General features: G+C 63.0%; 44 protein-coding genes (2 of these 44 cut by a window edge). 23 read left to right on the top strand and 21 right to left on the bottom strand.

Going from position 1 to position 57,671, the window contains the following annotated elements; all coding sequences use genetic code 11:
* Window positions 1-2,947, top strand: the 3' portion of a protein-coding gene (locus CJU94_RS01210; protein ID WP_095417214.1) for a translocation/assembly module TamB domain-containing protein. 1,415 nt of this gene lie to the left of the window's left edge; 2,947 of the gene's 4,362 nt are visible here — the last part of the coding sequence; its start codon lies beyond the left edge, outside the window; its stop codon occupies window positions 2,945-2,947.
* Window positions 2,948-3,057: 110 nt separating this feature from the next.
* Here the strand turns inward: CJU94_RS01210 and metG are convergent, their stop codons facing one another.
* On the bottom strand, window positions 3,058-5,193 hold the full coding sequence (gene metG / locus CJU94_RS01205) for a methionine--tRNA ligase (protein ID WP_095417213.1): 2,136 nt from the start codon (window positions 5,191-5,193) through the stop codon (window positions 3,058-3,060).
* A gap of 390 nt (window positions 5,194-5,583) precedes the next feature.
* A complete protein-coding gene (locus CJU94_RS01200; RefSeq protein WP_095417212.1) occupies window positions 5,584-6,237 on the bottom strand; it encodes a YiaD family glycine zipper/OmpA-like lipoprotein in 654 nt (217 codons plus the stop codon).
* Window positions 6,238-6,586: 349 nt separating this feature from the next.
* Between CJU94_RS01200 and apbC the strand changes: the two genes are divergently transcribed.
* From apbC to CJU94_RS01175, 5 genes are all read left to right on the top strand, one after another.
* Window positions 6,587-7,675: an iron-sulfur cluster carrier protein ApbC gene (gene apbC, locus CJU94_RS01195; protein WP_095417211.1), complete on the top strand. Its 1,089-nt coding sequence runs from the start codon at window positions 6,587-6,589 to the stop codon at window positions 7,673-7,675.
* Between the two features lie 194 nt (window positions 7,676-7,869).
* Window positions 7,870-8,403 carry a superoxide dismutase family protein gene (locus CJU94_RS01190; RefSeq protein ID WP_095417210.1) on the top strand — a complete coding sequence of 178 codons (534 nt, stop codon included), beginning with the start codon at window positions 7,870-7,872 and terminating at the stop codon, window positions 8,401-8,403.
* A gap of 343 nt (window positions 8,404-8,746) precedes the next feature.
* Window positions 8,747-9,316, top strand: coding sequence for a dCTP deaminase (gene dcd / locus CJU94_RS01185; protein WP_095417209.1), 570 nt, complete (start codon window positions 8,747-8,749; stop codon window positions 9,314-9,316).
* Between the two features lie 86 nt (window positions 9,317-9,402).
* On the top strand, window positions 9,403-11,688 hold the full coding sequence (locus tag CJU94_RS01180; protein WP_095417208.1) for an arginine/lysine/ornithine decarboxylase: 2,286 nt from the start codon (window positions 9,403-9,405) through the stop codon (window positions 11,686-11,688).
* Window positions 11,689-11,690: 2 nt separating this feature from the next.
* Window positions 11,691-12,422 carry a lysozyme inhibitor LprI family protein gene (locus tag CJU94_RS01175; protein WP_095417207.1) on the top strand — a complete coding sequence of 244 codons (732 nt, stop codon included), beginning with the start codon at window positions 11,691-11,693 and terminating at the stop codon, window positions 12,420-12,422.
* Window positions 12,423-12,470: 48 nt separating this feature from the next.
* Here the strand turns inward: CJU94_RS01175 and CJU94_RS01170 are convergent, their stop codons facing one another.
* Window positions 12,471-13,397 carry a bestrophin family protein gene (locus CJU94_RS01170; protein ID WP_095417206.1) on the bottom strand — a complete coding sequence of 309 codons (927 nt, stop codon included), beginning with the start codon at window positions 13,395-13,397 and terminating at the stop codon, window positions 12,471-12,473.
* Window positions 13,398-13,490: 93 nt separating this feature from the next.
* On the bottom strand, window positions 13,491-14,333 hold the full coding sequence (locus tag CJU94_RS01165) for a DMT family transporter (protein WP_095417205.1): 843 nt from the start codon (window positions 14,331-14,333) through the stop codon (window positions 13,491-13,493).
* A 225-nt stretch (window positions 14,334-14,558) separates the two neighbouring features.
* On the opposite strand from CJU94_RS01165, the gene gcvA reads away from it, so the two are divergent.
* A complete protein-coding gene (gene gcvA, locus CJU94_RS01160) occupies window positions 14,559-15,467 on the top strand; it encodes a transcriptional regulator GcvA (RefSeq protein WP_095417204.1) in 909 nt (302 codons plus the stop codon).
* Window positions 15,468-15,883: 416 nt separating this feature from the next.
* Window positions 15,884-17,035: a porin gene (locus CJU94_RS01155; protein ID WP_095417203.1), complete on the top strand. Its 1,152-nt coding sequence runs from the start codon at window positions 15,884-15,886 to the stop codon at window positions 17,033-17,035.
* A 130-nt stretch (window positions 17,036-17,165) separates the two neighbouring features.
* Here CJU94_RS01155 and CJU94_RS01150 read toward each other — a convergent pair whose 3' ends face one another.
* The 5 genes from CJU94_RS01150 to CJU94_RS01130 form a co-directional block, all read right to left on the bottom strand.
* The gene (locus CJU94_RS01150) at window positions 17,166-19,991 is read right to left on the bottom strand and encodes a 2-oxoglutarate dehydrogenase E1 component (protein ID WP_095417202.1); all 2,826 of its coding nucleotides are present in this window, start codon (window positions 19,989-19,991) and stop codon (window positions 17,166-17,168) included.
* A 571-nt stretch (window positions 19,992-20,562) separates the two neighbouring features.
* Window positions 20,563-22,152, bottom strand: a complete 1,590-nt coding sequence (locus CJU94_RS01145; protein ID WP_095417201.1) for an efflux transporter outer membrane subunit — start codon at window positions 22,150-22,152, stop codon at window positions 20,563-20,565.
* Complete coding sequence (locus CJU94_RS01140; RefSeq protein WP_095417200.1) at window positions 22,149-23,225, bottom strand: HlyD family secretion protein; 1,077 nt, start codon at window positions 23,223-23,225, stop codon at window positions 22,149-22,151. Before CJU94_RS01140 ends, CJU94_RS01145 begins: the two co-directional genes overlap by 4 nt.
* Window positions 23,226-23,236: 11 nt before the next feature.
* Window positions 23,237-24,862 carry an MFS transporter gene (locus tag CJU94_RS01135; RefSeq protein WP_095417199.1) on the bottom strand — a complete coding sequence of 542 codons (1,626 nt, stop codon included), beginning with the start codon at window positions 24,860-24,862 and terminating at the stop codon, window positions 23,237-23,239.
* Between the two features lie 105 nt (window positions 24,863-24,967).
* On the bottom strand, window positions 24,968-25,642 hold the full coding sequence (locus CJU94_RS01130) for an antibiotic biosynthesis monooxygenase family protein (protein WP_095417198.1): 675 nt from the start codon (window positions 25,640-25,642) through the stop codon (window positions 24,968-24,970).
* Window positions 25,643-26,059: 417 nt separating this feature from the next.
* On the opposite strand from CJU94_RS01130, the gene CJU94_RS01125 reads away from it, so the two are divergent.
* Complete coding sequence (locus CJU94_RS01125) at window positions 26,060-26,992, top strand: LysR family transcriptional regulator (protein WP_095417197.1); 933 nt, start codon at window positions 26,060-26,062, stop codon at window positions 26,990-26,992.
* On the opposite strand, the gene mug is transcribed toward CJU94_RS01125, so the two are convergent.
* Window positions 26,953-27,483: a G/U mismatch-specific DNA glycosylase gene (gene mug / locus CJU94_RS01120; RefSeq protein WP_095417196.1), complete on the bottom strand. Its 531-nt coding sequence runs from the start codon at window positions 27,481-27,483 to the stop codon at window positions 26,953-26,955. The two genes, CJU94_RS01125 and mug, sit on opposite strands and share 40 nt — an antisense overlap.
* A complete protein-coding gene (locus CJU94_RS01115) occupies window positions 27,480-28,505 on the bottom strand; it encodes a GlxA family transcriptional regulator (protein WP_095417195.1) in 1,026 nt (341 codons plus the stop codon). Before CJU94_RS01115 ends, mug begins: the two co-directional genes overlap by 4 nt.
* Window positions 28,506-29,015: 510 nt before the next feature.
* Here CJU94_RS01115 and CJU94_RS01110 point away from each other — a divergent pair.
* From CJU94_RS01110 to CJU94_RS01075, 8 genes are all read left to right on the top strand, one after another.
* Window positions 29,016-29,594 (top strand): DJ-1/PfpI family protein, encoded by a 579-nt coding sequence (locus CJU94_RS01110; RefSeq protein ID WP_095417194.1) that lies wholly within the window; start codon window positions 29,016-29,018, stop codon window positions 29,592-29,594.
* Window positions 29,595-29,670: 76 nt separating this feature from the next.
* Window positions 29,671-31,536, top strand: a complete 1,866-nt coding sequence (gene ilvB, locus CJU94_RS01105) for a biosynthetic-type acetolactate synthase large subunit (RefSeq protein WP_095417193.1) — start codon at window positions 29,671-29,673, stop codon at window positions 31,534-31,536.
* A gap of 35 nt (window positions 31,537-31,571) precedes the next feature.
* Entirely contained in the window at window positions 31,572-31,871 is a 300-nt protein-coding gene (locus CJU94_RS01100; RefSeq protein WP_095417192.1) for an ArsR/SmtB family transcription factor, read from the top strand.
* 133 nt (window positions 31,872-32,004) lie between these two features.
* Complete coding sequence (locus CJU94_RS01095) at window positions 32,005-32,442, top strand: MarR family winged helix-turn-helix transcriptional regulator (protein ID WP_095417191.1); 438 nt, start codon at window positions 32,005-32,007, stop codon at window positions 32,440-32,442.
* Between the two features lie 39 nt (window positions 32,443-32,481).
* Entirely contained in the window at window positions 32,482-34,005 is a 1,524-nt protein-coding gene (locus tag CJU94_RS01090) for an efflux transporter outer membrane subunit (protein ID WP_095417190.1), read from the top strand.
* A 44-nt stretch (window positions 34,006-34,049) separates the two neighbouring features.
* Complete coding sequence (locus CJU94_RS01085; protein ID WP_095417189.1) at window positions 34,050-35,306, top strand: HlyD/EmrA/EmrK family protein; 1,257 nt, start codon at window positions 34,050-34,052, stop codon at window positions 35,304-35,306.
* Window positions 35,307-35,400: 94 nt separating this feature from the next.
* Complete coding sequence (locus CJU94_RS01080; RefSeq protein WP_095420165.1) at window positions 35,401-36,963, top strand: DHA2 family efflux MFS transporter permease subunit; 1,563 nt, start codon at window positions 35,401-35,403, stop codon at window positions 36,961-36,963.
* Between the two features lie 90 nt (window positions 36,964-37,053).
* On the top strand, window positions 37,054-37,959 hold the full coding sequence (locus CJU94_RS01075) for a LysR family transcriptional regulator (protein WP_095417188.1): 906 nt from the start codon (window positions 37,054-37,056) through the stop codon (window positions 37,957-37,959).
* 16 nt (window positions 37,960-37,975) lie between these two features.
* On the opposite strand, the gene CJU94_RS01070 is transcribed toward CJU94_RS01075, so the two are convergent.
* From CJU94_RS01070 to zwf, 5 genes are all read right to left on the bottom strand, one after another.
* Entirely contained in the window at window positions 37,976-38,509 is a 534-nt protein-coding gene (locus CJU94_RS01070; RefSeq protein WP_095417187.1) for a cytochrome b, read from the bottom strand.
* Window positions 38,506-39,567 carry a catalase family peroxidase gene (locus tag CJU94_RS01065; RefSeq protein WP_095417186.1) on the bottom strand — a complete coding sequence of 354 codons (1,062 nt, stop codon included), beginning with the start codon at window positions 39,565-39,567 and terminating at the stop codon, window positions 38,506-38,508. The genes CJU94_RS01070 and CJU94_RS01065 overlap by 4 nt, the downstream gene beginning before the upstream one ends.
* 801 nt (window positions 39,568-40,368) lie before the next feature.
* Complete coding sequence (locus CJU94_RS01055) at window positions 40,369-42,285, bottom strand: bifunctional transcriptional regulator/glucokinase (RefSeq protein WP_095417184.1); 1,917 nt, start codon at window positions 42,283-42,285, stop codon at window positions 40,369-40,371.
* Window positions 42,263-42,970: a 6-phosphogluconolactonase gene (gene pgl, locus CJU94_RS01050; protein ID WP_095417183.1), complete on the bottom strand. Its 708-nt coding sequence runs from the start codon at window positions 42,968-42,970 to the stop codon at window positions 42,263-42,265. Before pgl ends, CJU94_RS01055 begins: the two co-directional genes overlap by 23 nt.
* A 180-nt stretch (window positions 42,971-43,150) precedes the next feature.
* Window positions 43,151-44,614: a glucose-6-phosphate dehydrogenase gene (gene zwf, locus CJU94_RS01045; RefSeq protein WP_095417182.1), complete on the bottom strand. Its 1,464-nt coding sequence runs from the start codon at window positions 44,612-44,614 to the stop codon at window positions 43,151-43,153.
* Window positions 44,615-45,156: 542 nt separating this feature from the next.
* Here zwf and CJU94_RS01040 point away from each other — a divergent pair.
* The 4 genes from CJU94_RS01040 (at window position 45,157) to CJU94_RS01025 (ending at window position 49,610) form a co-directional block, all read left to right on the top strand.
* On the top strand, window positions 45,157-46,404 hold the full coding sequence (locus CJU94_RS01040; RefSeq protein WP_095417181.1) for an ABC transporter substrate-binding protein: 1,248 nt from the start codon (window positions 45,157-45,159) through the stop codon (window positions 46,402-46,404).
* Between the two features lie 201 nt (window positions 46,405-46,605).
* A complete protein-coding gene (locus CJU94_RS01035; RefSeq protein WP_095417180.1) occupies window positions 46,606-47,544 on the top strand; it encodes a carbohydrate ABC transporter permease in 939 nt (312 codons plus the stop codon).
* Entirely contained in the window at window positions 47,534-48,391 is an 858-nt protein-coding gene (locus CJU94_RS01030) for a carbohydrate ABC transporter permease (RefSeq protein ID WP_073430791.1), read from the top strand. Before CJU94_RS01035 ends, CJU94_RS01030 begins: the two co-directional genes overlap by 11 nt.
* Window positions 48,392-48,494: 103 nt before the next feature.
* Complete coding sequence (locus tag CJU94_RS01025; RefSeq protein WP_095417179.1) at window positions 48,495-49,610, top strand: ABC transporter ATP-binding protein; 1,116 nt, start codon at window positions 48,495-48,497, stop codon at window positions 49,608-49,610.
* A 77-nt stretch (window positions 49,611-49,687) separates the two neighbouring features.
* On the opposite strand, the gene CJU94_RS01020 is transcribed toward CJU94_RS01025, so the two are convergent.
* Both CJU94_RS01020 and CJU94_RS01015 read right to left on the bottom strand, forming a co-directional pair.
* Complete coding sequence (locus CJU94_RS01020) at window positions 49,688-50,605, bottom strand: LysR family transcriptional regulator (protein WP_095417178.1); 918 nt, start codon at window positions 50,603-50,605, stop codon at window positions 49,688-49,690.
* Window positions 50,606-50,742: 137 nt separating this feature from the next.
* Window positions 50,743-51,402 carry a glutathione S-transferase family protein gene (locus tag CJU94_RS01015; protein ID WP_095417177.1) on the bottom strand — a complete coding sequence of 220 codons (660 nt, stop codon included), beginning with the start codon at window positions 51,400-51,402 and terminating at the stop codon, window positions 50,743-50,745.
* A gap of 286 nt (window positions 51,403-51,688) precedes the next feature.
* On the opposite strand from CJU94_RS01015, the gene fliD reads away from it, so the two are divergent.
* Complete coding sequence (fliD, locus tag CJU94_RS01010; RefSeq protein ID WP_095417176.1) at window positions 51,689-53,197, top strand: flagellar filament capping protein FliD; 1,509 nt, start codon at window positions 51,689-51,691, stop codon at window positions 53,195-53,197.
* Between the two features lie 73 nt (window positions 53,198-53,270).
* On the opposite strand, the gene CJU94_RS01005 is transcribed toward fliD, so the two are convergent.
* The 3 genes from CJU94_RS01005 to trxB form a co-directional block, all read right to left on the bottom strand.
* Window positions 53,271-53,891: a trimeric intracellular cation channel family protein gene (locus CJU94_RS01005; RefSeq protein WP_095420164.1), complete on the bottom strand. Its 621-nt coding sequence runs from the start codon at window positions 53,889-53,891 to the stop codon at window positions 53,271-53,273.
* A 13-nt stretch (window positions 53,892-53,904) separates the two neighbouring features.
* On the bottom strand, window positions 53,905-54,663 hold the full coding sequence (locus CJU94_RS01000; RefSeq protein ID WP_095417175.1) for a Smr/MutS family protein: 759 nt from the start codon (window positions 54,661-54,663) through the stop codon (window positions 53,905-53,907).
* A gap of 179 nt (window positions 54,664-54,842) precedes the next feature.
* Window positions 54,843-55,844, bottom strand: a complete 1,002-nt coding sequence (trxB, locus tag CJU94_RS00995) for a thioredoxin-disulfide reductase (RefSeq protein ID WP_095417174.1) — start codon at window positions 55,842-55,844, stop codon at window positions 54,843-54,845.
* Between the two features lie 334 nt (window positions 55,845-56,178).
* Here trxB and CJU94_RS00990 point away from each other — a divergent pair, with 334 nt between their 5' ends.
* Window positions 56,179-57,671: the 5' portion of a DNA translocase FtsK gene (locus tag CJU94_RS00990; protein ID WP_167397506.1), read on the top strand. Its footprint extends 823 nt past the window's final position; 1,493 of the gene's 2,316 nt are visible here — the first part of the coding sequence; it begins with the start codon at window positions 56,179-56,181; its stop codon lies off the right edge, out of view.

Genomic DNA, 57,671 nt, shown 5'->3' with positions numbered 1-57,671 from the left:
GATCGGCGTGCGCCTGAACGACGACGTGCAGAGCCTCACGCTCGACCTCGCCGATCCGAAGGCGGGGCTGCGCGCCCAGGGCAAGTTCACGTTCGATCCCGCCCGGATGAGTTTCAACGATGTGCGCATCACGTCGGGCAAAGGTCGCATCGACCTGTCCGGCGCGCTCAAGCACGACGCGAATTCCACCTACAACCTGAAAGCGCAACTGACCGATTTCGATCCGTTGACGCTGACTTCGCAGATGCCGGCGCGCACGCCGGTGGCCGGCCCGGCGCCGGCGGCGAACAACGCCAACAAGGCCGACACGGCGCAGGCCGCGGCGCAAGCGGGCAGCACCGGCGGCGCGAAAAGCGCGGCGCCCGCCGACAAAGCCGCCGCCGCCGTGAAAAACACCGCCAGGGCGGCGGTGAAAACCGAAGTGGTCCAGCGCAAAACGCCGCCGCCCAAGCGCAGCGCGCCGCCTGCCCGCAAGATCGAGGCGCGTGTGAACGGCACGCTGACGGCGGCCGGCATGCTCGGCCCGGTTTTCACCACGAAGGCCGACTTCAAGCTCGGCCCGAGCGTCTACGACGGCCTGCCGCTGACCGGCGGCGGCACCATCCAACTGGCGGGCTCGCGGATTCTGCCGAGCCGCGCGAACCTCTCCGTGGCGGGCAATCAGGTGGATCTGCAAGGCAGCTTCGGCGCGCGCGGCGACCGGCTGAAGTTTCGCGTCGATGCGCCGGAACTGGAGCGCCTCGGCTTCGGTCTGGCGGGACTCGTCACGGCCGATGGCGACATCACGGGCTCGTTCGCGCATCCGAATGTGGTGCTGAACTACAAGGCGGACAGCGTGGTGTTCAGCAGCAACCGCATCGGTCATGCGGAAGGGCACGCCGAGTTGCGCGACGGCGCGAACGGCGCGCTTGTCTTCACCACCGATGCGCGCAATCTCAGCGCGGGCGGCGTCGATCTGAGCACGCTCACGGCGCGCTTGTCCGGCACGCGCGCCAATCACACGCTCGAAGCCGCGGCCACCGGCAAGCTGCAGGACCGCCCGCTCGACCTCACGCTCGCCGCCAACGGCAAGCTCACCGAAGCGCGCGACGGCACGCGCTGGGACGGCACGGTCACCCGCCTGCAGAATCGCGGCACGCCGGCGCTGAATCTGGAGTCACCGCTCGCCGTCAGCGCCGGGCCGCGGCGCCTGACGCTCGGCGCGACCCGGCTTACGCTAGAAGGCGCGGTGCTGAGCCTGAAAACGTTCGTCTTCGACCACGGCAAGATTCAGTCGGCGGGGAGTCTGACCGGCATTTCGGTCGTGCGTCTGCAGGATCTGCGGCGCGAGATTACGGGTGAGCCGCCGGTCGTCAAAACCGATCTGGTGTTCGACGGCGACTGGGACTTCGCGCTCGGCAGCACGGCGAGCGGCCATATCCAGCTGAAGCGCCGCAGCGGCGACGTCACCGTTGAAATCGGCCGGGGCCTCGCTTCGCTGGGCATTTCGGATATCACCGCGCGCGCCGAGTTCAGTGGCGGCAACCGGCTGAACGCTACCCTGCACGCGCAGGCGAGCCGCATCGGCGTGATCGACGCCGACGCGCACACCACGCTGGTCATGCGCGAGGGCTTCCTGAGCGTCGACGAAGCGGGCGCGCTCACCGGCAATGTGAATGCCAATGTGCCATCGCTGAAAACGACCGGCGGCCTGTTCGGCCCGAGCTATCTGCTCGACGGCCATCTCGCGCTCAAGCTCGCGCTCGGCGGCACCGTCGCCAAACCGAACCTGACCGGCTCGCTGCTCGGCGACGGCCTGTCCGCGACAATGGTCGACCAGGGCGTGCAGTTGAAGGACGGCGTGGTGCGCATCGCGCTCTCGCAGAATCTGGTCGACTTCCAGCAGGTCGAATTCCATGGCGCGAGCGGCACGCTGCGCGCCTCCGGGCGCGTGCGTCTGGACGGCGCCCAGCCGGACCTGACCGCGAGCATCGTCGCGGACAAGCTCGAGCTGTTCGCCGCGCCGGACCGTAACCTGTCGCTGTCGGGCAGCGCGAGCGTGGCGAACGGCGGAACGCTTGGCGGCATGGAGATCAACGGCAAGTTCGTGGTCGATCACGCGTTGTTCGACATGCCGGAACAGTCCGCGCCGAAGCTCGGCGACGACGTGGTGGTGGTGCGTCCTGACGGCTCCGTGGCGGGCGAGCGGCCGCGGCCTGTGGCGGGTACCAACAAGCCGGTCGGGCCGTTCGCGCCGCGCGCCAATATCGACATAAGCCTCGGCAACAGCTTCCGCTTCCGCGGGCAGGGCGCCGATCTGGGCTTGAGCGGCACGATCACCGCCATGAGCGCGCCGAATCTGCCGCTGCGCGCGGTGGGGAACGTGCGTGTCACGCCGGGTTCGACGTACACCGCGTTCGGCCGCAAGCTCAATATCGAGAACGGCTTTTTCACGTTCAACGGCCCGGTGGCCAATCCCGGCATCAACATCCTGGCGATGCGCCGCAATCAGCAGGTCGAGGCGGGCGTGCAGGTCACGGGCACGGTTCAATTCCCGACCGCGAAGCTGGTCTCGGAGCCGAGCGTGCCGGATAACGAGAAGCTCTCGTGGCTGTTATTCGGTCACGGTACGGATCAGGGCAACAACCTGGGTCAGCAGAGCACCATGACCACGGCGCTCGCGTTGCTCGGCAGCGCGAGCGGCAAGCGGATCGCCCAGACCTTCGGGCTCGACGAGTTTTCGATTGGACGAAGCGAAGTCGGGTTGACCGATCCGCAAGTGGTGATGGTGTCGAAGGCGATCAACGAGTGGCTCGTGATCGGCTACGAACAGGGGCTGCAGTCGGCGAGCAATGCGATCAAGGCGACCGTCAACCTCACACGGTACTGGTCGGTCGCGGCTTATGGCGGCACGTTCGACGGTGTCGATCTGCTCTATACGCGGCGCTTCGACCGGATCCGCTGGTGATGTGCGCGGCGCGGGGTTGACTCTGCGCCGCAAGAAAAAACGGCACGCCTTTTGGGCGTGCCGTTTTCATTCGTGCCCGCAGCCTGAGCCGCCGCGCGCTTCAACTGCCGTTACTTCACGCGCATGCCCGGCTTCGCGCCGCTATCCGGCTCGAGCACGTAGAGGCCCGGTTCCGCTTTCTCGTCAGTGGCGGACGCGGCCAGCACCATGCCTTCGGACATGCCGAACTTCATCTTGCGCGGCGCGAGGTTGGCCACCATGACCGTCAGCTTGCCGACTAGCTGTTCCGGCTGATACGCGGTCTTGATGCCTGAAAACACGTTGCGGGTCTTCTCTTCGCCGACGTCGAGCGTGAGTTGCAGCAGCTTGTCCGAACCTTCCACCGCCTTGCACTCGACAATCTTCGCAATGCGCAAATCGATCTTCGCGAAGTCGTCGATCGAGATGATGCCGGGCGTTTCGTCCTTCTCTGCGACGGCCGCTTTCGCCGCCTTCGATTTGGCCTTGGCATCGGCCGGCGCCGCCGCATCCGGCGTGGCCTGCAGCGAGTCGCGATTGGCGGCCAGCAGCGCTTCGATCTGCTTCGGGTCGACGCGTGTCATCAGATGCTTGTACGCGTTGATCGGCCGGGTGGAACTGAGCGGCACGTTGGCGTCGGCCCACACCAGCGGTTCGATGGCGAGGAACGCTTCGACCGCTTCGGCGAGCTTCGGCAGCACGGGTTTGAGCGCCAGTGAGAGCAGCCGGAACGCTTCGATGCTCACAGTGCAGGTTTCGTGCAGCGCGACGGCGTTCGCCGGGTCTTTGGCCTGATCCCACGGCTTGGCGGTATCGACGTAGGCGTTGACTGCGTCGGCCAGTTCCATGGTTTGACGTAGCGCGCGGTTGTACTCGCGGGCTTCGTAGTTCGCGGCGATTTGCGGCACCGCGGCGCGCAGCGAAGCGAGCAGCGGATGTTGCATCGCGCTGTCCTGCACCCGGCCGTCGAAGCGCTTGATCAGGAAGCCGGCGGCGCGGCTCGCGATGTTCACGTACTTGCCGACCAGATCGCTGTTGACGCGTGCCTGGAAGTCGTCGAGGTTCAGGTCGAGGTCTTCCATCGTGCTGTTCAGCTTGGCCGCGAAGTAATAGCGCAGCCATTCCGGATTCAGACCGGTCTCGATCACGCTTTGCGCGGTAATGAACGTGCCGCGCGACTTCGACATCTTCGCGCCGTCCACGGTCAGGAAACCGTGCGCGAACACGTTGGTCGGCGTGCGGTGGCCCGAAAACTCGAGCATGGCCGGCCAGAACAGCGTGTGGAAATACAGAATGTCCTTGCCGATGAAGTGATACTGCTCGGCCTTCGAACCCTTGCGAACCCACGCCTCGAAATCGAGGCCGCGTTTTTCGGCGAGATTCTTGAAGCTCGCGTAATAGCCGACCGGCGCGTCCAGCCACACGTAAAAATACTTGCCCGGCGCGCCCGGAATTTCGAAGCCGAAATACGGCGCGTCGCGCGAAATGTCCCAGTCGGCGAGCTTGGCTTCACCGGCGTCGCCGAGCCACTCGCGCATCTTGTTGGTGGCCTCCGGCTGCGCGAGGCCGCCCACCCACGCGCGCAGGAAGTTCTCGCAACGCGGATCGGAGAGACGGAAGAAATAGTGCGTCGAGGTCTTGCGAATCGGCGTGGCGCCAGAGACGACCGAGTACGGATTGATCAGTTCGGTGGGCAGATACGTCGAACCGCATACCTCGCAGCTGTCGCCGTACTGGTCTTTCGCCCCGCATTTCGGACATTCGCCCTTGATGAAGCGATCCGGCAGAAACATTTCCTTGACCGGGTCATACGCCTGTTCGATGTCGCGCGCGTCGATCAGGCCCGCTTCCTTGAGCGCCAGATAGACGTTTTCGCTAAGAACGCGGTTCTCTTCGGAGTCGGTCGAGTAGTAATTGTCGAACGAAATCCCGAAGCTGTCGAAATCGCGCTTGTGTTCCTGCCACACGCGGTCGATCAACTGCTTCGGCGTGAGACCTTCTTTTTCCGCGCGCAACATGACCGGCGTGCCGTGCGTGTCGTCGGCGCCCACGTAGTAGACCTCGTGCCCGTGCATTCGCAACGTCCGGACCCAGATGTCCGTCTGGATATATTCGACCAGATGGCCAATATGGATTTGCCCGTTCGCATAAGGAAGGGCCGACGTGACGAGAATCTGGCGACGCCCTGACGGCGCGCCTGCGGAGAGATCGGTTGCGGGTGCTGACATAAGGATGGTGGGAGCCTGCGGTGGGACGAAACGTTGATTCTAGCAGGGCAGGCGCCCAGCGCGGGGCGGGGCCGCGTGGGGCGCGGCCCGGGTCGTTGCCGGGCGGACGGTGGGTCCCCAAGGGGGACTCCCTCGTTGTGTTAACCGAGCGCCCAAAAAAAACCGGGGCTATTAACCCCGGAGCAACAACGACAAGAGGAGAATGGTGACGCGGCGGCTTCGCCAGCCACGTACCGTAAAGACAGACAGCGGATTTTCCGCAGAGTTCGAAATTTTTTTCGTTCTCGTGCGAGATTCCTGTTCCCTGCCTTTCACGGCTTTCCAAAAAATAACGATCGCCGGCGATACAGCCGCGGCGACCGGCTTTCCCACTCTCCCTAAGCCCTGTCCTTATTGCGTGGCGTGCTGAGCCGTGGCGCGCAGATAGATTTCCACGCGGCGGTTCGCGGCACGGCCGGCTTCCGTATTGTTGTCGGCGATCGGCTGGGTTTGGCCCAGGCCTTGTGCCGACAGGCGCTGCGGCGCGACGCCGCGCTGACCCAGATAGCCCGTCACGCTTTCGGCGCGGTTGACCGACAGCGTCTGGTTGTAGGCCGGCTGGCCAGTGCTATCCGTGTGGCCGACAACCTGAGCGACCAGTTCCGGATTCTGCTGCATGGTCTGCGCGAGCTGGTCCAGCACCGGCGCGAACGACGGCTTGACTGCGTAGCTGTTGGTGTCGAACGTCACCGAGCTCGGAATGTTCAGCTTGAGCGAACCGTCCGGCTGTTCGGTGATCTGCGTGCCGGTGCCCTTGGTGGCGCCCGACAGCTTGTTATGAATGGCTTGCCAGTTGTAGCCGGTGATGCCGCCCACCGCCGCGCCGACGCCCGCGCCGATCGCCGCGCCCTTGCCGCCACCGAAGATGGCGCCGAGCGCCGCACCGGTGCCGGCGCCCACGCCCGTGCCGACAGCCGTGTTGGTGCCCTGTTGGGTGGCGCAGCCTGCCAGCAACGAACCGGCAACGGCAAAGATGGCCACGCGAGTCATGATTTTTGCATTCATTTTTGATTCCTTTTGAGTGAAGCGAGTCAGGCAGATAAGGCAGCGAAAAGCGACAAATCTATACGGCGAACATGACGGCAGTAAAGCCGTCGGCTCGATAATAGGAGAAGTCCTACGCCTCATTCAGCCTCGGTCCGACAGTGAAGAAGGGTCTTCCGGCAAGGCGTGGCGCCAGCCACTACAATGGTGGCTGAAGCACGCAGCGATGCGGCCCCATTGCGTCCCGCCTGCCCGAAGGGTGCCCGTCGCACCGGCTTTTCGCAATGCTGTCTAACAATTTCTTTCAAATTCCGGCGCGTGGCCGAGACTTCGATTCCGCTGCGCCGCAGGTGTTCCCCACGGAGTGTCAATGAGTATTGATCGGGCTTTGGTCGACGCTGCCCTCGCGGCCGTCACTGACCCCAACACCGGCCGGCCATATGCGGCGGCCAGGAATGTCAAGAACGTCGCCGTGCAGGGTGACGCGGTGAGCGTCGAGGTGGTACTCGGCTATCCGGCCATGCGTCAGTTCGACGCGATCCGCGCACAGTTCGCCGATGCGCTGCGCGCCGTGCCCGGTGTGGCTGACGTGCAGGTGCAGGTGTCGCAGCAAATCGCCGCGCATACCGTGCAGCGCGGCGTGAAACTGTTGCCGAACGTCAAAAATATCGTCGCGGTGGCGTCGGGCAAGGGCGGCGTCGGCAAGAGCACCACGGCCGTGAACCTCGCGCTGGCGTTGGCGAGCGAAGGCGCATCCGTCGGCATTCTCGACGCGGACATCTACGGCCCGTCGCTGCCCATGATGCTCGGCATCGTCGGCCGCCCGGAGTCGCCCGACGAGAAGTCGATGAACCCGATGACCGGCCACGGCCTGCAGGCCAACTCGATCGGCTTTCTGATCGAGCAGGACAACCCGATGGTGTGGCGCGGCCCGATGGCCACCTCCGCGCTCGAACAGTTGCTGCGGCAGACCAACTGGCACGATCTCGACTATTTGATCGTCGACATGCCGCCGGGCACCGGCGACATTCAGCTGACCCTGTCGCAACGCGTGCCGGTCACGGGCGCCGTGATCGTCACGACGCCGCAGGACATCGCGCTGCTCGACGCGAAGAAGGGCCTGAAGATGTTCGAGAAGGTCGGCATTCCGATTCTCGGCATCGTCGAAAACATGGGCATGCATATCTGCTCGAACTGCGGCCATGAGGAGCATATCTTCGGCGCCGGCGGCGGTGAGCGCATGGGCAAGGAATACGGCGTCGACGTGCTCGGCAGCCTGCCGCTCGACATCGCGATCCGCGAGCAGGCCGACTCCGGCAAACCGACCGTGGTGGCCGACCCGCAGGGGCGTATCGCGGAGATCTACCGGTCCATCGCGCGCAAGGTGGCGGTCCATATCGCCGAGCGCGCTCGCGACATGACGTCGAAGTTTCCCAACATCGTCGTCCAGAACACCTGAGAAAACGCCGGGCCGCCCCAAGTTTTCTCACCCCTTCGGGGGCTGTCGCGCGGCGATAGGTTGGAGCGCTCCCGACCGCGGTCCGGACAAGGGGCCAAGGCGCCTGTTTGCGCCTGGTCTCGCGGTATCATGTCGACTTCACGAGTTCGGCTCGGCGGCCGCAGGGGCGGCCACCAGGCCGGCAAGAGGATCGCATGGGAAAACGAATCGACGGGCAGGCGGTGCATGCGTTCATCGTCCTGACTGCCACCAGTGTGCTGTTATGCGGCTGTAGCGCGTTCCTGAGACCACAGGAAAAACGCGCCGACGCGCAGTTGCTGCCCACCGTGGGCAATCAGGCGCGCGGCCTCGTCACATTCATCGAGCGCTCGGACGGCGTGCAGGTCACCTACAATCTCGCCGGCATGGCACCCAATAGCGACCACGCATTGCAAGTGCACGAGCGTGGCGACTGTAACGCCGCCGACGGCTCGAGCGCGGGCCAGGTGTTCTCGCCGGCCGCCGAGCGTCTGAAAACCGGCGCACGGGTCGAAGGCGATCTCGGCAACATTCATGCGGATGCGAACGGCGTGGCCACGGGCTTCATCGTCGCGCCGGATGTCTCCCTCGACGGCATCCGCTCGGTATTGCAGCGCGCGGTTGTGCTGCATCACGACGCGAGTGATCCGTACGCCTATCCGCAGCATGGCGCCGGCCCCGCGCTCGCATGCGGACTGATCCGCCAATGAGCGACGGGCGCCGCGTATGCGCGGGCCAGGTGCGCCTCGCTGGCGTTCGTAAAGGCGGTCTAGAGTTAGGCGAACCGGCCATTCCCAACCCCACCCGCAGCAGCATTCTCACGATCGCGTAAAATAAGCGCCTTTCGTTCGGCCGCCTGGCCGCGGTGCCCGCCGCCCGGGTCTCGCGGCCACGCTGTCGAGCCGGCAGCATAGTGCGTCCGAGCGGCACGCCGTCTGGGCCCGCGCCCGCCAGCCAGTGCAATACGGGCGCGTAGTTAGCCCAAAGTGACCCGGCACTTACCGGGTTGTTATCCGTCACACCCCTGTCATTCACGTCGAGCAGCGTTCACCTATGACTATCAAATCCGACAAGTGGATCCGGCGCATGGCCGCGTCGCACAAGATGATCGAGCCGTTCGCGCCCGATCAGGTTCGCGTCTCCGAAGACGGCCGGAAGATTGTCAGCTACGGCACGTCGAGCTACGGCTACGACATCCGCTGCGCCGACGAATTCAAGATCTTCACGAACATCAACTCGACCATTGTCGATCCGAAGAATTTCGACGAGAAGTCGTTTGTCGACTTCAAGGGCGATGTCTGCATCATCCCGCCGAATTCGTTCGCGCTCGCGCGCACGGTCGAGTATTTCCGCATTCCGCGCAGCGTCCTGACCGTGTGTCTGGGCAAGTCCACGTATGCGCGTTGCGGGATCATCGTCAACGTGACGCCGTTTGAGCCGGAATGGGAAGGGCACGTCACGCTCGAATTCTCGAATACGACACCTTTGCCTGCGAAAATCTACGCGAACGAAGGCGTCGCCCAAGTGCTGTTTTTCGAAAGCGACGAGATTTGTGAAACGTCGTACGCGGATCGCGGCGGCAAATATCAAGGTCAGCACGGCGTCACGTTGCCCAAGACGTGACGTCGGCAGCGCATTGACCCACTAGCTATTCGGGTGACCGCTGCAATTGACAGAATGCAGCGGTCGTTCTTTTTGGAGAATCGCCCATGAAGTTTCGTTTTCCCGTCGTCATCATCGACGAAGATTTCCGCTCCGAGAACATCTCGGGTTCCGGCATCCGGGCTTTGGCCGAAGCTATCGAGAAAGAAGGCGCGGAAGTGCTCGGGTTGACGAGCTACGGCGATCTGACCTCGTTCGCGCAGCAGTCGAGCCGCGCCTCGTGCTTCATCCTCTCGATCGACGACGACGAGCTGCTGCCGTACGTCGATAACGTGGTGGTGGAAGGCGAGACGCCGGAGCTGGCCGCCGCGATCGTCGCGCTGCGCGCGTTCGTCACCGAAGTGCGCCGCCGCAACGCCGATATTCCGATCTTCCTGTACGGCGAAACGCGTACCTCGCGCCACTTGCCGAACGACATCCTGCGCGAACTGCACGGCTTCATCCACATGTTCGAGGACACGCCGGAGTTCGTCGCGCGCCATATCATCCGCGAGACCAAGGTGTATCTGGATTCGCTCGCGCCGCCGTTCTTCAAGGAACTGGTGCAGTACGCGGACGAAGGCTCGTACTCGTGGCATTGCCCGGGCCACTCGGGCGGCGTCGCGTTCCTGAAGAGCCCGCTCGGCCAGATGTTCCATCAGTTCTTCGGCGAGAACATGCTGCGCGCGGACGTGTGCAATGCCGTCGACGAACTCGGCCAGTTGCTGGACCATACGGGTCCGGTCGCGGCCTCCGAGCGCAACGCGGCGCGCATCTTCAGCGCGGACCACGTGTTCTTCGTGACCAACGGCACGTCCACGTCGAACAAGATCGTCTGGCACGGCACGGTCGCACCGGGCGACATCGTGCTGGTGGACCGCAACTGCCACAAGTCGATCCTGCACGCGATCACCATGACCGGCGCGATTCCGGTGTTCCTCACGCCCACGCGCAACAACTTCGGCATCATCGGGCCGATTCCGCGCAGCGAGTTCGAGCCGGAAAACATCAAGAAGAAGATCCTGGCGAACCCGTTCGCCCGCGAAGCGCTCGCGAAGAATCCGAACCTCAAGCCGCGCATCCTGACCATCACGCAAAGCACCTACGACGGCGTGATCTACAACGTCGAGATGATCAAGGAAATGCTGGGCGACTGGCTGGATACGCTGCACTTCGACGAAGCCTGGCTGCCGCACGCCGAATTTCACGAGTTCTATCAGGACATGCACGCGATCGGCGCGGGCCGTCCGCGCATCGGCGCACTGGTGTTCGCCACGCACTCCACGCACAAGCTGCTGGCCGGCATTTCGCAGGCTTCGCAAATCGTCGTGCAGGATTCGAAGAACAGCCGCTTCGACAAGCACCGCTTCAATGAAGCGTATCTGATGCATACGTCGACGAGCCCGCAGTACGCGATCATCGCCTCGTGCGACGTGGCCGCGGCCATGATGGAAGCACCGGGCGGCACCGCGCTGGTCGAAGAGTCGATCGCGGAAGCGCTGGATTTCCGCCGCGCAATGAGCAAGGTCGATGCCGAATACGGCGACGACTGGTTCTTCAAGGTGTGGGGACCGGAGACGTTCGCGGAAGAAGGCATCGGCTCGCGCGAAGACTGGATGCTGCGCCCGAACGACGCGTGGCACGGTTTCGGTCCGCTTGCCGAAGGTTTCAACATGCTCGACCCGATCAAGGCGACCATCGTCACGCCGGGTCTGGACATGGACGGCGGCTTCGGCGAGTCGGGCATTCCGGCCGCGATCGTCACGAAGTATCTGGCCGAGCACGGCATCATCGTCGAGAAGACCGGGCTGTATTCGTTCTTCATCATGTTTACGATCGGCATCACCAAGGGCCGCTGGAATTCGATGGTCACCGAACTCCAGCAGTTCAAGGACGACTACGACAACAACCAGCCGCTGTGGCGCGTGCTGCCCGAGTTCGTCTCGCATCATCCGATGTACGAGCGCGTCGGCCTGCGCGATCTGTGCGAGCAGATTCACAGCGTCTACCGCGCGAACGACATCGCGCGTCTGACGACCGAGATGTACCTGTCGAGCATGGAGCCGGCCATGAAGCCGTCGGACGCGTTCGCCAAGCTCGCGCACCGCGAAATCGACCGCGTGCCTATCGACGAACTCGAAGGCCGCGTCACCTCGATCCTGTTGACGCCGTATCCGCCGGGCATCCCGCTGCTGATTCCGGGCGAGCGCTTCAACAAGACCATCGTCAACTATCTGCGTTTCGCGCGCGAGTTCAACGAGCGCTTCCCGGGTTTCCACACGGACATCCACGGGCTTGTTGGCGAAACGATCAACGGGCGCATCGAATACTTCGTCGATTGCGTTCGCGCTTGAGCATGCGGCACGCGACGTCCCCGTCGGGCGCCGGCGCTTCGCGGCGCGTGGTCTGCGCGCTGGCGCTGGCCGCGGCGGCGGTGTTCGGCGCGGCGTCGCTGCCGGCGCATGCCGAAGTCGCCGCCGCCGACCCGATCGACGCGTCGATGCGCGCGTGCCTTGCGCGCAGCGACATGTCGTCGACAGCGGGGCAGGTGCAGTGCATGGACAACGCGCGGATCGGCTGGAAGACCGCGTTGGACAATGCGTGGCAGCAGCTCCAGCAGAAGCTGCCGCCCGCGCAGCGCAAGCAGTGGGAAAAGAGCCAGACGAGCTGGCAGGCCTCGCGCGATGCCGAAAAACAGTTGCTCGCCGCCGTGTTCGCCACGACACGCCGCTCCATGTACGTGCTCGCCGAAGCCGACATGCAGTTGCAGCCGGTGCGCGACCGGGCACTCGCGCTGCGCAGCGCGGTCGCGAAGGCGGCCGCCGGCGGCGATCCGCCGCGCCGGGTGCGTGCCTGCGGTGCGGACGCGCAATGTGAACACGCCATGTTCGATCTGAACCGCTACTACCGCCGCTTGCAGTCGAAAATGCCGGCGCGTGCGCGCTCGACGTTGACGCGCGCACAGAAGGCGTGGACCGCGTATCTGAATGCTACGACGCCGGTCATCGACGAGCGCGGCCGCATCGATATCATCGGCGCGCGGGTGGCGACGCTCAAGCGTTTGTCGGAAACGGCCGGCAACAGTTGAGCGGGCGGCGAGCCGCGCGCTTCGAACGAAACGCGTTCAATTGCGCGTTCAGTTGAGGACGTAGCCTTCCGCTTCCGGGTTTGGCAACGCGAGAGCCGGTTCGCCGAGCAGGTCGCGTATGGCGTCCTCGGTCACGAGCGACATCATGTGAAGCGCGAGGTCGTTGTCGTCGATGCCGAACGGTTCTTCGATCTGCGACGCAATGGCTTCGTGCGCCATGAACGTGTAGGCCACGAACACCGCGAACACGGGCGTGAAGATGCCGATGCTGTCCACCAGTCCGAACGGCAAGGACGCGCAGAAGAAGTACACCGTGCGGTGGATCATCACCGAATAGGCAAACGGCAGCGGCGTCGAAACGATGCGCTCGCATCCGCCGATCACATCCGAGAGTCCATTCAGATTCCGATCGAAGGCGATCACCGCCATCGGATCGATTGCGCCCGCCTGAGCGTGGCGCTGCACCCATTCGCCGAGGTAGAGCATCAAGGTGGCCGGCTTGTACCGCGACGCCATGACGCGCTCGAACAGGGCTTGCGGCAGTCGTGCGGCGAGGTCTTCGCGCGGATCGGTATGGCGAAGCTGATGACGCAGCGCGTGGGGCAGGGCGCCGAGCGCATTGAAAAATTCCCTGAGGTCTTCTTTCGGCATCGGCCGGGACGGCAGGGTGAGCACCTGGCGGGTGAGCGAGCGCGACTCGTTCAGCAGTTGTCCCCAGAGCTTGCGCGCTTCCCACCAGCGGTCGTAGCTGGCGTTGTTCCTGAAGCCGAGGAAAACCGCGAGCGCAATGCCTATCAGCGAGAACGGCGCGGTGGTGTTCAGATTCAGCGAGATCGGCAGCAGGTGGTCGTGAGCCGCCACCGCCACGATCGAAATGCAGAAGATCAGGAAGAGCCGCGGAAGCAGTCGGGGAAGGACTGAGCCTTGCCAGGCGAGCAGCATGCGAAACCAATGGAGATGCGGGCGGATGATCATTGGGGGGGCTTTGTTGCCTGATGCCGTGGAATGGCTATTATCGCTTTTTTGTGTTTTGAGTCTGCCGGATCAGAGCCCGACTCAAAGCCCGGCTCAAAGCCCCAGACAAACCGCCCCGGCCGCGACGATCACGCATGCGAGCCAACGTTTGCCACTGACCGCTTCCCCTAGGAACACCCGCCCGATCAGCACCGCGAACACCACGCTGGTCTCGCGTAACGCGGACACCGTGCCCATTGCGCCCGCCTGCATCGCCCAGATCACGATGCCATACGCCGCGATCGACACGAGGCCGCCAGCCAACGACGAGCCCACGGCCATCGGCATCGCCCGAACCGGTGTCCACAGCGCCGCGAATCCGCGCATCGCGATGAACAGCACCGGCATCAGCCAGTAGAAAAGGAACATCCACGTGGTGTAGGCGAGCGCCCGGCCGTCGGATAAGCGCACGCCCATGCCGTCGATCACGGTGTAGAGCGCGATCGTCGCGCCGGTCGTCAGCGCGGCCAGCGCCCCTGCCCGCGACACGCGTCCGCCTTGCAGCGCGATCGCCATGATGCCGCCCGAGATCATCACGATCCCGAGCGCGTGTACGGGGCCGATCGACTCGTGCGCGAAGAGCGCCGCGCCGAGCGTGACGAGCAGCGGCGACGAACCGCGCGCGACCGGATATGCCTGCGCCAGATCGCTGCGGCGGTACGCCCGCACGAGCGTGACGTTGTAGACGATATGCACGAGCCCCGATGCGACGATGTACGGCCAGGCCGCGGCGGCCGGCCGCGGCGTGAACAGGACCACGAGCGTGGCCACCGCCGCGATGGCGATGCTCATCCACGTCATGGACAGAAACCGGTCGCGGTTGCCGTGCAGCATCGCGTTCCAGCTTGCATGGAGCAGGGCGGCAAGGAGAACGAGACCGCCGGTGTAGCTGAGCATTGGTGAGCTGGGCAGGCAAGGGTTAGGAAGATGTGTGCTTCGCGCGTACAACGCCACCGATCGACGCGCGGCGCAGCGGATCGGCAGAAGCGGCCTTTCCGGGTCTTCGCCGGCCGTCTTTTGGCTGTCGATGTTCGAATCAGCGCGTAGCAAGCAGGATATCTATCTTGTCGCGGTCCCGCAAACCAGATAAATTCGGTCTTCGTGATAGATAAACTCTCGTGAATGAAACGGCTATTGCCTCCGCTCAATGCGTTGCGTGCCTTCGAGGCCGCGGGCCGTCTTGGCAGCTTCAAGGAAGCGGCAGCCGAGTTGCACGTGACTCACGGTGCGGTGAGTCAGCACGTGCGTCTGCTCGAGGAGTGGCTGCGCGCCCCGCTGTTCGAACGGCACAACCGGCGCGTGGTGCTCACTCCCGCGGCGCGGCTCTACCTGGTGCAAATTGGTCCTTTGTTCGAGCAGTTGTCGCAGGCAACGGCGCGATATGGCTTCCCCGAGACTGTTTCCCGGACGCTGTCGGTGAATGCGCCCGCGACATTCACGTTGCGCTGGCTGGTACCGCGACTGGCAACCTTGCGCGCCGGGCATCCCGACGTGGACGTCAACGTGGAGACGTCCAACGAGTCGGTGGAGAGTCTGAAAGATGTCTATGACATCGTCATACGGGGTGGCCCGGACACGTTCTATGGCTATTCGATGCGGCCTTTCCTGTCCGAGGAGCGCGTCCCGGTGTGCAGTCCCGCGCTGTTGCAGCGGCTGCCACTTCGGATTCCGGACGATCTGCGGCAGCATACGTTGCTGCACACATCGAGCCTTCCTCGGCTCTGGCCGGACTGGCTGGCAAGCGCAAAGATTCCCGCACTCAGGCCGGCTGCCGCGCTGACCTTCGACCACTTCTATCTGACGTTGCAGGCTGCGATCGACGGGATCGGTATCGCGATGGGACCCACCGCGCTGGTATCCGACGATCTCGCGGCCGGCCGGCTCGTCACGCCGTTTGCCGGCCCTCGTCTGCCGTCGCGCAGCTATTGCACGTACGTTCCGGACGGCAAGTCCGCGGATGAGCTGGTCGTGCTGTTTCGCTCATGGCTCGAGCGAGAGGGGATGAATTCACGCACGCAGACTATCCGTTAGACGCGGATTCGCTGATGAGCCGCGCTCCGCGGCGGGCGATTAAAGTGTCTTCGCCGCGCAGATCCGTGTCGTGAATTGGAAGGGTCTGTTACACGACATGGATGAATCGCCGTGAGCCTGTTTGCGGGAAGACCACTGAGAGTCTGTTTGCTCACGGTTTGCGGCGCCTTGCGAGCGACCGGGCGATCAGTTGCAAAACCAAGCCTGGCAAGGGTTGTCGCCATATTCTCGCTACCTTTGAAGATAGTTAGGATGCCGTTCCATACAGGCACTCCGACAACTTCGTCCCTTAGCCAATAACACAATCGACGATTTGCATATGACAAGAGATCAGTTCCGTTGCAGCAGACAGACTTCTAGCATCGACTCCCACTCAAGGCACAACTTGCCAATTTACCTTTACCCCGGAGTCGACTTTGACCAAGAAGCTCTTCCTGGGCGCCACTATCGCGGCGAGCCTGATCGCTCCGCTGGCGCATGCCCAGAATTCCGTCACCCTCTACGGCCTGATTGACGCCGGACTCATGTACACGAATAACGTCAAGAAAGGCTCGTCGGCAGGCTCTCTCGTTCAGGCGACGAGCGGCAACATCAACGGTAGCCAGTTTGGCCTGCGCGGCAATGAAGACCTGGGTGGCGGACTCCGTGCGATCTTCGTGCTCGAGAACGGCTTCAACATCCAGAACGGCAAGCTCGGACAGAACAATCGCCTGTTCGGCCGTCAAGCCTATGTCGGTATCGACTCGGCCCAGTACGGGACGCTGACCCTCGGTCGCCAGTACGACTCGGGTGTCGACTTCGTCGCGCCGTTATCCGAAGTGGCGTCGACGTTCGGGAAGACCGGCTTCGCGCATCCATTCGACAACGATAATCTGGACTACTCTGTCCGTATCAACAACGCCGTCAAGTTCAACAGCCACAGCATGGCAGGTTTGAAGTTCGGCGGGCTATACGCATTCTCCAACAGCACGGACTTCAGTTCGAACCGCGCATACAGCGTTGGCGCAAGTTACGGGAACGGGCCGTTGAACTTTGCAGCCAGCTATCTTCAGATCAACGGATCGAATAGCACGAATACATCCGGCGCAATCGATACGGCCGAATCGACCGCCAACGGCACCGGCGGCTTCCTGCTCGGCGCGGATGTGCAGCGCGTGGCCGCCGCTGGCGTGAACTACGCGTTTGGTCCGGCTGTGCTTGGCTTCGTGTATTCACATAGCCAGTATCAAGGTACGAAGTCGTTCGGGTCGGCAGGCGGCACCGTGCGCTTCGACAATTTCGAAGTCAACGGCCGTTACGCGCTGACGCCGGCGCTGAAACTGGGTGTGGCTTATGTCTACACGGACGGTCATGTCTCCCGCACAACGACTTACGGCGCGGACCCGAAGTGGAATCAGGTGAATGCGCAACTGATCTATTCGCTTTCGAAGCGAACTGATGTCTACGCGGAAGGCATGTTTCAGCACGTGAGCGGAAAGCAGTACGTTGCGTTTGTCAATACCGCGGGAGGCGCGTCGTCGACCGCAAACCAGGTGGTCGGAACGGTCGGATTGCGAACCCGGTTTTAAGAGGCGCAGGCGAGCGGAAGGCACGCGCTTAAGAAACGGGGGCGCGCAACCGCGGATCCGTGCCCCCGTGAACCTGCCAACGACGGCGAGTCAGCGGCATCGTCTCCGGCTCGCCTTCTTTGCAGCCGCCTTACTCGTCGATCGCTGCGTGCAGGAACTTTTCCTGACGCGCAACATGCATCGACCGATAACCCGGTGCGGTCGAAGCGGTTGCCTCAGGTCCGACATAGCGCAGCGCGGCGGGTGCCTTCACCAATTCCAGCAGCGGCTCCAAGACAAAACTCCACGCTCCCTGGTTTTTTGACTCCTCCTGACACCATACGACCTCTTTCAGATTCGGATAGCGCTGCAGTTCCGAACTGATCGGCTTCGCGGGAAACGGGTACAACTGTTCAACGCGAATCAATGCGATGTTGTCTTTTTGAGCCTTGCGCCGACGCTCCAGAAGCTCGAAGTAGACCTTTCCCGAACACAGGATGACGCGGTCGACCCTGGCCGCGGCTTCCAGCGTGGGCGATTCGCCGAGAATCTCGTTGAATCGGCCCTGAGCGAGATCCTCCAGGGTGCTGACCGCTTCCGGGTGACGCAGAAGCGACTTCGGCGTCATCACAATGAGCGGAACGCGATCGCGCAGCACTGCCTGCATCCGCAGCAGGTGGAAAATCTGAGCCGGCGTCGTGGGCTGACAGACCCGCATATTGTCCTGTGCGCAAAGCTGCAGGTAGCGCTCGAGGCGGGCGGACGCGTGCTCCGGACCTTCGCCTTCCTGACCGTGCGGAAGCAACATCGTCAACCCGCTATGTTGCCCCCACTTTGCAGCGCCTGCTGAGAGGAAGTTGTCGATAACAACCTGAGCGCCGTTCGCGAAGTCGCCGAACTGTGCTTCCCACAGTACGAGCGAGTTTTGTCGAACAACGGAATATCCGTACTCGAAACCCAGCACCGCGGCTTCCGACAGAACCGAGTTGGTGACGGAAAATCGTCCCTGGTCGTCCGACACATTCTCGAGCGGGACATACGTTCCTTCTCCCCGAATCGACCGCTTCTGATCGTGAAGCACCGCGTGACGATGGCTGAACGTGCCGCGTTCACTGTCTTGCCCGCTTAAGCGCACGTCTATGCCGGCGCGGAGAAGTGAAGCGAAAGCGAGATGTTCTGCCATACCCCAGTCCAATGGACGCTTGCCTTCGGCCATCTCGCGCCGGGCACTCATCACTTTGCCAACGAGCGGATGCAGCGCGTACTGTCCGGGCACGCTCGTGATCTTCAGGGCGAGCTTTTGAACGAGGTCTGGCAGCGGGGCCGCGTAGTAAATGCGCCCAACGTTTCCATCGAGCAACTGCGGCCAGGTCACCTCTTCGTTCGCTTTATTGACCGGCTTCTTCTCTTCGCTGGTTCGCACGGCGTCGAGACGTTCACGGTAGTCGTGGACATACTTCTCGACGTCTTCCGACGTTACGACCCGCTCGTCCACCAGCTTCCGTGCATAGAGCGCGCGGACCCCCGGATGACCTGCGATCGAGCGATACATCAACGGTTGGGTGATGGCGGGCGTATCCTGCTCCTGGTGACCATGCCGGCGGAAGCAAACCAGTTCGATCACCACGCTCTTCTTGAACATCGCACGAAAGTCGATTGCAAGGCGTGTTGCCGCCACCACCGCCTCAGGGTCGTCGCCGTTCACATGCAGGACCGGTGCCTCGATCATCTTGGCAATATCGGTGCAATAGAAAGACGACCGCACATCTCGCGGGTCCGATGTGGTGAAGCCAACCTGGTTGTTCACGACCACATGTATCGTGCCGCCCGTGCCGTAGCCCCTGGTGTTCGAAAGGTTCATCGTCTCCATGACGATGCCTTGCCCGGAAACCGCGGCGTCCCCATGGATCTCCACGGGGAGAACCGCACCCGTGCCTTGCCCCAGTGCTTCGGCGCGCGCGCGAGCGATCCCTTGAACCACCGGATTGACAATTTCGAGGTGCGACGGGTTGAACGCGAGCGTCACTTCTGCCGGCCCCGTCGCAGTCGGGAGCAAGCCGGTAAAGCCCTTGTGATATTTGACGTCGCCCGCCGGAAGAAGATGCGCGGTTTTCCCGTCGAACTCGTCGAACAACGCGGCCGGCGGTTTGCCGACAATGTTGACTAGAACATTCAGACGTCCGCGGTGCGCCATGCCGAGAATCGAGCTCCTGATCCCCTTCGTGGCCCCATAGGCAACCAGCTCGTCCAGCAGGACGATAAGCGACTCGCCACCTTCCAGCGAAAAGCGCTTCTGGCCGACATAGCGGGCATGGAGATATTTTTCCAGGCCCTCGGCAGCCGTCAGCCGTTCGAGGATATGCAGCTTGTCACCGGTATCGAGGATCGCTTTCGAACGCGAAGACTCAAGACGCATTTGCCACCAGTTGCGCTGATCCGGGTCGGCCAGATGCATGAACTCGGCGCCCAGCGTGCCGCAATAGGTTTCTGTCAGTGCCTGCACCAGATCGCCAAGTGTCGCGTCTTCGTCCGAAAAATAGGTGCCCGACATGCTGAACTTCGTGTTCATGTCAGCGTGGGACAGATCGTAGTAGCCAGGGTTCAGATCCCGCACTGGCGCCGGCGCGGTCCAGCGCAAAGGATCCAGATGCGCATGACGGGTGCCGACCATGCGGTAGGCCGAAATCAGCGCCTGCACGGCGACCTGTTTCCGGGCGAAGCGGAGTACGTCGGTCTCCGAACGTCCTCCAGTGCGAGCCTGTCTGGTTAACTCGACAAAGCGGGACACGACCGGCGCGTGCGCAACGTCGCCGGTGTCTGATCCATCTACGGCCGGCAGACCCTGCAATGCGTCGAAATAGCCGCGCCATTCTTCCGACACCGTGTTCGGGTCGGCAAGGTAGGCCTCGTATTGCTCCTCGACATAAGGAGCGTTGCCCCCAAACAGGAAGGAGGTACTCCGGTTGCGCATCATCATGATGACTCTGTCCTCAGCCGGGCTGATGCCCGATATCCGCCACGAATTGACCCAGGGCAGCTCCCGTTGCCGCATTGGCCGCGCCAATGCCTCACAGGTACACGAAGACAGCATCCAGATGCGAAACGAGGCCCGGTTCCGCGCCACGCCATTCGCGTCAACTTGTGCAAGACCCCGTGACTCAAGTCACCAGATCCCTGTGCCCGCCAGGACCAGCAGTCTCCTGACTGTTGGTAAGGACAGTTTAGGTTTTATGGGTTCGTACCGATGCGCGAACTGTGATGGTTTTGGGTCACTTTTCGCCGATTCCCGGCCATCACGGCAGATCGTGAATCTGTCACGCCGGACGATATGTTGCCTACCAGGCTCGACAGCGGAGCGAGCTTGTCAGGCAGCCGGCACGACTGCAGCTTGGGGCAAGCGGGCTGCCGGAGGCACGCCAGAAAGAAGCGAGGTCGGGTCGTCGAAAACGACCTTCAACCTCGCCTTGCGCGACGTTTCCGCGTTGAACAGGATGGCGGTGAGAACGCGCCACGCCGGCGAACATCACGCGGCTGTCGACGCTCCCGCATCAACGCGAGACGTATGGATTGCCGTAAGTCGACTCCCACCCGCCACCAAGCGCCTTGCAGAGCGTGATCAGATTCGCGGCTGCGCTCGCCTTGCTTTGTTCGAAGTTGCTCTCGGCATCGAGTAGTTGTTTCTGCACGTTCAGCACGTCCAGATAGTCGAGTGCCCCGGCCTTGTAGCGCTGCTGCGCGATCGAAAGCGCGCGTTGGTTGAGCGCCACCACCGTGGTCAGCTTATCGCGGCGTAGTTGCTCGGCGTCGTAGACGACGAGTGCATCGTCCACCTCGCGCCACGCCTCCAGCACGGTGTGTTTGTACACGATCGCGGCTTCCTGTTGTTGTGCTTCGCGCAGGTTCAAGGTCCCCTTGAGGCGGCCGCCTTCGAAAATCGGCATCGTGATGGACGGACCGACGACAAACTGACCGGACGCCCAGTTGGCGAGACTCGAAAGCTGAAGGCTCTGGAAACCCGCGCTGCCGTTAAGCGATATGCGCGGATAGAAGTCCGCTTTTGCCATGCCGATTGAGGCCGTCGCCGCATGCAACTGCGCTTCCGCCTTCCTGATGTCGGGTCTGCGCTGCACCAGTTCCGACGGAAAACCGATCGGCACCTGTCCGGGTAGATCGGGCACGTCGTGCGCTTTGTCGTGCGCTTTGTCGTGCGCTTCGTCGTGAGCTTCGTCGTGAGCTTCGCCGAGCGTTTGCTCGAGTGCGCGAGGCTCCTCGCCGAGCAATACGCCGATCGCATTGATCGTGGTCTCGCTTCGCGATTCGAGCGTCGGAATCAGACTCTCGATCAACGCCACCTGCGCAGAAGCGTTGGCCACGTCCAGCTCCGTCGTCACACCCTCGTGCACCCGTACCTGCGTGAGTTTCGCGGTATTGCGGGCAATCTCCAGGTTTTGCCGCGCGATTCGCAGCAGCGACTGTGTATCGCGCAACTCGATATAGTCTCGCGCGAGTTCGGCACGGGCAGACAGCAAGATGGCATTGCGGTCTTCGTACGAGGCATCCGCGAGGGCGGACGCGGCCTCCACACCGCGTCGAACTCCGCCCCAGATATCGATTTCCCACGACGCATCGAAGCCGAACTGATAGAGGTTGTAGGCCGGTGAACCCTTGGATCCCGGCAACGGCGCCACGCCGAGCGGCGTACCGCCCGAAGCGGATTGCGATTGGCTTTGGGTCGGGCTGACCCCGAGCAGCGACAAAATGCCATTCGGGCTTCCGCGCTCGCGGTTGTATGAGGCAGCGCCTTCCAGCGTGGGATATTCGGCGGCGCCTGCAACACGCTGTTCGGCCCGGCTTTGACGAAGGCGCGCCGACGCCGCGGCCACATCGAGGTTCGCGTCGGCCAGTCGCTGTTCGAGCGCGTTCAGCGTGGGGTCGTTGAATAGCGTCCACCAATCCGGATTGAGTCCGGTTTCGACGGCCTTGCTCGATGCTTGCGCAGTCTGGGTGCGATCAAAGACCTGCGTCGGCGTGGACGTCGTGGGACGCTCGAAATCCGGTCCGACGGTGCAGCCCGCTATCACCAGACACGCCAATATTTCCAACGCCAACGCGCGAAAAGAGAAGCCGTTCGCATTCATTTTCTTTCTCCTGCCTCGGCCAGCGTATCGGCATGCTGGCCGACGGCGACTTCCGCTTCGACGGAAAGCCCCACGCTCAGCGCGGCCGCCGCCTCCTGAGCGTGGTCGATGGTGATCTTGACAGGCACGCGTTGCACGACCTTGGTGAAGTTACCGGTCGCATTGTCCGGCGCGATCGGCGCAAAGCTCACGCCGGTTGCGGGAGCGAGACTGTCGACGCGGCCGCGGATCACCACGCCGGGAAAACTGTCGACCTTGATCCGCACGCTTTCGCCGGGCCGCATGTGGGTGATCTGGTTTTCCTGAAAGTTGGCGACGACATAGGCGTCGGAAAGCGGCACGATCGCGAGAACCGCCGCGCCTGGCGTCACGAATGCGCCGACCCGCGCGGAACGCCGCCCGACCTTGCCGTCCACCGGCGCATGAATCTCCGTGTAGGACAGGTTGAGCCTCGCCTGCTCGAGCGCCGCCGCGGCGCGTGCGAGCGCGCCGGCTGCCTTATCGCGCTGGGTACGCAGCACGTCCAGGTTCTGCTCGGTCGACGCCAGCACGGCGCGATCGTGCGCCTGCTGCGCGAGCTGCTCGGCGAGCGCGCTCGAAGTGCGTTGTTGTTCCTGCGCCGTGCCAGCACCGGCGTCCGAGAGGTTCTGGTATCGCGCGGCGTTGGCTCGCGCAAACGCGATCGACGCGTCGTCGGCTTTGAGCGTCGCACGCGCCTGCTCGACCAGCGACGGTTGGCGTGCGATCTCGGCGTCGAAGTTCGCGACGGAGGCCTTCGCCGCGGCCACGTCCGCTTCGGCGCTCAGCAACGCGGCGCGGAAGTCGCGGTCGTCGATGCGGACCAGCAATTGCCCAGCCTTGACGGCCTGGTTGTCGTTGACGAATACGTCGGAGATCTGGCCGGCGATACGCGGCGCGACGAGCGTGAAATCGGCCTCGACATAAGCGTCGTTGGTGGATTCGGTATTCGAGCCGCCTGCCAGGCTTGAGCAAGCCCATGCGCCAACGCCTGCTGCGACGACCAGCGCGGCAACACGAATGATTTTGAGGGGAGATCGAGCAATGGATGACATGATATCGGCCCTTAATGGGAAGAGGGCGGCGTAGTGCTCCACGGCGGGTATATACGCACGGGCAACACTGGCACGAGGAAAAGAAGTGCGATGGCCACACCTGCCATCACGCGATAAAGATCCGCCGAGGTCAGTACCACTGCCTGCTCGTGGATCCGGTGGGCGAGTTCGCCGAGACCGTGAGCCGCGTCGACGCTCTGGCTGGCCACCAGCGCGTGGTTGCCCAAATGGTCCACGAGCATGTTCGAATGAAGACGTTCGCGATCCGTACCCAGGCCTTCGATCAGACCCGTCGCCACAGCCGCGGAAAACGTTTTGAGCGAGTTGAACATCGCTGAAGCGAATGGGCCGTCCGTGGGCGGCAAGCCCGTCGTCACGCCCATCAAAATCGCGAGAATCACCATGGGTTGCGCCACGATCTGGATGGATTGAAACCAGTAGAAATTGTCGCGAATCCACTCGGACGTGATGAAGCTATTCATCAGACACGTAGCGGGCATCAGGCTCAGTCCAATGGCCATGACCCAGCGGTGGTCGACCCGCCGCAGATTCAGCACGGCAGCCGTCAAAGGCAGCGTGATCAATAGCGGGATCGCAACCAGCAACGACAGCGGCGCGGTCTGCAGCGGCCGGTAGGCGTGAACCCTGGCGAGATACTGGCTGGGAATCGCCGCCACGCCGACCAGCAGTATGACCGCGCCCACGAGCGTCGTGAGTCCGTGCACGAAGTTTCGGCGCGACAGCATCTGCAGCTTGAAGAATGGCAGCGGGTGGAACCACTCGTTGACAAGGAAGGTGGCGAACAGCAGCGCCCCGCCAATGAACATCACGCGAATGAATCCCGAATCGAGCCAGTCGAGACGATCGCCTTGCAGAAGGCCGATAACGAGCATGGCGACGGCCGGAAAGCCCGTCAGAAATCCGGTCCAGTTGAAGGCGCCGAGTCGGTCGAGTTTGAGCGGATCGGCCGGAAGCCCCTGCTGGATCGCGAGGCAGCTCACGATGCCGAGCGGCACGATTTGCCAGAAGACCATCTGCCAGCCGACATACTCGGTCCACAGAGCCGCGAGCGGAGTGCCGAGGGCCGGCCCGAAGGTCGCCGTAAGCGCGTAACCGGCGAGTCCGTACAGTTTCACTTTGGGCGGAAGATAACGCAGCGCCACGATGATCAGCATCGGCGGAAGGCATCCGCCGGCAATCCCCTGAAGAACACGCAACACATAGAGCGAGAGCAGGTTCGGTGCGAAGGGGCACAGCACGCCGAGGAGCATGGTCGCGATCACGGCGCCGATCGTAAATCGCTTGAGCGTGAAGGTGATCCCGAACCACGGCGCGAACACCATCGTGGCGACGTTAGCCGCCTCGAACAGCGCGGTCAGCCAGGTTCCGTCGTCGTGACCGATCGAAAGCGCACCCTGGACATCCGCCATCGACAGGGCCGTGACCTGTTCGTTGAGAATGGCCAGCAGCGACGCGAGCAGCATTCCAACGAGGCCGGCCGCGAGGCGAAGCGAAAGCGCGGCTTGCCTGGGCGCCGGCTGCGCGGGAGCCTCGGTCCCGGGCGCAGGAGCGGGTTCCCGCGACCGCGGGATGGCCGGTGCGTCCGCTCCAAGCGTCAAAGGGTTGCCAGTAGTCATGGGGGCCTCGTTGCTACTCATGGTCGATAGGGTATCTAAACATTTTCCGTTTCAGCTCGCGCGGGAGCGAAGGTGCCAGAATCCGCGCTCGAACTAAGCGAACCCTTAGAGCTTGCGCTGCACCTCTTCGAAGTATTGCGGCGCTTCGCGGCGATCGAACATGCCGTACTCACGGACGATGCGGATACTCCGCTGGCGCAAGCCATCCGCCTTCCGCGCATCGCGCTCGAACGCTTCAACTGCCGCCTGATTGCGCCACGTCACCACCGCGATCACGTCGCCCGGTGTCATCAGTGCCTCGAATACGTCCCACGAGACGAGGCCGGGTGCGCTCGTATCGACGCCGAGTGATTTCGCCACCCCTTCGGCGTCAGTCTGCTCGAGCCACTCCGGCGAGCGTGCCGCATCGAGCAGCGTCACGGCGGTGCCACGGCCCGTTTCGGTGACATCCAGGCGCTGCTCACGCAGGACCTGTCCGGCAGGCACCTGGTTATCGCTGACAACCTGGCCGATGCGCAGGCGATAGTCGGCGAAGACGCGATCGCGCGCAGCCTGCTGTATCTTGTGATGCGACGTGGTGGTGCGCCAGCGCACGAGCGACTTCTCGTCACGCCAGCTCGACAGCGAAAGAAGCCAGCCTTCGCGGGTGAGACTCGCATAGCGCGTGTTGTCGATGAAGCCTTCGATCTTCTCGAGTTCGGGCCGCAGCATGCCGGCCATGCCGAGATAGGCGTCGAACTGTTCGGGCTTCGGGTTAACTTCAAGCATGGCGGAGAACATGAGTACCTCTTACATTGGGTTGGCGATACGACGCGTCGTGGTGAATGCGCGAAGCCAGCGCCGTTGGCGGATTCGTTGCCGCATGACCGATACCTGGCGCTTGCGGTAATTGTGCGGGACTGGCCGATTCATCGGAGTCCAGGCTAGTTGATTATTGGGCCAATGAGTTGGTGAATTTAGCCAATCGGACATCGGCGTTCCGATCACCATCACTGTGCGAAAGAGTCTCTTTCGAGCCGCAAAGGCAATTCTTCTGGCGTGGAAAATCTGAACGACCGCTTTCTGAAATCCGGAAAGCGTTTGGCCTGGGACATTTTGTGTTTTCTTTGAGCCATTCGGCGACACGAATCATTAACGTGCGGATCGCAGCGCATAGAATCGCGGCGTGTTGACGCGGTGACCAGGTTGGAGAACGGAATGGAAAGATTGCGTGAGATGGAGGTGTTCGTCGCCATTGTCGACCGGGGCAGCTTTACCGGCGCGGCCGAAAAATTCGGCATGTCGGCCGGCGCGGTCTCGCGGGCGGTCAGTTCGCTGGAGTCCCGTCTCGGTACGCATCTGCTCGCCCGGACGACGCGATCGGTTCGTCCAACGGACGCAGGTATGGCATACCTCGAAGCCTGCAGGAAGGTGCTGGACACCATCACGGATGCGGAAGCCAACATTGCCGCCGATCAGCTCAATCCCGTAGGGACGTTGACCGTTTCCGCACCAGTGCTGTTCGGCCAGCGCTATGTCGCTCCGCTGGTCAACGCCTTCGCACTGCGTTATCCGGACGTCGGCATCAAGGCGGTGTACGTCGATCGAACTACGCGGCTTCTGGAGGAAGGCGTCGATATCGCGATCCGTGTCGGCCATCTCGGGGATTCCTCGGCGTTCGCGATTCCGTTAGGGTTCGTGCGGCGTTGCACGTATGCGGCTCCCTCTTATCTTGCCGTGCATGGGGAACCGCTTCACCCCAAAGATCTGGCCAATCACCATTGCGTATCTTTCACGGGCGTCTCGCTTCCGCTCGAATGGGTGTACAACGAAAACGGTTCGAGGTTACCGGTCAGGCTGCGGCCGCGAATGATCGTCGACCTCGGCCCCGCTGCTGTTCTCGCGGCCGTCGACGGAGTGGGGATAATCCAGTTGCTGTCGTATCAAGCGGCTCCCGAGGTACTTGACGGCAAGCTCCGACCCGTCCTGACGTCGTTCGAGCCCGAGTCGATCCCGGTGAGCCTGCTTCATGTGGAGCGACGAAGCAGCAGCGGCAAGATTCGCGCCTTCGTGGATTTCGTGACGGGGACATTGCGCAAGAACGCGCACCTTCAAGGCGTGGACGCTACCGCAATGCGAACCTCGCGGTAGGCGACAACCAGCGCATCGAGGTCGAATGCCCTGTTCAGTCCGCTCGGATTGGGTAACACCCACGCACATGCGCCGCCGAATGGCTCTGTTTGCAGTCCCCAATGGATGGAACGTGTGCCGGAGATCGCCGCAAGCGCCATTTTTCCGAGGAAAGCAACATGCCGCGGCGCGTACCGCTCGACCTTGCGCCGAAAATCATCACCGGCCAGTTCGAGCTCCGATCGCGACAGATCGGCGGCGCGCGCGGTTGGCCGCGAGACCACCGCGGTAAGACCGTAGCCATAGCGAAGAACCGTGCGGTCGTCTTCGGGCCGAATCTGTCCGGGAGTAAAACCCGCCAGATGCATCACCCGCCAGAACCGGTTGCCTCTGCCCGCAAAGTGGTGGCCCGTTGATGCCGCACGGATACCCGGATTGATTCCGACGAATATGAGCGGCAAGCCGGGTGCAAGGATATCGGGAAGGGATTGAGGAGAGTCGGCGTCAGTCACAGATGCGACAGTCCTTGAAAAGCAACCTGCTTGCCGGCGCTGTTAGCCAGCCATGGCTGTTTGCTGGCCTCGCCGCGAAATCGCTGCCGGTATTGTTTCGGTGTCACGTTTAGCCGCCGGGAGAAGGTGGTGCGCATATGCGTGGCGCTGCGGAAACCGCATTTGAATGCCACGGTTTTCAGCGGTGCATCCGAATCCTCCAGCAACTTTCTCGCGGTATCGACGCGAACCTGCTCGACAAATGCGGACGGCGTCACCTTTGCATACTTCGCGAACAATCGTGAGAAGGTTCGTCGGCTGACTGCCACTGCGCTCGCGAGTTGTTCGATCGATAGCGCATCGGTTATATGCTCGGTCACATACCGGTGCACTTTGCCGATAAGCGGATCCTCGTCGCGCCCGGCTCCAATGTAGGGGCTGTATTGAGACTGGCCGCCTTCCCGCTGGATATAGACGACAAGACGTTTTGCAACACGCACCGCCAGTTCGTGTCCCCAGTCTTCGGCGACGAGCGACAGGCACAGATCGATACCGGCCGTTACCCCTGCCGAGGTAAAGAGGCGTCCGTCGCGAACGAAGATCTTGTCGGGCTGCACGCTCGCCTGCGGAAATTCATGGGCGAGACGGCCCGCGTCCGCCCAGTGGGTCGTCACTTCCTTGCCGTCGAGCAGTCCCGCATGGGCAAGTACGAATGCTCCATTGCAAACAGAGCCGAAGCGTGTCGCGTTGCGGGCCTGACTCCGCAGCCACGCCAGAAAGTCACTCGGCGGTTGGGCATCCGGCAATTGCGGCCCTCCGGCGACCAGTAGCAGATCCCATTGCGTGTCGAGATCCGCATAGCCGAATGGCACGTAAAGCTGCATTCCGTTCGAGCAGGTCACGCTGCCGGCCCGAGGTCCCACTAGGGAGACTTCATATCGCTGCGGTTCGGAAAGGATCGTGTTTGCTTCGGCGAACACGTCGAGGGGGCCCGCAACGTCGAGCGCCTGAACACCATCGAATATAACAATGGCGACTTTCATGCCGTGACCTTCATGGAGTGAGTAGGCCCGTTTCCGATACCGGCGATTCGATTGGCTTTACCCGAAAGACCGGACCAAGCCTGCCAGCCTGTACTGACGAGCGGTAACCGAGCTTACCGCAATCGCCTGAAAACAGGGATGCACCAGGCGGTAACTTACTTTTGCGTCTGGGTAACAAGCGCACTGGATCGCGGCCATGCTCGACTGACATCGCGTCCTCTGGAGGCAACCCGACGGGCGACAACTCCGAGGTGGCGCCGGTGGCCCAAATCTCACATCGATTGGCCCAGCACGACGACAACCACGTGTTTCCTCTCTCATGCCGGCTCATTAGACTGGGTCTCGTGGATGTGGCGAGTCACCAGCGCGCCGGAGGACCGGCCGCGAGAACCTGTAACCAAGGGCAGATTCGTCATGGTCGAGGGACGCGATACCCCGCACCGCCTCGCCGGGCGTGACGCGGCGAGATATGCGGCGCCCGTATGCAGTGAATTCACGGAGTAACGGAGCATGCAGGTCGCGATGATGCTGTACGCAGGATTTCGGCTGCTCGAAGTGACGGGGCCGATGGACGTGTTTCACGAAGCGAATCGCCTGTGCGGCGCAACGTTGTACGAGCAGCATCTCGTGGGGCCGTCTGCGGGCCCGGTGCTGTGCTCGAATGGCGTAGCGGTGGGCGCGACCGACAGTCTGCTGGACGCGCCTGTTTGGTTCGACATCGTCGTAGTGCCGGGGTGCCCCGTCCTCGGGTCGAGCCGTGAACTTCATGATCTGGTGAACTGGCTCAAGGCTGCGGGGCACAGGGTGCGAAGGTTCGCGTCGGTGTCCAACGGGGCTTTTCTGATCGCGCGCGCCGGCCTTGCTGACCATCGCCCTTTGACTACGCATTGGCGCGATGCGCGGCGTTTGTCCAGCGAGTATCCCGTTGTGCGCGCCGCGGGCGATCGAGGCTGTTCGAAGGAGGGCGGTCTGCATGCGTCGCGCGGCATAACGGATGGTATTCAGGTGGCCCTGGAGCTGGTCCGGGAGGACCTTGGCGACGAGTTCGCCAGAAGCATTACTAAATCATTGTCGAGGCGCCGCTCATGAGCGCCGACTGGATAGGAGATCGTTCCTTGATTCTGGCTGCTGTTCCTGTCAGCGCCGATTTGCCCGCGAGCCAACCATGACCCGAAACCCAATCATTGCTTCACAAGCCGATTTGACGCCAACGAATGTGACTGAAACGCTGTCGGGGGCCGACATTATCCTGCGCGTACTTGCCGAGCAGGGCGTCGACACGCTGTTTGGCTATAGCGGCGGTGCGATTCTGCCGACCTACGACGCGGTGTTTCGTCATAACGAAAGGAACGCGACCCATGGCGGGCGTCAAATCAAGTTTGTCGTACCGGCCAACGAGCAGGCCGCGGGCTTTATGGCCGCCGGTTACGCGCGGGCCAGCGGAAAAGTCGGCGTTTTCATGGTGACGTCCGGACCGGGTGCGACAAACGCGGTGACGCCGATCGCGGACTGTAATGGCGATTCGGTACCCGTCGTCCTCATCTGCGGGCAGGTGCCGCGTGCCGCGATCGGCAGCGACGCGTTTCAGGAAGCGCCCGTCTTCAACATCATGTCGGCGTGCGCGAAGCAGGTGTTTCTGGTCACCGATCCGATGAAGCTCGAGCCGACCCTGCGCACCGCGTTCGAAGTGGCCCGCACGGGCCGTCCGGGCCCGGTTGTTGTGGATGTGCCCAAAGACATCCAGAACTGGACGGGGCCCTATCACGGGCGAGGCGCACTGCATTTTCGCGGCTACTCCGACCGTCTGCGGATGGTGGCGAAAGGGGCGCATCTGGCAAACGATAAAGCCATCGCCTTCTTCGATCTCCTGCGGCGCAGTAAGCGGCCGCTGCTCTATGTCGGCGGCGGTGTCATCACGGCTCGCGCGAGCGCGGAGCTGCGGGCGTTCGCCGAGCGCTACGGCATTCCGATCGTAACGACGCTGATGGGTCTTGGCGCCGTATCTGCAAAACACCCGCTGTTTCTCGGCATGCTCGGCATGCACGGCGCCGCCTGCGCAAACTACGCCGTTGAAGACTGCGATTTTCTGATCGCGGTGGGCGCCCGGTTCGACGATCGGGTCGCCGGTGGACGGCCTGAGTCATTCGCTCCCGCTGCCCGCCATATCGCGCATATCGACATCGACGAGGCGGAGATCAACAAGGTCAAGCGCGCGCACTGGACTCACGTGAGCGATGCTAAAGAGGCCTTACTGTCTTTGATGGAGCACAGTCCGGCGGCGCAGTCGTCTTCGGATTGGCTCGACCAGGTGGTGGCGCTCAAGCGGAGGTTCGGCATGAACTACGACCGAAACAACCCGGCGATTCAACCGCAGCGGGTTATCGAGAAACTCAGTGAGATCACAGGCGGACGCGCGATCATCAGCACCGGCGTCGGCCAGCATCAGATGTGGGCGGCGCAGTTTTTCGCGTTCGTCGAGCCTCGAAGCTTTCTGACATCGGGCAGCATGGGGACGATGGGTTTTGGGCTGCCGGCTGCGATTGGCGCGCAGTTGGCGCGGCCGGATGCGCTCGTGATCGACATCGACGGCGATGGCAGCATCCGGATGAATGTCGGCGAACTGGAGACGGCAAGCACGTACGGCATCCCCGTCAAAGTACTGCTGCTCAACAATCGCGGAGATGGAATGATCCGGCAGTGGCAGCGTCTCTTTTACGACGGGCGAATGTTTGTCAGCGACAAGGCGCTGCATCGCAAAGACTTTGTGATGGCGGCACAGGCCGATGGCTTCGAATTCGCGCGTCGCGTTCAGGCGCCGGGCGAACTCGAGGACGCGTTGAGAGCGTTCGTCGAATTTGAGGGGCCGGCTTTCCTCGAGGTGATGATCGATGAGAATGCCGATGTCTTTCCGATCGTGGGTCCCGGCCAAAGCTACGCGAGTATGAACACCGGTCCCTTTATCCCGTCTCGAACCGGGTGTGGAACATCCACTCAGGTCGTAGGACAAAAAAGTGCCGCGGATATGTTCTAACGAAGATGAGCGCCGGTGTTGCAAGGAGTGTCACGATGGTTGACGAGAATTTGATTCATAAGGCGCTCGCCAACCCGTTCCGGCGCGAGATCTTGAGGTGGCTGAAGACCCCCGGCGAATACTTTGTGTCGGGCTACATCGATCTCGATCGCGGGGTGCCGGCCAATGCAATCCTCGCGCGCAGTGGGCTGTCTCAGTCGACCGTCTCGGCACACATCGCGGCATTGGTCGCGGCAAGACTGCTCGTTTCGACCCGCGTCGGTCAATGGATGTTTCTGTCGCGAGACGAAGACGTCATTCACGCATTTGCGGAACAGCTAAGGTCGCATCTCTAGCCGACGGGTTGATCGGCCCTCCGTGATGCTGCGTTCCATGCCCCACGGACTGACCCCAAAAAATATTTTTCAAGTAATTTGACAATATCTGATTTTGCAGATATTGTTGAGTCTGTCGATTAAGGAGCGGAAGATGAACCACTACACGAAGGACAACTTCCGGCCGGCCCAGAGCATCGGCCTCCTGCTGAACAAGGCCCGCAACATTCTGGTGGCCGAGATGGACAATGCCTTGAAGGATCTGGAGATCACCTCCCAGCAGATGGGCATCCTGCTGTCGTTGAGTGGCGAAATCGCCTCCACGCCGTTCGAGTTGTCGAAGTTGCTGGCTATCGATACCGGCCTGATGACCCGTCTGCTCGACAAACTGGAAAACAAGGGCTTGCTGGAACGCTCGCGCAGCCTCGAGGATCGCCGGGTGGTCAACCTGACGCTGACGAAGAAAGGCAAAGAGGTCGCCGCGCAGCTTCCGGAAATCGCACCGGGCGTCTTGAACGTTCGTCTGAAGCGCTTTACCAAGCAGGAGTTCAACGAACTGGGCCGCCTGCTCAACAAATTCCTGGCGGACTGAGCGGTATTTTTTTTACCTATATATCAGACAGGTCAGAAAATGAAATCACAGTTAAATGGAATGGCGATCGGCAGGCGGGTGGCGAAGGCCGGCGTTTCGGTGATGTTCGCCGCTGTGCTGTCGGCGTGCGCGAACTACGCAGGCATTACGAGCGACAAGCAGATGACCGAGCCGCAGACGCTCGCTACCCAGCAGAGCATTCCGTCGGACGACGGTCATTGGCCGGCCGCCGATTGGGCCGACCAGTTCGGCGACGCGCAGTTAAAAGCCCTGTTGGCGGAAGCCCTGAAAGGCAGTCCATCGCTTGCTCAGGCGCGCGCCCGTGTCGGCGCCGCTGCCGCATACACCGAGACGGCAAAGTCGAGCACGCTGCCGAAAGTCGGCGCCGCCTACTCGTTCACGCGCGAGCAGTACTCGGCCAACGCGCTGGTCCCGCCGCCTTATGCCGGCTCGTGGCAGTCGGAAAACAAGGCGTTGCTCTCGGCATCCTACGACCTCGATCTCTGGGGCAAGAACCGCGAGGCGCTCAAGGCTGCCATGTCGCAGTTGCAGGCGAGCGAGGCGGATGCCGAGGTCGTCAAACTGACGCTCACGTCCGCTATCGCGCGCAATTACAACCAGCTCGCCCGCCTGTACGCGTTGCGCGACATTGCGCAACAGGAAGTCGGGCAGCGCGCGCAGATCGAGCGCATTACGGCGGGCCGTATCGCCAACGGGCTGGATACCGAAGTGGAGCGCAAAACCGCACAGGCAAACCTTGCCAGCAGCCGCGCCGCGCTGGCTTCGCTCGACGGCAGCATCGTCACGACGCGCTATCAGCTGGCCGCGCTCCTCGGCGCGGGGCCGGACCGCGGCCTGGCGATCGCCCGGCCTGCGCTCGGTATCGGCGACGAGGTGCGGCTGCCCGATAACGTTCCGGCGGATCTGGTCAGCCGCCGCCCGGATCTGGTTGCAGCCCGCTGGCGCGTCGATGCCCTCACGCATGACGTAAAGGAAGCCAAGGCCGAGTTCTACCCCGACATCAACCTGAGCGCCGCGATAGGTCTGGATGCCTTCGGTTTCGGCCGCTTGTTGAGCGCCGCGAGCCGCACCGTCAGCGCCGGTCCGGCGATCCATCTGCCGATCTTCGACGGCGGCGAACTGCGGGCGCAATTGAAAGGCCGTTACGCGGACTTCGACAACGCGGTGGCCGGTTACAACCAGACGCTTGTCACGGCGCTGTCGGAGGTTGCGACGCAGTTCGCGCAGATCCGCTCGACCGACGTCCAGCTCGGCGATGCGCAAGCCGCCCAGGACGCGGCGCGCAGCGCCGACCAGTTGGCGCTCACGCAATACAAGGCCGGCCTCACGAACCAGCTCACGGTGCTGAACGCCGACACCAACGCGCTCGCCGCCGACGAAACCGTAGCGAACCTGAAGATGAACCGCCGCGATCAGCAGATCGCGTTGGCCGCGGCACTCGGTGGCGGGTATGTCGATACCGGCACTGCCGCCGCGAGCAGCTCGGCAGCAGCTTCGAACACCGCTGCAATCCAGACTAACCGTGTCGTCGCCGCGCGCTAATGCGACTGCCGCGACCCCTTCATACACTGCCAGGAGTTATTGAAATGAGCGATACGACCGCCGCCGAGCGCACCGCGGCGCAACCAGCAGAATCCGCCAAGGTGGAGAGTCCCCGTAAGCGCAAGCTGATGCTGGCGCTGCTGGCGGGCGCCATCGTCGCATCAGGTGCCGGCTTTGGCGCTTACTACTTCACGGTGGGGCGCTTCTATCAATCCACCGACGACGCCTATGTCAGCGGCAATCTCGTGCAATTGACGCCGCAGGTCAGCGGCACGGTGATCGCAGTCAACACGGACGATACTCAGATCGTCAAGCAGGGCGACCCGGTAGTGATGCTGGACGCCGCCGACGCAAAGATCGCACTGTCGAACGCAGAGGCGATGCTCGGTCAGACGGTTCGCCAGGTCAGTGGCCTGTACGTGAACAACGATTTTTACGCGGCGAACATCGCCCAGCGCGAGGCCGATCTGGTCCGCGCCGATGACGACCTGAAGCGCCGTCAGGCGATTGCCGGAACCGGCGCGGTGTCAGGCGAAGACATCGCCCATGCGCATGACGCCGTCAGTTCCGCGCAGGCCGCGCTCGACGCCGCCCGCCAACAGGCCGAAGCGAATCACGCGCTGACAGACCGCACCACCATCGAGCAGCATCCCAACGTGCAGGCCGCGGCATCGAAAGTGCGCGACGCTTATCTGAACTATGCGCGCAACACCTTGCCCGCGCCGGTGACCGGCTATGTCGCGCGGCGTTCGGTGCAGGTGGGCCAGCGGGTCGCGCCCGGCACACCGCTGATGGCGATCGTGCCGCTCGACGGCGTCTGGGTTGACGCGAATTTCAAGGAAGGCCAGCTCACGCACATGCGCATCGGCCAGCCGGTCACGCTTACTGCGGATGTCTACGGCTCCGCTGTCAAGTATCACGGCAGGATAGAGGGCTTCTCGGCGGGCACGGGCGCAGCCTTCGCGGTGCTGCCGGCGCAGAACGCCACCGGCAACTGGATCAAGGTGGTGCAGCGCCTGCCGGTGCGCGTGCTGCTCGATCAGCGTGAACTCGACGCACATCCGCTGCGGATTGGGTTGTCGATGCAGGCCGAGGTGGATACGCATGACGAGTCGGGCACCCAGCTCGCCGCCGCGACGAACACGACGTATCGCACGGATGTGTTCGCCCAGTACGGTGCGGCTGCCGATGCGGAGATCGCGCAGATCATCGCGCAGAATATGCCGGCCTCGAGGGTCGCCGCATCAGCCACGCCGCCAAAGAGCGCCGTGCGTCGCGACGCCTCGCGCCGTGCCGGTTGAATGCAGGAAAGAGCCTCAATTTTTTGTCAAATTGACTGACTGGTCAGATAGCTGCCGACGGCGCTGACCCGCGCATCTCATGATGGGTGATGAAATGAATGAATCCACCAAGCCCGCCGCACTCCCGCCGCTGACGGGCGGCAAGCTGGCGCTGGCGACACTCGCGGTGGCGCTGGCCACTTTCATGAACGTGCTGGACTCGTCGATCGCCAATGTCGCGATTCCGACCATTGCCGGCAACCTCGGTGTCTCGGTGGACGAGGGCACCTGGGTGATCACGCTTTTCGCCGCGGCCAATGCGATTTCAATTCCGCTTACCGGCTGGCTCACCCAGCGCGTCGGGCAGATCAAGTTGTTTGTCTGGGCGATCTTGCTGTTCGTGCTGTCGTCCTGGTTGTGCGGCATTGCGCCGAACCTGCTGGTGCTGCTCGCCGCACGGATCGTCCAGGGCGCGGTGGCCGGTCCGCTGATTCCGCTGTCGCAGGCGATCCTGCTCGGCTCGTACCCAAAGGAGAAAAGCTCGACCGCGCTCGCGTTATGGGCCATGACCGCCACCGTCGGCCCGATTGCCGGCCCGGCGCTGGGCGGCTGGATCACCGACAGTTACTCCTGGTCGTGGATCTTCTACATCAATATCCCGGTCGGCCTGTTCGCCGCCGGCGTGACGTGGGCGATCTACCGCGACCGTGAAACGCCGACAAAGCGTCTGCCGATCGACAAGGTCGGTCTGCTTTCGCTGATCGCGTGGGTGGGCTCGCTGCAGGTGATGCTCGACAAAGGCAAGGATCTCGACTGGTTCAACTCGCCGGTCATCATCGCGCTGACCGTGTTCTCGTTGATCAGTTTCGTGTTCTTCCTGATCTGGGAGTTGACCGAAAAAAATCCGATCATCGATTTGAGGCTCTTTGCCGGACGCAATTTCCTGGGCGGCACGGTGGCGATCTCGGTCGCTTACGCGGTGTTCTTCTCGAACCTCGTCTTGTTGCCGCAGTGGATGCAGGAATATCTGAACTACCGCTCCGTGGATGCCGGGCTGGTCACCGCGCCGCTCGGTATCTTCGCCGTGTTGCTCGCACCGGTGATGGCGAGGATCATGCCGAAGTCCGACGCCCGCGTGCTGGCCACGCTCGCGTTTCTCGGCTTCGCGGGCGTGTTCTTCATGCGTTCGCACTATACGACCGGTGTCGATACATTCACGCTCGTGATTCCGACACTGCTGCAAGGCATCCCCACGGCGCTGTTCTTCGTGCCGCTGACGGCGATCATTCTGTCCGGTCTGCCCGGGGACAAAATTCCCGCGGCTGCGGGTTTGTCGAATTTCGCGCGGGTCTTTGCGGGTGCGGTGGGCACGTCATTGTTCAGCACGGGTTGGAACGACCGCACGATCCTGCACCATGCGCGCCTCGCCGAGCAGAGCAGCGTCAACAATCCGACCTTCGTTGGAGGGCTCGACTCGCTGCACAGCGTGCTCGGCGGCGGTACGCAGCAAGCGCTAGCGGCGTTTGAGCATTCGCTCAACGCTCAGGCGGCGATGCTCGGTCTGAACGATATCTTCTGGCTGTCGGCCGTAATTTTCATTGTGATCATTCCGTTGATCTGGGTGACGAAACCCCGCAAGGGCGGTGCCGGCAGCGCCGCGGCCGCGGGTGCCCACTGAGCGGGAGCCGCCGTCGAATCTTCACCGCCTCGCGGATTTTCGCAACCCGTTGCATGGTCACCTTTCTTTCGATGCTCCCGAAAACACACGATGGACAAGATTGCCGCCATGAATGCGTATGTGAAGGTGGTCGAGTCGACCAGCTTCGCGAGAGCCGCCGAAGTTCTGCATACGTCCGCAGCTTATGTCACCCGCATGGTTCAGGTTCTCGAGTCGGATCTGGGCGTGAAGCTTCTCAACCGAACCACCCGGAGAAGCAAGCCGACGGATGCGGGCCTTCGGTATTACGAGCGTTGCGTCGCGCTGCTTCGGGATCTGGACGATATGGATGCCGACGCCCAGGCCTCCAGGGGAAGCAAAAGCGGCGTGGTCCGCGTGAGCATGCCCTCGCTCATCGCGAAGTCGGCCGTCATCCCGGCACTACCGGATTTTCTGGCCAGTCATCCTGACATCCGGCTGGATATCAGTATTGCTGATCAGCATTCCGATCTAATCGAAGAGGGATTGGACTGCGCGGTGCGCGTGGGCGCGGTGAGCGAACCCGGACTGGTCGCTAAATCGCTTGGTCATTACAGAACGCTGACTTACGCGTCGCCCGACTATATCCGGGTCTATGGCGAGCCCTTCACGCTGGATGACCTCAAGGATCACATCGGCGTGAGCTACGCGATGAAGTCGGGCCGCATTCGAAGCTGGGAGTTTTTCGAGGGAAACGAGATCCGCTCTGTTGCGCTGAAGAGCGCGATCCTCGTGAACGATACAGATACCTACGTGGCTTGCGGACTGGCAGGCCTCGGACTCATACAGGGAAGCACCTTCGTACTCGACGCCCATGTGCGAGCCGGCCGGTTGACGAAGGTGCTGAGAGACTATCCGTTGAATCCCCGTCCTGTGTCGGTCGTATATGTGCCCAATCGAACCAGACCGAGGCGGGTCGACATTTTTATCGACTGGCTGGTCGATTTGTACTCGATTCAGCTGGCCGACCAAAGCTGAATCGCATCGGCACCGCTTAACGCCACGGCGCCATGGCCTGGAAGACACCGTCCCGCCGGACCAGCGCGTGCAACAGCGCCGCCGCCAGATGAAGCACGATCAGCGCAAAGAAGCATAGCGCGAGCGTCCTGTGCGCGTTCCACAGCAGCGTGTGCAACGCGTCGCTATGCGGCAGGATTGAGGGCAAATGCATTCCGAACACCACGACGGGATAATCCGCGGCCGACAGCATGCCCCATCCGAGCAGCGGAAGCCCGATCATCAGCAGGTAGAACGCGAGATGCGACAGGCGGGCGGCGAGTTTCATCGGCTCCGGCATCGACGTCGGCAGCGGCGGTGCGCCGCGCATGAACCTCACCACCAGGCGGATCAGCGCCAGCACGAGAATCACGATACCCAGCGGCTTGTGGATCGACACCAGAGAAAGATAAACCGGCCGAATCGTGGACACCATGCCGACGCCGATGAACAGCATCGCCAGAATGCAAACCGCCATGAGCCAGTGAAGAGCGCGCTGCAGCGGCGTGAAGCGATCGTGGGTCGGGGTCATGGCGTGGCTCCTCCTGCCGGATGCCGGGGATAGTCCTTCTCCTCGGCGGTGCGCCGGTTGAACGATACGGAATAGGCGGCCGAGCGCGCGGCGGGAAACGGATCGTCCGAGACGTGCATGCCTGGCGGCAGCACGGTGGGATCGAAGTTGAGGTCGCGGCACGGCCCGTCAGCCTCGGGTTCGATGGCGTTGACCACCAGCGTGCCCGCCTCGACCTTGCGCCGATCTTCGGGCCAGGCTTTGCTGGGGTCCGCGGTCGGGTCGCCGGAATTGGCGACCGTGACGACCAGCGCCCATCGTTGCGGCGCGCTTTGTACGCGCTGCGTAATATCCGCGGCGAGGAAGTCGGCGGCACGTTCCTTCAACTGGTCGGCGGAGACGACCTCAGGCTGCGCCGCCGGCACGAAGGACCAGCGCACGGCCTGGTCCTCGCCCGCCGCATTGGTGAAAATGAAGCTATTGAGGCTGTTGTACCGCTCCTGCGCGTAAGAGCCCGTCCAGGGCGCGCTGCCGGCCCACGCGACAAATGCGCCGAACTCCGGGTGCGCGGCGGCGAAATTCTTCATTGCGTCCGGGTCGGTCTTGTCGGCCGAGGCCTGAAGCAGAGCGTAGAAAGCCTGCGGGGTGGCGACCGGGAACACGGGCGCGTCGATCATGGCCGAGCGCCATTCGCTTCCATCCGGAGCGACGATCCGCAGACTGAGGCCCCGCACCCGAACCGTGGCGTCCGGCGCTTTGGGGTCGGCGGTAGCGAGGTTGAAACGTCCGGTGACAGGATACGAGCCAGACGCGAACATCGGCGCCCTGGACAGGGTCGCGGCCGCGCCATTCGATTCGAAGTTGCCGGTAAAGCAGATGCCCTTGGCATGGTTGCGCCGGAAGCCGAGCTCCGCGCCGCCCGGCGGCGCCAATCCGTTGACGATTTTTGCGGGCGTCAGTCGCCCCGGCGAAAGCCAGCCGCCCGTATAGGCGAAGGCCGCGACCAGCGCGACCACGACGACGGCAATGAGGACAAGCGAACGGACTGTGGACGCACTGGAAGTCGGTCTGTCGGCCATCGATCTCTCCCGATCAATGATTCGGCTGAGTGGAAACTAGCAGGGTGGCGACAATAGTGCCATTGATCTACCGATTGTGCTGACTGGCTGCCAGGCGTCGCAATGGGCGAACACCCAGTGCCTAATCGGCCGGTGGCGGACGGTGGTCGAGCGGCGGCATGTGCGGGCCGGCTTCGGATCCTTGATCCGTTCATTCAGCGAACAGCCGCGCGTGCTCAGTCCTTGCCCGCGTGCGGCAAGTCCGGCGTAGGCAAACCCCTACAGCGCACGATATTCGGCTACGTCATTCTCGGGCCGTTCTGATTTAAGTTCGCGAGTGCCTATCCAATACTGAATTCATGGACCCGTGGAATGAAGTTCCATTGCAGTCCAACACGAACTCAGGAGCACGCCATGAACACCGACTGCGTTTCCTTGCGATCTCTCGTGAACAAATGGTTTGCGCCCACGCGTTCGATGCCGGTGCGGGTGACGCAGACTGGCCGTGTGCTCGCGACGCACGGTCGCTATGTACGATTGGAAGGTTGCACGTCGCGCGGGCCGCTGACAATCGTATTCTTCCGGCACGATGACGGTTCGTGGTTTGTGTTTCCGCCTGTCCCCGCGTCGCCCGCAATGTGCGGCCGTCTCTTCGTGAACTGAGCACGAGCGTCTCGCTCGCCGAGCGCTCGTTGCGCTCTGTTCGATTGCTTCTCTGTTCGCCACGCATAAGGGCAACGCCGACAGCCTAACGTGATTTGACGGAAGGGGCAGCGCCGCTGGCAGAACCACTCGGCCCGCGGCGCAGCCCGCTCCCCAACATCAGTCCCGCGGCGAAGAAGCCGCGCCGTGGCTCAGCCAATCCAGCACGGCAGTCGCGTCATCGTCAGCGCCTTGGCGCGCCTTGGCGACTGTCTCCGCCACATCCGCGCTAGGCACGGCACGGCGAATCGCCACGCCGACAGCGAGAATATCGATCATCACCAGATGCAGGATCCGCGAAATCATCGACAGCTGCGACTCGCGAATCTCGATGTGATCGGTTTCGAGCGCGACGGTGGCCCGCTTGGCCAAAGGCGTATTGCTCGACGTAATCGCGATCACCTTGGCGCCCGCCTGCATGGCCACATCCAGCACGCGCAGCAGTTCAGGCGCGCGTCCCGACTTGGACACCGCAACGATCACATCACCCTTGCCGAGCAACGCCGCCGACGCCGCCTGCATGTACAGGTCGCCGTAGGCAATCGTCGGAATGCCGAAGCGGAAAAACTTGTAATGCGCGTCCTGGGCGACGATGTTCGAATTGCCGAGCCCATAGAACTCGATACGCCGCGCCCCATTCAACAGGTCGATGGCCCGCTCGACATGCTCGAAGTTCAGATGCTCGCGCAACTGCAGGATCGCCGATACGGTGTTGTCCAGCACCTTTGCGCCGAAGTCCGTCGCCGTATCGCCCAGATGCACCTGGCTGTGGCTCACCGGAATCGTGCCGGTCAAACCCGTCGCGAGCTTCAGCTTGAAATCGGACAAGCCCTGGCAGCCGAGCGAACGGCAGAAGCGGATCACCGTCGGCTGACTCACGTCGGCCTTGCGCGCGATATCGACGATCGGATCATTGATGATCGAACGCGGATGATTCAGCGCGAGATCGGCCACGCGGCGCTCGGCCGGTGTCAACGCATCGCGCATCTGGCGAATCCGCTCGAACACCGCCGATGAACTGCCGCCCGCGCGGTTCGACAACTGCTCGGCGAGAATCGCCGAGACGCCGAGGAACGCGGGATATTCGGCGGTGATCACGTAGGTGGGCACGTTCTGCAGGTAGGCCTCGAAGCGGCCCTTGGCTTCGAAGCGCTTGCGAAACGACGAGCGCGCGAAGAACTCGCCGAGCCGCGGCACCACGCCGCCGCCGATATAGATGCCGCCCAGTGCGCCGAGCGTCACCGCGATATTGCCCGCGAAGGTGCCGAGAATGCCGCAGAACACGTCGACGGATTCGGCGGCGAGCGGCTCGCCTTCCAGCGCGCGCTTGACGATCTCGATCGTGTCGACGTTGGCCGCCACGCGTTTCTTGTCGCGGCCCGCGAGCGCACGGTAAATCACTTCGATGCCGGGACCCGCGGCCACGCGTTCGAACGACACATGCGACCACTTCTTGCGCGCGTATTGCAGCACGATGTCTTCGCGTTCGTCGGCCGGTGCGAAGGTGGCGTGGCCGCCTTCACTGCCGAGCGCGATCCAGCGGTCGTCGGCGGGAATCAGGCCGGACACGCCCATGCCGGTGCCTGGGCCGAGCAGGCCGATCACGCTGTTCGGACGGCGCGCGCCGCCGCCTACCTGCACGCGTTGCGCGTCGGTGAGGCCGGGCAGCGCCATGGCCAGCGCGGTGAAGTCGTTCACCACCAGCAGCGTGTCGAAGCCGAGCGCGCGGCGCGTGGCCTCGATCGAGAAGCTCCAGTCGTGATTCGTCATGCTCACCTGATCGCCGTCGACCGGGTTCGCAATTGCGATCGCCGCATGATTCACGCGGCCGATCTTGGTGTCCTTCAGATACTTCTTGATGACTTCGGCAACACCCGGATAGTCCGCGCACGGATAGACCTTCACCGAGCCGATTTCGCCCGGGCTCGTCTCCAGCGCGAAGCGCGCATTGGTGCCGCCGATGTCGGCCAGCAGCCTCGGTCCGTCGGCGTGCTGGCCCGCGCCGGGAACAGCCTTAGTTTGCACACCAGTAGACATCGAGTCTCACTCCCTTGTCGTTTGCCAACTGTGAGATGGCATTTTTTTGTAGCGCAGCGGTGGCGGCATTCAGCACGTCCATTTTGCGCGGTCCGGCGATCAGCAGGAACAGATGCTTTACTTCCTTCAACGCGGATAGCGACCAGCTGACGCGCGCATGCGGCGCGCTGCCAGGGTGCACGGCGACGAAGCGTTCGGTCGTGGTGATCGCATGGTCCCATTCGGGTGCATCGGCAAAGATCGACGCGGTGTGGCCGTCTTCGCCCATGCCGAGTATCGCGACGTCCGGCGCGTGGCTAAAGCGCGGGTCGGCATTCAGCGCGGCGACATGCGCGTTCAGATCTTGCGTGGTGTCCGCGAGCGGCCAGAAGGTGGCGTGCTTCGCGGCGTTCTGCAACAGCGTGGCGTGCACCAGTTGCGAGTTGCTCGCGCTGTCCGTCTCCGGCACCCAGCGGTCGTCGACCAGTGTCACGGCAATGCGCGCCCAGTCGAAGGTTTGCGTGGACAACGTCTGCAGGAACGGGCGCGGACTGCTGCCGCCGGACACTGCAAGCATTGCGGGGCGCGCGCCGGTGGTGGACCCCGCGGCCTGTGCGGCGAGCGACGCATGTAACGCGTCGCCAACCGCTTTCGCCAACGCGTCGGATTGGGCGCGTTGATCGTCGAAAGCGTGAAGCTCGATCACTTCTCCTCCGTGCTGCTTTCTTGTTGGATCTGCGGAATGTGCCGTACTGCTTTCACGCGATGCCTGCGAGGCGGATGACCTGCAGGCGCCCTCGTGATACCGGCGCCATTCCGTTCAGTTCGTCGGTGGGTCTTATGGGCGGCGCGTCATGTTCCGTGGAATACGACGCGCCGCCGTGATTCAATTCTCTTCTTCGAGCCAGCAGGTGCCATGCTGCGCCAGCATCGCGCTCGATGCGGCCGGTCCCCACGTGCCCGCTGCGTACGGCTTGGGCGGCTTATTCGACGCCTTCCATTCGTTCAGGATCGGTTCGACCCAGCGCCATGCGGCTTCCTGCTCGTCGCGTCGCACAAACAACGCGAGGCGGCCGTTGATGACGTCGAGCAGCAGACGCTGATAGGCCTCCATCTGTCCTTCGCGGAAGAACTGGTCGAACGCGAGGTCGAGGTGGACGCTGGCGAGGTTCATGCCTTCGCCGGGCTGCTTCGCGAGACAGTAGAGGCGAATGGTTTCGTTCGGCTGCAGGCGGATCACGAGGCGGTTCGCACCGGCGCGCAATGCGGAGGCGCCGAGCGCCGAATGCGGCACTGCACGAAAATTCACCACGATCTCGGCGACGCGATCGGCGAGGCGCTTACCGGTGCGCAGGAAAAACGGCACGCCGGCCCAGCGCCAGTTTTCGATCTCGACCTTCAGCGCGACGAAAGTTTCGGTCGTGCTGTCCGGCCGGACGCCGGACTCCGTTGCATACGCCGGCACCGAGGTGCCGCGGATCACGCCCGAATGATACTGGCCGCGCACGGCCACCTTGCCGATATCGCGCGGATCGATGGGCTTCAAAGCGCGCAGCACGCGCAGCTTTTCATCACGCACCGAATCCGAATCCATGGAGTGGGGCGGCTCCATCGCGACGATGGAGAGCAGTTGCAGCAAATGGTTCTGCACCATGTCGCGCAACGCGCCGGTGTTGTCGTAGAAGTCGCCGCGCGCTTCCACGCCGAGCTCTTCGGCGATCGTGATCTGGATGCTCTCGACCCACTCGCGGCGCCACAGCGGCTCGAACAGCGCATTGCCGAAGCGCAGCGCCAGCAGGTTCTGCACCGGCTCTTTACCGAGGTAGTGGTCGATGCGATAGATCTGTTCTTCGGCGAAGATTTCGCCGACTGCATCATTAATTGCATTGGACGATTTGAGGTCGTAGCCGAGCGGCTTTTCCAGCACGATGCGGGCGTTTTCGTTCAATCCCACCGACGCGAGCGCGTGGCAGATCGGCACGAACAGCGACGGGCCCGTAGCCAGATAGAACACGCGAATGCCGGGCAGGTCCTTGACGGCGTCGCGCAAGTGCACGAAGTCTTCCGCTTTGCCGAGGTCGATATTCACGAACTCGATGCGCTCCAGGAAGCTCGCCCATGCCGTTTCGTCCAAACCTTTCTTCGACACGTGCGGCTTGACGTGCTCGTTGACCCACTGCAGGTATTCGCCGCGATCCGCCGCGTGCCGGGCCACCGCCACGATCTTGCCACTGTCGGCCAGCATGCCGCCTGCACGGTGTGCTTCAAACAGTGCCGGCAGGATCTTGCGCATCGACAGATCGCCGGTTCCGCCGAAGAGAACGAAGGTGAAACTTGAATCGGTTTGCATGAGTCTCCGTCGATGTCCTGGGGCCGCCGAAGTTGAACAGTTGAGCGACCGTAGTCCGATAAAATTTTTTTTGACACTGAATTGTAGTTTAACTACAATCCAAATCAAGAGGTAACGCTAATTCGATGAAAAAAGCGTGCACTGCAAGTCCAGATGCGCGTTTTCCCGAATCGGCAGGCGTCCCCTGCATGTTAACGGACATTGCGTGTCGGTACGCGCCAGCACGCCCTGCGGCCCTTGTGGAAAGCCGGGCAGTTGAGCGGCTTTCCGTAATGGTCGGCCAGGTTGACGTGCAAGGCACCTCGAGTCTGCCGCGCGCGACGCGGGCAGGCAAAAATCAAAAGAGGAGACAGTCAGTTGCATCCCGAACCACTCATCTCTTGAGCTTCCAGCGGCCGGACATCGGTCCGCCGGCACATGCCTCGCGCATGCGCCCGACCGTGCTCGATCGCCCAGTGTTTTGCCTGTTTGAACCAACCACAGCACCCTGGCGACATCAGGGGCCATTTGTTTTTTGTTCAGGTGTCTGGAGGAGATAAGCAATGAAATTTCGCGCGATCATGGGCGCTTTGTGCGCCGCAGGTCTGATGTGTGGCGTCTCGGCCGTGCAGGCTGCCGAGTCGGTCGAAGTGTTGCACTGGTGGACTTCGGGCGGTGAATCGAAAGCCGTCGGCGTCCTCAAGGACGACATGACGAAGCAGGGTTACACGTGGAAGGACTTTGCGGTTGCGGGTGGCGCCGGCGCGGCTGCCATGACGGCACTCAAGACGCAGGTGATCTCGGGCAATGCGCCGAGCGCCGCGCAGATCAAGGGTCCGCTGATCCAGGACTGGGCGCAGCAAGGCGTGCTGGTGCCGATCGACTCCGTCGCGGGCGACTGGAAGAAGAACCTGCCGCCGGAAATCGACAAGATCATGCACGCGGACGGCCACTATGTCGCCGCGCCGTTCTCGGTGCACCGCGTGAACTGGCTGTACATCAACAAGGCAGCGCTGGACAAGGCAGGCGGCAAGGCGCCGACCACGTGGCCTGAGTTCTTCGCGGTGGCCGACAAGATGAAGGCCGCGGGCATCCAGCCGATCGCGATGGGCGGCCAGCCGTGGCAAGACCTGACGCTGTGGGAAGACGTCGTGCTGTCGCAAGGCGCGGACTTCTACAAGAAGGCGCTGGTCGACCTCGACGAAAAGACGCTGACTTCGGACAAGATGGTCGGCGTGTTCGACACGGTCCGCAAGATTCAGGGTTACTTCGACGCGGGCCGCACGGGCCGTGACTGGAACCTGGCAACGGCCATGGTCATCAACGGCAAGGCCGGCATGCAGTTCATGGGCGACTGGGCGAAGGGCGAATTCGCCAACGCCGGCAAGAAGTCGGGCTCGGACTACATCTGCGCCGCGGTGCCGGGCACGGAAAAGTCGTACACGTTCAACGTCGACTCGTTCGTGTTCTTCCAGCAGAAGGGCGCGAAGGCGGCCACGCCGGGTCAGCTCGCGCTGGCCAAGACGATCATGTCGCCGGACTTCCAGGAACAGTTCAGCCTGAACAAGGGTTCCATCCCGGTTCGCCTGGGCGTGTCGATGGCCAAGTTCGACGACTGCGCGAAGAAGTCGTACGCGGATGAACAGGTGGCGATCAAGGCGGGCGGCTACGTGCCTTCGCTGGCACACGGCATGGCGCAACCGGATGCAGCAGCCGGCGCGATCTCCGACGTGGTCACGAAGTTCATGAACTCGCAGCAGGATTCGAAGAGCGCGGTCGCCGCGCTCGCGAAGGCAGCGAAGACCAAGTAAGTCGCGTCACGCGAAGCGGCGCGCCCGGCGGTTCAGCAACGGGCGCCGGGCGTGCCCTTCACGTCGCCGTTGCAGGGGTTGCATGCCTTGCATCGGCAGGCGGCTTCACCCTGGTTTCATGGAGTCACACCTATGCCGTTGCGGCTTCGCGCCTTGCAGGCGCGAATGTCCCGGCGGCACAGTTTCAGCAGGAGTCGAGTAGTGACTGCTTCTATCAGCGGAAACGGGAAAACGGCCAACGCCACCCGCCGCGCGTCGCCCATGGCGGCCCTTGCCGATCGCTGGATTCCGAAGCTGGTGCTCGCACCCAGCGTCGTGATCAGCCTGATCTTCGTGTATGGCTTCATCGCCATTACCGGCTATCTGTCGCTGTCCAATTCGCGACTGATGCCTCGTTATGAATTTGTCGGTCTCGATCGTTATCGCGAACTGTTCGATAACGACGTGTTCTGGACGTCGGCTGCGAACCTCGGCTGGTTCGGCATCCCGTTCATCGGTATCTGTATCGGTCTGGGTCTCTTTCTCGCGATCCTGCTCGATCAGCAGATCCGCAATGAAGGCGCGCTGCGCGCCGTGTTCCTCTATCCGATGGCGCTGTCGTTCATCGTGACGGGTACGGCGTGGCAATGGATCATGACGCCGAGCATCGGCCTCGAGAAGGTGTTTCACGACTGGGGCTGGACGAGCTTCTCGTTCAGCTGGCTGGGCGACCCGGACAAGGCGATTTTCTGCGTCGTGATCGCGGCCGTGTGGCAATCCACCGGCTTCGTGATGGCGCTGTTCCTCGCGGGCCTGCGCGGTGTCGACGGTGAAATCTTCAAGGCCGCGCAGATGGACGGCGCGAATCTGCCCACCATCTACCGCAAGATCGTGATTCCGAGCATGCGCCCGGTGTTCTTCTCCGTGCTGCTGATTCTCTGCCACATCACGATCAAGACCTTCGACCTGGTGGTCGCGTTGACCGCGGGCGGTCCTGGCACGTCTTCGTCGCTGCCGGCCATTTTCATGTACACGTTTTCGTTCAATCGCGGGCAGCTGGGCGTCGGCGCGGCATCGTCGATGATGATGCTCGCCACCGTCGTAGCCGTGCTCGTGCCGCTCATGTATCTGGAATCGAGGAGCACCCGCAATGCAGCCTAAGATGACGATCAGCCGTGCCGTCATTTACGCGGCCTTGATACTGTTTGCCCTGTACTTCCTGTTCCCGCTGTACGTGATGCTGTCCACGTCGTTCAAGGACATCGATCAGCTGCGCACCGGCAACCTGCTCACGCCGCCCACGCACTGGACCGTCGAGCCGTGGATCAAGGCATGGAGCGGCGCCTGCACGGGCGTGCGTTGCGACGGCATGCAGCCGTTCTTCATGAACTCGGTGCGGATGGTGATTCCCGCCGTGCTGATCTCGTCGATCGTCGGCGCGTTCAACGGTTATGTGCTCACGCACTGGCGTTTCCGTGGCGCCGATCCGATCTTCACGATGCTGCTGGTCGGCTGCTTCATTCCGTTCCAGGCGATCCTGTTGCCGATGGCGCGTTTCGAAGGCTTTCTCGGCCTGTCGAACACGACCACCGGCCTGGTGGTGGTGCACGTGATCTACGGTATCGCCTTCACCACGATGTTCTTCCGCAACTTCTACGTCAGCATTCCGGCTGAGCTCGTGAAGGCGGCGCGCATCGACGGCGCGGGTTTTTTCACGATCTTCACGAAGATTCTGCTGCCGGTCTCGCTGCCGATTTTCATGGTGTGCCTGATCTGGCAATTCACGCAGATCTGGAATGACTTCCTGTTCGGTATCGTGTTCTCCGGTGTCGATTCCATGCCGATCACGGTGGCGCTGAACAACCTCGTGAATACCTCGACCGGCGTGAAGGAATACAACGTGGACATGGCCGGCGCGATCATCGCCGCACTGCCCACGCTGCTGGTGTACATCATCGCCGGACGCTATTTCGTGCGCGGCCTGACGGCAGGCGCAGTGAAGGGCTAGACGCCAGGCTCAACCATCCGAGCGCGGCGGCTTCTGTTCGATTCGAAGCCGCCGTCACCCGAAGACGTTTTCAAGCAGTACCAGAGACAAGAGGATTCACAGCATGGCAAGCCTTTCCATCCGTGACGTGTACAAGACTTACCCGAACGGGGTGCCGGTCCTGAAGGGTGTCAATATCGACATCGAAGACGGCCAGTTCCTGATTCTCGTCGGCGGTTCGGGCTGCGGGAAGTCGACGCTGCTCAACATGATTGCCGGCCTCGAAACCGTGACCAAGGGCGAGATCCAGATCGACGGCAAGACGGTGAACAACCTGTCGCCGAAAGATCGCGATATCGCGATGGTGTTCCAGTCGTACGCGCTGTATCCGTCCATGACGGTGCGCGAGAACATCTCGTTCGGCCTGAATATCCGCAAGGTGCCGAAGCAGGAGCAGGCGCAGATCGTCGACCGCGTGTCGAACACGCTGCAGATCACGCACCTGCTCGACCGCAAGCCGGGTCAGCTGTCCGGCGGCCAGCGCCAGCGCGTGGCGATGGGGCGTGCGTTGGCGCGCGACCCGGTCATGTTCCTGTTCGACGAACCGCTGTCGAACCTCGACGCGAAACTGCGTATCGAGATGCGTTCGGAAATCAAGCTGCTGCATCAACGCCTCGGCACGACGATCGTCTACGTGACGCACGATCAGATCGAAGCCATGACGCTCGGCGACCGCATCGCGGTGATGAAAGACGGCATCGTGCAGCAGTTCGGCGCGCCGCAGGAAATCTACGACTCGCCGTCGAACCTGTTCGTGGCGGGCTTCATCGGCGCACCGCCGATGAACTTCATCCAGGGCAAGCTGGTCGAGCAGGGCGCGGGCGTGGCGCTCGAACTGGATACGGGTGTCGCGCGCACGGCGCTGAACCTGCCGTTCGACTCGGCGAAGGTGAAGTCGCACGTCGGCCGCGATGTGATCCTCGGCCTGCGTCCGGAGCGCATCACCGACGCGCGTGGCGCGCATGGCGACAACGCGAAGTTGCAGCCGATCGAAGTGAAGGTCGACGTGATCGAGCCGACCGGTCCGGACACGCTGGTGTTCGCGCAGGTCAACGGCAAGCGCATCGTGAGCCGCGTGCACCCGGCTTCGAACCCGCAGCCGCTGACGAACACGACGCTGTTGTTCGATACCTCGAAGGCGGTGCTGTTCGATCCGTCGAACGAAGAGCGGATTGCCTGATCGCGAAGTTTGAATCGGGTTTAAGAAAGCCCCTTGCGTTGCAAAGCGCACGGGGCTTTTCGTTTTACGGCCTCGGCTTACTGGTCCGCGATACGCAGATCCGGATTGTTGCGCGCCAGTTCGGTCACCCACTCGATGAAAGCACGCAGCCGCGAACTCAGATTGCGGCGATGCGCGTAGAGCACCGAGAGCGGCGTGCCGGGGCTCGTGTAGCCGGTGAGGATTTCCTTCAGCGCGCCTTGCGCGATCAGGTCGGCGACCATGAAGCGCGACGGCTGAATGATGCCGTGCCCGAGCGCGGCCGCGCCGATATAGACCGAGCCGTCGTTCACCGCGAGTACGCTCTTGAGTGACACCTTGGCGATCTCGCCGTCCACCTGGTATTCGAACGGGAACGTTCTGCCGGTGCGCGCAGACACGTAGTTGACCGCGCGGTGCTCGCTCAATTCTTCGAGCGTGGTCGGCTCGCCGTATTTCTCCAGATACGCCGGCGACGCGCAGGTGACGATGCGCGCCTGGCCGATCCGACGTGCGACGAGACTCGACTCTTCCGGCGTGCCCATGCGGATCACGCAGTCCACGCCATCCTGAATCAGATCGATGTTGCGATCGGCGAGGCCGAGCCGCACGTCGATCTCGGGGTATTGCCGGTAGAAGTCGTCGAGCGCGGGCAGCAGCAGCGCGCGGGCGAGCGTGCCGGACGTATCCACGCGGATCGTGCCGGCCGGATTTTCGCGTGTGTTCGACAGCGACGATTCGGCGTCGGCGACTTCGGCGAGGATGCGCACGCATCGTTCGTAGAACAGCGCGCCGTCTTCGGTGACGCTGACCTGGCGTGTCGAACGGTTCAACAGACGCACGCCGACATGCTCCTCCAGCGCCTGGATGGTGCGGCTGACTTTGGCGCGCGGCAGGTCGAGCGACTCGGATACTTTGGTGAAGCTGTTCGCCTCGACCACACGCGTAAATATCTCCATCGCTTCGAAACGGTCCATGTTTTGCCTTATGAGTGATTGCCGGAAGTAGGTTTCGAACTGAAGTGTATAGGCTGGAAATATTGTTGTCGCAAAGGGTCAAGAGGGGCGGCCTTGTGAGCGCACCTGTTCCCGTTCTCCCGGCAGCGCCGCCGTACTCAATCCCGGTCCGGCGCGCCGAGCGGGAAAAATGCGCGGTAGGGGCGCGCTTCGTCCACCGCGCGTGCAAACGACGGCCGCGCCAGCAGCCGCTTGCGGTAAGCGAGCACGTGCGGAAACGCCGGGCCGATGGCGTGGGTCCAGTCGGCATAGAAGAGGAACGGCGCGGCGCCGCAATCGGCGAGGCTGAAAGCGTCCCCGGCGGCCCATTCGCGCTCGGCCATCAGCTCGTCCAGCCAGCCGTAAGCGGTGTCGAGCATGGCGCGCGCGTCGGCGACGGCCCGCGGGTCTCGCTCCGCCTCCGGCCGCATGCTGTCGTAGACGATCTTCTGCTGCGGCGTCGAAATGTAGTTATCGAAGAAACGGTCCATGCTGCGCACTTCGAGCGCGGCGCGGGCGTCGGCCGGCAGGAGCGGCACCGGCCCGGGATGATAGAGGCCCAGATATTCGATGATGATGCTCGACTCCATCACGGTCCGGCCGCCGTCGGCCAGCAGCGGAAACCGCTTGATCGGCCAGAGCGCCGCGAATTCGGCCATGACTTGCGGGTCGTCGTGCGCCAGCAGGCGAAGTTCGAACGGCGTGCCGTTTTCGTAGAGCGCGGTCAGGACCTTCTGGCAGTAAGACGAGAAGGGGTGGGCGTAGAGCGTCAGGGGCATCGTGGTCACCTTGATCGGTTGCTGGTGCGGGGCGCGCTGCGGCGCGACTTCGGCCAGACCGGCCGTTTACCTCACGACGAACGGCGTCACCGCAAATCGACAGCCGCGACTCTCTCACCAGCCGGCAGCCGTTACGACAAACCGTCATAAAACTATGAAGAAAGATGGTGTAACATTTGAAAACTTTGTAAGAGGCGCCGTCGTGACCGGATGAATGGTGCGGCAGAAGCAGGCTCGGGGCGTCGCTCAATGAACAAACAATAATTCGCGCACGGGGAGCTTTTGCATGTCTACGATCACAACGTCGGTGAACAGCGCGACCGCCAACGCGCAAAGCCAGGTCCAGCAAGCCGCGCAATCCATTATCAGCGGTTCGACCGGCAATTCGTCGATGGACGTGGCGACGCTGGTCTCGGCGCTCGTGAATGCAAAAACGGCGGGCCAGGCGGCGGCGCTGCAGGCGCGGCAGACCAGCGACAACACCACCTTGTCCGCCTACGGCGCGCTGACTTCGGCGTTATCGGCCCTGCAGGCGGCGCTGAAGAATCTGTCGGACGGAACCACCTTGTCCACCTTCGCGGCCACGGCGAGCGGCAAGGGCCTCGACCCGAAAGCGGGTCCGGGCGCGGTGGCCGGCAGCTATACGATCGACGTCACCCAGATCGCCTCGTCGCAAAGCCTGTCTTCGGCAGCGTTCGGCGCGACCACGCAACTGGGCACCGGCACGCTGACCATCTCGGTCGGCGGCAAGTCGATGGATGTCTCGATCGACAACACCAACAACACATTGAGCGGGATCGCCGGCGCGATCAACAAAGCGGCCAACAACCCCGGCGTCACGGCGACGATCGTGACCGGCACGGGCGGCGCTCACCTCGTGTTGCGCTCGGCTGCCACCGGTTCGGCCAACACGATCAACGTGGCCACCAGTAACGTGCAGAACGACGCGGGCCTGGCGAGCCTCGGCGTGACCTCGACGCCCGGCGCGAACGGCGCGGCGTCCACGATCGTCTCGTCGAATGCCGGCAATGCCTGGCGGCAGAGCGAGGCGGCGCAAGACGCGTTGCTCACCATCGGCGGCATCGCGGCGCGCAGCGCCAACAATGCCGTCACCGATGCGATTTCCGGCGTCACGCTGAATCTGTCGAGCGCTTCGGTCAACAATCCGCAAACGCTGACCATCGCGCCGGACACCACCGCGCAGAACACGGCCATCACGAATTTCGCCAATCTGTACAACACCGTCGTCACCACGATCAACAAGCTGTCTTCGTACGACAAATCGTCGAAGACGGGCGGCGCGCTGCTTGGCGACTCGACGCTGCTGACGGTCAAGAACGCGCTGGCGTCGATCGTCAGCGGCGGCGTTGGCACGGGCAGCTCGACGGTGACCTTGGGGCAGATCGGAATCACGTTGAAGGGCGATCCGGCGGACGGCACGTTGGTTGTCGACAGCGCAAAGCTGACTGGCGCGCTCAACACGAGTTCGGCCCAGCTTGCAGCGTTGTTCAATTCGACCAATGGCATTGGCGCCAGACTGAACAAGAGCATTGCCGAATTCACGCGGACGGGCGGCATCATCGACACGCGCAACACCGCGCTGAACGCCGACCTGAAGAGCGTCACCGCGCAGCAGACGAGGCTGAGCGACTACGCCGCGCAATTGACGAAGCAGTATCAGAGCCAGTTCACCGCACTGAACACGTTGATGGCGACCATGAACAACAACTCGGCGTACCTGACGGCACTATTCGGCGGCTCGAAGAGCGCGGGCGCGCTGGCCACCAACAAGTAGGTTTGAACGGCGGTGCGGAGTCCCATTCGCCGGCAATACACCGCACATCCCAGGCAAGCTTGCTGGGCAGTCGCTAGTGCGGCAAGCGTACATCGAGCCTGAACGTTACCAGCCTTGCAAGCAGGATAAAGCCGGTGGCGATCAGCACGCTATACACCGTGTCGAAGTCGATGTAATCCAGCAGCACGTACAGCCAGCAGCCGACGAAAGCACAGGTCGCATACGGCCGCGAGTCGCGCAGAATCAGCGGCACCTCGTTGCACAGCACGTCACGGATCACGCCGCCGAAAACCCCCGTCAGCACGCCCATCAGCACCGAGGTGAACCACGGCATTTGCGCGTCGTGCGCGATGGATGTGCCCGCGATGCTGAAGAGGCCAAGGCCGATCGCGTCCGCCACCAGTAGAACCCGTTCGGAGAGCAGACGCGAGGTCATCTTCAACAGCATCGGCGCGAACAGCGACATCACGAAAATGGCGATCAGATAGGTCTGATGCTCGACCCAGTAAAACGGCCGCCGCTCCAGCAGCACGTCGCGCAAGGTGCCGCCGCCGAACGCCGTGGCGATCGCCACCAGAAACGTGCCCACTGCGTCGAGCCGACGGCTTCTGGCCTCGATCAAGCCGGAAATCGCGTAGGCGAAAATCGCCAGTGCCTCCATGATGGTCAGCGCGAGCGTCAGTCTCGGATGGATCACCGCGGCTCCGTCAGGACCTGGCTTGAGCGGGCGCGGCGCCCGGCTGCAGCAGCACGACCACCGCACCGGCGCCGCCGTCGTGCGGGCGCGCCTGGCAGAATGCGATGACCTCGGACTTCTGCACGAGCCATGCGCGCACTTTGCCTTTCAACACCGGCTCCTTGCCGATCGATCCCAGTCCCTTGCCGTGAATCACGCGCAAGCACCGCAAGCCGCGTTTCACCGACTCGCGGATGAACTCAGCCAGCGCCTCGCGCGCTTCCTCGCGCCGCATGCCGTGCAGGTCGATCTGCGCCTGCACGATCCAGTCGCCGCGCCGAAGCTTGCGCACGACCTCCTGACTCACGCCTGGGCGGCAATAGGAAAGCGTCTCATCGGTTTCGAGCAGGACTTCGGGGTCGAACTCGTCCGAAATCGCTTCGTGCAGCACGGCTTCTTCGTCGAGTCTGGTCTGCACCGGCAGCGGCGGCGGAGGATTGCGCGGCAGCGTGGCGCGCGGCGGCACGGCGAGCGGCGCGACCGCGCCAATCTCGCGGCGGAACAGATCGGCGTCCGCCGACGCTTCACGCTGCGCGGCCGCGGCGGCCGCCCGTTCGCGCTCGCGCCGCTGCGCGTCGCCCTTGAGCGCATCGCGCAACGCGCCGAGGCCGGCGAGACCCGCAGCCGGTTCGAGCTTCGGTTTGACGGCGGGCGCAGCCGGTTCGGGCGCGGGACGCGCGACGGCTCGCGCGCGCTTCGGTTCGCTCGGATGGGGCTGATTCTTCGGCATATCGGTAATACACGCAGAAAGGTGGATCGGTCGCGCGACGTTTCCTTGCGACCGGCATGCAAAAAGGCCGCCGGCTTTGCAGCCGCGGCCTTCTTTCGAGCAGGCGGCCGGGCCATGCCCAGCCGTCATTTTACCGTTGCGCTACTGATCCGGGCCGGCTCGCGAACCGGCGCGGCCGATCAACGCTCGGCTTCCTGGCTCATGGCGTGCTCGCCGACCATCTCGTCGACGGTTTCCAGATAGCGTTGCGCGTCGAGCGCGGCCATACAGCCCGTGCCCGCGCTGGTGATCGCCTGGCGGTACACGTGGTCCTGCACGTCGCCCGCGGCGAACACGCCCGGCACGCTCGTCGCGGTCGCAAAACCGTTCAGGCCGCCCTGGGTGATGATGTAGCCGTTCTTCATCTCCAGCTGGCCCGCGAAAATGTCCGTGTTCGGCTTGTGGCCGATCGCGACGAACAGGCCCTGCAGCGCGAGGTCGGTGGTTTCGCCGGTTTGCGTGTGCTTGATGCGCAGGCCGGTCACGCCGGACTGGTCGCCGGTCACTTCGTCGAGCGTGTGGTTCCACTTGATCTCGACTACGCCTTCCTTTTCTTTCGCCAGCAGGCGGTCGATCAGGATCGGCTCGGCGCGGAACTTGTCGCGGCGATGGATCACGGTCACCTTCTTCGCGATGCCCGACAGGTAGAGGGCTTCCTCGACCGCGGTATTGCCGCCGCCGATCACGGCCACATGTTGTTGCTTGTAGAAGAAGCCGTCGCAGGTGGCGCAAGCCGACACGCCTTTGCCCATGAACGCTTCTTCCGACGGCAGGCCGAGGTACTGCGCCGACGCGCCGGTCGCGATGATCAGCGAGTCGCAGGTGTATTCGCCCGAGTCGCCGATCAGGCGGATCGGCCTCTCATCCAGCTTGGCCGTATGGATGTGGTCGAAGATGATTTCGGTGTTGAAGCGCTCGGCGTGCTCCAGGAAGCGTGCCATCAGCTCTGGGCCCTGCACGCCGTTGGCGTCGGCGGGCCAGTTTTCGACGTCGGTCGTGGTCATGAGCTGGCCGCCCTGGGCGAGGCCCGTGACGAGCACCGGCGCGAGGTTGGCGCGCGCCGCGTAGACCGCTGCCGTGTAGCCGGCGGGACCGGAACCGAGAATCAGAACCTTGGCGTGTTTCGTGGAAGTTGCGGGCATGATCGAATCCTTTTACGGCGCCCGGCTCGCCCATGCGAGGCCGCGCGACTTGAGCTGAAACTATAGTTGGGTATCAGTGCGGCATTATAAAGGGCGGGGCGCCGGCCCGCTCCATGAAGCTTTCCGATCGCGCCGATAGCCTCGTCGGGCGCCGCGGAGCGCTTTTCCGTGGCCAAACGGCCAAGTTACCGTCATTTACAGCCTCGCGCGGGACACTGCGTTTACAATAGGCCGGATCGAAGTTCCCGGAACCCGGGATCGAGCCCGAAGCCCCGCTGGGCGAGGCTCCCCCAAAGACTCAGGCCGGGCATCGGGCACACACGCAACAGGATCAATGGCAAAAGCTCCCTATTCCGCGAGCGCGCAGGCATTGCCGCACCGCATGTCGCGCCTTTTCACCGAAATCCGCTGGATCCTGCAGGTGGCGCTCGGCGTTTTCCTGCTCATGGCGCTCGTCAGCTACAGCCGGCGCGATCCGAGCTGGACCCATGCCGCGCAGGTCGACCATATCGCCAACTGGGCGGGCCGCGTCGGCGCGTGGACCTCCGACATCCTGCTGCTGCTGTTCGGCCTGTCCGCCTATTGGTGGATCGTGCTGCTCGGCCGCCATATCTCCGCGAACTACAGGCGCATCACTCGTCACGAGGAACTGCAGGAAGACGCGCCGCGCGACGTGAGCTGGCTCGCCGACGCGTTCGCTTTCATGCTCGTGCTGCTGGCGTGCGACGGCATCGAGGCGTTGCGCATGTGGTCGCTGAAAGTGCAGTTGCCGCGCGCGCCGGGCGGCGTGATCGGCGAGGCCGTGGCGCGTGGCGTATCTCACGCGTTCGGCTTCACGGGCGGCACGCTGGCGCTGCTGATCGTGCTCGGCATCGGCCTGTCGCTGTATTTCCGTTTTTCCTGGCTGTCGGTGTCGGAGAAGGTCGGCGAATCGATCATTTCCGCGGTGACGTTTGCCAAGCTGCGCCGTGAGGCCGGCCGCGACCGCAAGCTGGGCGAAGCGGCTGCGGTCAAGCGCGAGGGCAAGGTCGAGAAGGGCCGCGTGCGGATCGAGGAACACGAGCCGGTCATGATCGTGCCGCCGGTCGTCACGCCGGCCAAGTCGGAGCGCGTCGAGAAGGAGCGGCAAGTGCCGCTCTTCACGGACCTGCCGGGCGATTCCACCCTGCCGCCCATTTCGTTGCTCGACGCCGCGCCCGCCGCGCAGGAAACCATCTCCGCGGATACGCTGGAATTCACCTCGCGTCTGATCGAGAAAAAACTCAAGGACTTCGGCGTCGAAGTCAGCGTGGTCGCGGCGTATCCCGGCCCGGTCGTCACGCGCTATGAAATCGAGCCGGCCACGGGCGTGAAGGGCAGCCAGATCGTCGGTCTCGCCAAGGACCTCGCGCGTTCGCTTTCGCTCGTGTCGATCCGCGTGGTCGAAACGATTCCGGGCAAGAATTTCATGGCGCTGGAGCTGCCGAACCAGCGCCGTCAGACCGTGAGTCTCTCGGAGATTCTCGGCTCGGCGGTGTATGCGGACGCCGCGTCGCCGCTGACCATGGGCCTGGGTAAAGACATCGGCGGCAAGCCGGTGTGCGCCGACCTCGCGAAGATGCCGCACTTGCTGGTGGCCGGTACGACCGGTTCGGGCAAGTCGGTGGGCATCAACGCGATGATCCTCTCGCTGCTCTACAAGGCGAGCGCCGACCAGGTCCGCATGATCCTGATCGATCCGAAGATGCTGGAAATGAGCGTGTACGAAGGCATTCCGCATCTGCTGTGTCCGGTGGTGACGGATATGCGCCAGGCCGGTCACGCGCTGAACTGGGCGGTCGCCGAAAT

Source organism: Paraburkholderia aromaticivorans (assembly GCF_002278075.1).
GTDB classification, from domain to species: Bacteria; Pseudomonadota; Gammaproteobacteria; order Burkholderiales; family Burkholderiaceae; genus Paraburkholderia; species Paraburkholderia aromaticivorans.
This window is presented reverse-complemented; position numbering and strand designations above follow the sequence as displayed.

Coding starts and splice junctions, on each gene's coding strand:
- metG (WP_095417213.1), bottom strand. CDS start 5,193: ATGTCAGCACCCGCAACCGATCTCTCCGCAGGCGCGCCGTCAGGGCGT.
- CJU94_RS01165 (WP_095417205.1), bottom strand. CDS start 14,333: ATGCTCAGCTACACCGGCGGTCTCGTTCTCCTTGCCGCCCTGCTCCAT.
- CJU94_RS01180 (WP_095417208.1), top strand. CDS start 9,403: ATGAAGTTTCGTTTTCCCGTCGTCATCATCGACGAAGATTTCCGCTCC.
- CJU94_RS01020 (WP_095417178.1), bottom strand. CDS start 50,605: ATGGACCGTTTCGAAGCGATGGAGATATTTACGCGTGTGGTCGAGGCG.
- CJU94_RS01145 (WP_095417201.1), bottom strand. CDS start 22,152: ATGAATGCGAACGGCTTCTCTTTTCGCGCGTTGGCGTTGGAAATATTG.
- CJU94_RS01100 (WP_095417192.1), top strand. CDS start 31,572: ATGGTTGACGAGAATTTGATTCATAAGGCGCTCGCCAACCCGTTCCGG.
- zwf (WP_095417182.1), bottom strand. CDS start 44,614: ATGCAAACCGATTCAAGTTTCACCTTCGTTCTCTTCGGCGGAACCGGC.
- ilvB (WP_095417193.1), top strand. CDS start 29,671: ATGACCCGAAACCCAATCATTGCTTCACAAGCCGATTTGACGCCAACG.
- CJU94_RS01200 (WP_095417212.1), bottom strand. CDS start 6,237: ATGAATGCAAAAATCATGACTCGCGTGGCCATCTTTGCCGTTGCCGGT.
- CJU94_RS01070 (WP_095417187.1), bottom strand. CDS start 38,509: ATGACCCCGACCCACGATCGCTTCACGCCGCTGCAGCGCGCTCTTCAC.
- CJU94_RS01095 (WP_095417191.1), top strand. CDS start 32,005: ATGAACCACTACACGAAGGACAACTTCCGGCCGGCCCAGAGCATCGGC.
- CJU94_RS01000 (WP_095417175.1), bottom strand. CDS start 54,663: ATGCCGAAGAATCAGCCCCATCCGAGCGAACCGAAGCGCGCGCGAGCC.
- CJU94_RS01125 (WP_095417197.1), top strand. CDS start 26,060: ATGGAAAGATTGCGTGAGATGGAGGTGTTCGTCGCCATTGTCGACCGG.
- trxB (WP_095417174.1), bottom strand. CDS start 55,844: ATGCCCGCAACTTCCACGAAACACGCCAAGGTTCTGATTCTCGGTTCC.
- CJU94_RS01085 (WP_095417189.1), top strand. CDS start 34,050: ATGAGCGATACGACCGCCGCCGAGCGCACCGCGGCGCAACCAGCAGAA.
- CJU94_RS01080 (WP_095420165.1), top strand. CDS start 35,401: ATGAATGAATCCACCAAGCCCGCCGCACTCCCGCCGCTGACGGGCGGC.
- CJU94_RS01015 (WP_095417177.1), bottom strand. CDS start 51,402: ATGCCCCTGACGCTCTACGCCCACCCCTTCTCGTCTTACTGCCAGAAG.
- gcvA (WP_095417204.1), top strand. CDS start 14,559: ATGAAACGGCTATTGCCTCCGCTCAATGCGTTGCGTGCCTTCGAGGCC.
- CJU94_RS01170 (WP_095417206.1), bottom strand. CDS start 13,397: ATGATCATCCGCCCGCATCTCCATTGGTTTCGCATGCTGCTCGCCTGG.
- CJU94_RS01030 (WP_073430791.1), top strand. CDS start 47,534: ATGCAGCCTAAGATGACGATCAGCCGTGCCGTCATTTACGCGGCCTTG.
- CJU94_RS01025 (WP_095417179.1), top strand. CDS start 48,495: ATGGCAAGCCTTTCCATCCGTGACGTGTACAAGACTTACCCGAACGGG.
- CJU94_RS01150 (WP_095417202.1), bottom strand. CDS start 19,991: ATGATGATGCGCAACCGGAGTACCTCCTTCCTGTTTGGGGGCAACGCT.
- CJU94_RS01130 (WP_095417198.1), bottom strand. CDS start 25,642: ATGTTCTCCGCCATGCTTGAAGTTAACCCGAAGCCCGAACAGTTCGAC.
- CJU94_RS01065 (WP_095417186.1), bottom strand. CDS start 39,567: ATGGCCGACAGACCGACTTCCAGTGCGTCCACAGTCCGTTCGCTTGTC.
- CJU94_RS01090 (WP_095417190.1), top strand. CDS start 32,482: ATGAAATCACAGTTAAATGGAATGGCGATCGGCAGGCGGGTGGCGAAG.
- CJU94_RS01115 (WP_095417195.1), bottom strand. CDS start 28,505: ATGAAAGTCGCCATTGTTATATTCGATGGTGTTCAGGCGCTCGACGTT.
- CJU94_RS01055 (WP_095417184.1), bottom strand. CDS start 42,285: ATGTCTACTGGTGTGCAAACTAAGGCTGTTCCCGGCGCGGGCCAGCAC.
- CJU94_RS01135 (WP_095417199.1), bottom strand. CDS start 24,862: ATGACTACTGGCAACCCTTTGACGCTTGGAGCGGACGCACCGGCCATC.
- fliD (WP_095417176.1), top strand. CDS start 51,689: ATGTCTACGATCACAACGTCGGTGAACAGCGCGACCGCCAACGCGCAA.
- CJU94_RS01190 (WP_095417210.1), top strand. CDS start 7,870: ATGGGAAAACGAATCGACGGGCAGGCGGTGCATGCGTTCATCGTCCTG.
- CJU94_RS01175 (WP_095417207.1), top strand. CDS start 11,691: ATGCGGCACGCGACGTCCCCGTCGGGCGCCGGCGCTTCGCGGCGCGTG.
- apbC (WP_095417211.1), top strand. CDS start 6,587: ATGAGTATTGATCGGGCTTTGGTCGACGCTGCCCTCGCGGCCGTCACT.
- dcd (WP_095417209.1), top strand. CDS start 8,747: ATGACTATCAAATCCGACAAGTGGATCCGGCGCATGGCCGCGTCGCAC.
- CJU94_RS01075 (WP_095417188.1), top strand. CDS start 37,054: ATGGACAAGATTGCCGCCATGAATGCGTATGTGAAGGTGGTCGAGTCG.
- CJU94_RS01110 (WP_095417194.1), top strand. CDS start 29,016: ATGCAGGTCGCGATGATGCTGTACGCAGGATTTCGGCTGCTCGAAGTG.
- CJU94_RS01040 (WP_095417181.1), top strand. CDS start 45,157: ATGAAATTTCGCGCGATCATGGGCGCTTTGTGCGCCGCAGGTCTGATG.
- CJU94_RS01140 (WP_095417200.1), bottom strand. CDS start 23,225: ATGTCATCCATTGCTCGATCTCCCCTCAAAATCATTCGTGTTGCCGCG.